At 36.8% G+C, this 44,552-nt stretch carries 37 protein-coding genes, 11 tRNA genes, 2 rRNA genes, 2 pseudogenes, 1 riboswitch and 1 other annotated feature; of the genes and pseudogenes, 8 read left to right on the plus strand and 44 right to left on the minus strand.

What is annotated here, in order from left to right; all coding sequences use genetic code 11:
• The 9 genes and pseudogenes from FFM61_RS09050 to FFM61_RS02560 form a co-directional block, all read right to left on the minus strand.
• The coding region (locus tag FFM61_RS09050; protein WP_240005961.1) for a GDP-mannose 4,6-dehydratase at window positions 1-399 on the minus strand (399 nt) is incomplete at its 3' end.
• 81 nt (window positions 400-480) lie between these two features.
• Window positions 481-1,623: a trans-sulfuration enzyme family protein gene (locus FFM61_RS02525; RefSeq protein WP_074427062.1), complete on the minus strand. Its 1,143-nt coding sequence runs from the start codon at window positions 1,621-1,623 to the stop codon at window positions 481-483.
• Window positions 1,624-1,951: 328 nt separating this feature from the next.
• Complete coding sequence (locus FFM61_RS02530; protein ID WP_074427061.1) at window positions 1,952-2,836, minus strand: 3-hydroxyacyl-CoA dehydrogenase; 885 nt, start codon at window positions 2,834-2,836, stop codon at window positions 1,952-1,954.
• A gap of 176 nt (window positions 2,837-3,012) precedes the next feature.
• The gene (locus tag FFM61_RS02535; protein WP_074427060.1) at window positions 3,013-4,119 is read right to left on the minus strand and encodes an ABC transporter ATP-binding protein; all 1,107 of its coding nucleotides are present in this window, start codon (window positions 4,117-4,119) and stop codon (window positions 3,013-3,015) included.
• A gap of 44 nt (window positions 4,120-4,163) precedes the next feature.
• Window positions 4,164-6,005: pseudogene (locus FFM61_RS02540) on the minus strand (glycoside hydrolase family 2 protein).
• Between the two features lie 19 nt (window positions 6,006-6,024).
• Entirely contained in the window at window positions 6,025-6,324 is a 300-nt protein-coding gene (locus FFM61_RS02545) for a hypothetical protein (protein WP_074427059.1), read from the minus strand.
• Between the two features lie 4 nt (window positions 6,325-6,328).
• Window positions 6,329-7,171, minus strand: coding sequence for a carbohydrate ABC transporter permease (locus tag FFM61_RS02550; RefSeq protein WP_074427058.1), 843 nt, complete (start codon window positions 7,169-7,171; stop codon window positions 6,329-6,331).
• A gap of 20 nt (window positions 7,172-7,191) precedes the next feature.
• A pseudogene (locus FFM61_RS02555) lies at window positions 7,192-8,100 on the minus strand (carbohydrate ABC transporter permease).
• A 43-nt stretch (window positions 8,101-8,143) separates the two neighbouring features.
• Window positions 8,144-9,406 (minus strand): extracellular solute-binding protein, encoded by a 1,263-nt coding sequence (locus FFM61_RS02560; RefSeq protein ID WP_074427057.1) that lies wholly within the window; start codon window positions 9,404-9,406, stop codon window positions 8,144-8,146.
• Between the two features lie 215 nt (window positions 9,407-9,621).
• Between FFM61_RS02560 and FFM61_RS02565 the strand changes: the two genes are divergently transcribed.
• Window positions 9,622-10,548 carry an ArsR/SmtB family transcription factor gene (locus FFM61_RS02565; RefSeq protein WP_074427056.1) on the plus strand — a complete coding sequence of 309 codons (927 nt, stop codon included), beginning with the start codon at window positions 9,622-9,624 and terminating at the stop codon, window positions 10,546-10,548.
• A gap of 11 nt (window positions 10,549-10,559) precedes the next feature.
• Window positions 10,560-11,201, plus strand: coding sequence for an alpha/beta hydrolase (locus tag FFM61_RS02570; RefSeq protein WP_074427055.1), 642 nt, complete (start codon window positions 10,560-10,562; stop codon window positions 11,199-11,201).
• Between the two features lie 118 nt (window positions 11,202-11,319).
• On the opposite strand, the gene FFM61_RS02575 is transcribed toward FFM61_RS02570, so the two are convergent.
• The 7 genes from FFM61_RS02575 to FFM61_RS02605 all read right to left on the minus strand — a co-directional run bounded on the left by FFM61_RS02575 (window position 11,320) and on the right by FFM61_RS02605 (window position 12,006).
• A tRNA-Leu gene (locus tag FFM61_RS02575) sits at window positions 11,320-11,403 on the minus strand.
• Between the two features lie 41 nt (window positions 11,404-11,444).
• Window positions 11,445-11,528 (minus strand) — tRNA-Leu (locus FFM61_RS02580).
• A 50-nt stretch (window positions 11,529-11,578) separates the two neighbouring features.
• Window positions 11,579-11,651, minus strand: a tRNA-His gene (locus FFM61_RS02585).
• 14 nt (window positions 11,652-11,665) lie between these two features.
• Window positions 11,666-11,736: transfer RNA gene (locus FFM61_RS02590), tRNA-Trp, on the minus strand.
• A 40-nt stretch (window positions 11,737-11,776) separates the two neighbouring features.
• Window positions 11,777-11,849: transfer RNA gene (locus tag FFM61_RS02595), tRNA-Phe, on the minus strand.
• Between the two features lie 8 nt (window positions 11,850-11,857).
• Window positions 11,858-11,931 (minus strand) — tRNA-Asp (locus tag FFM61_RS02600).
• A gap of 2 nt (window positions 11,932-11,933) precedes the next feature.
• Window positions 11,934-12,006: transfer RNA gene (locus tag FFM61_RS02605), tRNA-Val, on the minus strand.
• 236 nt (window positions 12,007-12,242) lie between these two features.
• On the opposite strand from FFM61_RS02605, the gene FFM61_RS02610 reads away from it, so the two are divergent.
• Window positions 12,243-12,313 (plus strand) — tRNA-Cys (locus FFM61_RS02610).
• 57 nt (window positions 12,314-12,370) lie between these two features.
• Here the strand turns inward: FFM61_RS02610 and FFM61_RS02615 are convergent.
• From FFM61_RS02615 to FFM61_RS02635, 5 genes are all read right to left on the minus strand, one after another.
• Window positions 12,371-13,900, minus strand: coding sequence for a glycosyltransferase (locus FFM61_RS02615; RefSeq protein ID WP_074427054.1), 1,530 nt, complete (start codon window positions 13,898-13,900; stop codon window positions 12,371-12,373).
• A gap of 5 nt (window positions 13,901-13,905) precedes the next feature.
• Window positions 13,906-15,498 carry an accessory Sec system glycosyltransferase Asp1 gene (gene asp1 / locus FFM61_RS02620; protein ID WP_074427053.1) on the minus strand — a complete coding sequence of 531 codons (1,593 nt, stop codon included), beginning with the start codon at window positions 15,496-15,498 and terminating at the stop codon, window positions 13,906-13,908.
• A gap of 26 nt (window positions 15,499-15,524) precedes the next feature.
• The gene (locus FFM61_RS02625) at window positions 15,525-16,394 is read right to left on the minus strand and encodes an NAD(P)-dependent oxidoreductase (protein ID WP_074427052.1); all 870 of its coding nucleotides are present in this window, start codon (window positions 16,392-16,394) and stop codon (window positions 15,525-15,527) included.
• 255 nt (window positions 16,395-16,649) lie between these two features.
• Window positions 16,650-17,222, minus strand: coding sequence for a xanthine phosphoribosyltransferase (locus FFM61_RS02630; RefSeq protein WP_074427051.1), 573 nt, complete (start codon window positions 17,220-17,222; stop codon window positions 16,650-16,652).
• Between the two features lie 5 nt (window positions 17,223-17,227).
• Window positions 17,228-18,532 (minus strand): nucleobase:cation symporter-2 family protein, encoded by a 1,305-nt coding sequence (locus FFM61_RS02635; RefSeq protein WP_074427050.1) that lies wholly within the window; start codon window positions 18,530-18,532, stop codon window positions 17,228-17,230.
• A 111-nt stretch (window positions 18,533-18,643) separates the two neighbouring features.
• A riboswitch (purine riboswitch) is annotated at window positions 18,644-18,742 on the minus strand.
• 187 nt (window positions 18,743-18,929) lie between these two features.
• Between FFM61_RS02635 and FFM61_RS02640 the strand changes: the two genes are divergently transcribed.
• Entirely contained in the window at window positions 18,930-20,099 is a 1,170-nt protein-coding gene (locus FFM61_RS02640) for an MFS transporter (RefSeq protein WP_074427049.1), read from the plus strand.
• 159 nt (window positions 20,100-20,258) lie between these two features.
• Window positions 20,259-20,618, plus strand: coding sequence for a hypothetical protein (locus FFM61_RS02645; RefSeq protein ID WP_074427048.1), 360 nt, complete (start codon window positions 20,259-20,261; stop codon window positions 20,616-20,618).
• A 463-nt stretch (window positions 20,619-21,081) separates the two neighbouring features.
• On the opposite strand, the gene FFM61_RS02650 is transcribed toward FFM61_RS02645, so the two are convergent.
• From FFM61_RS02650 to gnd, 10 genes are all read right to left on the minus strand, one after another.
• Window positions 21,082-22,146 carry an alcohol dehydrogenase catalytic domain-containing protein gene (locus FFM61_RS02650; protein ID WP_074427047.1) on the minus strand — a complete coding sequence of 355 codons (1,065 nt, stop codon included), beginning with the start codon at window positions 22,144-22,146 and terminating at the stop codon, window positions 21,082-21,084.
• Between the two features lie 726 nt (window positions 22,147-22,872).
• On the minus strand, window positions 22,873-23,190 hold the full coding sequence (locus FFM61_RS02655) for a bacteriocin immunity protein (RefSeq protein ID WP_074427046.1): 318 nt from the start codon (window positions 23,188-23,190) through the stop codon (window positions 22,873-22,875).
• Between the two features lie 22 nt (window positions 23,191-23,212).
• Complete coding sequence (locus FFM61_RS02660) at window positions 23,213-24,559, minus strand: dihydrolipoyl dehydrogenase family protein (protein WP_074427045.1); 1,347 nt, start codon at window positions 24,557-24,559, stop codon at window positions 23,213-23,215.
• Between the two features lie 56 nt (window positions 24,560-24,615).
• Window positions 24,616-25,086: a free L-methionine (R)-S-oxide reductase MsrC gene (gene msrC, locus FFM61_RS02665; protein WP_074427044.1), complete on the minus strand. Its 471-nt coding sequence runs from the start codon at window positions 25,084-25,086 to the stop codon at window positions 24,616-24,618.
• A 51-nt stretch (window positions 25,087-25,137) separates the two neighbouring features.
• Window positions 25,138-25,372, minus strand: a binding site (T-box leader).
• A gap of 56 nt (window positions 25,373-25,428) precedes the next feature.
• Window positions 25,429-25,764, minus strand: coding sequence for a thioredoxin family protein (locus tag FFM61_RS02670; protein ID WP_074427043.1), 336 nt, complete (start codon window positions 25,762-25,764; stop codon window positions 25,429-25,431).
• A gap of 111 nt (window positions 25,765-25,875) precedes the next feature.
• A complete protein-coding gene (locus FFM61_RS02675; RefSeq protein WP_074427042.1) occupies window positions 25,876-26,976 on the minus strand; it encodes a PTS sugar transporter subunit IIC in 1,101 nt (366 codons plus the stop codon).
• Window positions 26,977-27,391: 415 nt separating this feature from the next.
• Window positions 27,392-28,426: a branched-chain amino acid aminotransferase gene (locus tag FFM61_RS02680; RefSeq protein WP_074427041.1), complete on the minus strand. Its 1,035-nt coding sequence runs from the start codon at window positions 28,424-28,426 to the stop codon at window positions 27,392-27,394.
• A 120-nt stretch (window positions 28,427-28,546) separates the two neighbouring features.
• The gene (gene tyrS / locus FFM61_RS02685; RefSeq protein WP_074427040.1) at window positions 28,547-29,806 is read right to left on the minus strand and encodes a tyrosine--tRNA ligase; all 1,260 of its coding nucleotides are present in this window, start codon (window positions 29,804-29,806) and stop codon (window positions 28,547-28,549) included.
• Between the two features lie 603 nt (window positions 29,807-30,409).
• Complete coding sequence (locus FFM61_RS02690; protein ID WP_074427039.1) at window positions 30,410-31,099, minus strand: FGGY family carbohydrate kinase; 690 nt, start codon at window positions 31,097-31,099, stop codon at window positions 30,410-30,412.
• A gap of 127 nt (window positions 31,100-31,226) precedes the next feature.
• The gene (gene gnd / locus FFM61_RS02695) at window positions 31,227-32,135 is read right to left on the minus strand and encodes a phosphogluconate dehydrogenase (NAD(+)-dependent, decarboxylating) (RefSeq protein WP_074427038.1); all 909 of its coding nucleotides are present in this window, start codon (window positions 32,133-32,135) and stop codon (window positions 31,227-31,229) included.
• A 154-nt stretch (window positions 32,136-32,289) separates the two neighbouring features.
• Here gnd and FFM61_RS02700 point away from each other — a divergent pair, with 154 nt between their 5' ends.
• Window positions 32,290-33,132 (plus strand): MurR/RpiR family transcriptional regulator, encoded by an 843-nt coding sequence (locus FFM61_RS02700; protein WP_074427037.1) that lies wholly within the window; start codon window positions 32,290-32,292, stop codon window positions 33,130-33,132.
• A 56-nt stretch (window positions 33,133-33,188) separates the two neighbouring features.
• Here FFM61_RS02700 and FFM61_RS02705 read toward each other — a convergent pair whose 3' ends face one another.
• A complete protein-coding gene (locus FFM61_RS02705; RefSeq protein WP_074427036.1) occupies window positions 33,189-33,845 on the minus strand; it encodes a hypothetical protein in 657 nt (218 codons plus the stop codon).
• A 16-nt stretch (window positions 33,846-33,861) separates the two neighbouring features.
• Window positions 33,862-34,113, minus strand: coding sequence for a GlsB/YeaQ/YmgE family stress response membrane protein (locus FFM61_RS02710; protein ID WP_042493103.1), 252 nt, complete (start codon window positions 34,111-34,113; stop codon window positions 33,862-33,864).
• 199 nt (window positions 34,114-34,312) lie between these two features.
• Here FFM61_RS02710 and FFM61_RS02715 point away from each other — a divergent pair, with 199 nt between their 5' ends.
• Window positions 34,313-34,666, plus strand: a complete 354-nt coding sequence (locus FFM61_RS02715; protein WP_074427035.1) for an iron-sulfur cluster biosynthesis family protein — start codon at window positions 34,313-34,315, stop codon at window positions 34,664-34,666.
• Window positions 34,667-34,704: 38 nt separating this feature from the next.
• Here the strand turns inward: FFM61_RS02715 and FFM61_RS02720 are convergent, their stop codons facing one another.
• Both FFM61_RS02720 and FFM61_RS02725 read right to left on the minus strand, forming a co-directional pair.
• Window positions 34,705-35,661, minus strand: coding sequence for an AEC family transporter (locus tag FFM61_RS02720; RefSeq protein ID WP_074427034.1), 957 nt, complete (start codon window positions 35,659-35,661; stop codon window positions 34,705-34,707).
• Between the two features lie 3 nt (window positions 35,662-35,664).
• Window positions 35,665-37,296 carry a malolactic enzyme gene (locus FFM61_RS02725; protein WP_074427033.1) on the minus strand — a complete coding sequence of 544 codons (1,632 nt, stop codon included), beginning with the start codon at window positions 37,294-37,296 and terminating at the stop codon, window positions 35,665-35,667.
• Window positions 37,297-37,400: 104 nt separating this feature from the next.
• On the opposite strand from FFM61_RS02725, the gene FFM61_RS02730 reads away from it, so the two are divergent.
• Window positions 37,401-38,150 (plus strand): LysR family transcriptional regulator, encoded by a 750-nt coding sequence (locus tag FFM61_RS02730; protein ID WP_083194437.1) that lies wholly within the window; start codon window positions 37,401-37,403, stop codon window positions 38,148-38,150.
• A 231-nt stretch (window positions 38,151-38,381) separates the two neighbouring features.
• On the opposite strand, the gene FFM61_RS02735 is transcribed toward FFM61_RS02730, so the two are convergent.
• The 9 genes from FFM61_RS02735 to rrf (FFM61_RS02775) form a co-directional block, all read right to left on the minus strand.
• Window positions 38,382-38,696, minus strand: a complete 315-nt coding sequence (locus tag FFM61_RS02735; protein ID WP_083194436.1) for a hypothetical protein — start codon at window positions 38,694-38,696, stop codon at window positions 38,382-38,384.
• Window positions 38,697-38,763: 67 nt separating this feature from the next.
• Window positions 38,764-38,836: transfer RNA gene (locus FFM61_RS02740), tRNA-Asn, on the minus strand.
• A 7-nt stretch (window positions 38,837-38,843) separates the two neighbouring features.
• A 5S ribosomal RNA gene (gene rrf / locus FFM61_RS02745) occupies window positions 38,844-38,960 on the minus strand.
• Window positions 38,961-39,173: 213 nt separating this feature from the next.
• Entirely contained in the window at window positions 39,174-40,118 is a 945-nt protein-coding gene (locus tag FFM61_RS02750) for a Ppx/GppA family phosphatase (RefSeq protein ID WP_074427031.1), read from the minus strand.
• A gap of 24 nt (window positions 40,119-40,142) precedes the next feature.
• Complete coding sequence (locus FFM61_RS02755) at window positions 40,143-42,290, minus strand: RNA degradosome polyphosphate kinase (protein ID WP_074427030.1); 2,148 nt, start codon at window positions 42,288-42,290, stop codon at window positions 40,143-40,145.
• Complete coding sequence (locus FFM61_RS02760) at window positions 42,287-43,828, minus strand: Ppx/GppA phosphatase family protein (protein WP_137604598.1); 1,542 nt, start codon at window positions 43,826-43,828, stop codon at window positions 42,287-42,289. Before FFM61_RS02760 ends, FFM61_RS02755 begins: the two co-directional genes overlap by 4 nt.
• A gap of 321 nt (window positions 43,829-44,149) precedes the next feature.
• Window positions 44,150-44,222 (minus strand) — tRNA-Thr (locus FFM61_RS02765).
• A 5-nt stretch (window positions 44,223-44,227) separates the two neighbouring features.
• A tRNA-Asn gene (locus tag FFM61_RS02770) sits at window positions 44,228-44,300 on the minus strand.
• Window positions 44,301-44,307: 7 nt separating this feature from the next.
• Window positions 44,308-44,424: ribosomal RNA gene (gene rrf / locus FFM61_RS02775) — 5S ribosomal RNA — on the minus strand.
• Between the last annotated feature and the right edge of the window lie 128 nt (window positions 44,425-44,552).

Below are 44,552 nucleotides of genomic sequence, written 5' to 3' on the forward strand. Positions count from 1 at the left end.
TCGTAATGGTAAATCACCATATACTTCATCAGTCAATACATGGTGAAAACGGACATGATACTGGCGTGCTGCTTCGATTAGCGTAAATGTCCCCATCAAATTGGTTTGCATAAAAATACTTGGGTCATGCAACGCCCTGTCATTATGACTTTCCGCTGCAAAATGGACGACTGCTTGTGTTTTTTGGACTAACTGATCAACTAGTTCAGCGTCATTGATATCCCCCACAACTAGTTGTACACGATCTAAGTCCTTTAAGTTATCTGCATTCCCCGCATACGTCAGTTTATCGAGCACAACAATTTGGACGTCCGGATTATTTTTAATCACATAGCGGACAAAGTTTGTGCCAATAAAACCGGCGCCACCAGTTACCAAAATTTTATTATATTTCGCCATCAGCATCACCCCAATTAAGATTGAAAAAACGTTTTTATTGCTTTTATCATATCATAATTGCCGAAAGCGCTTTATCCAACGTTACTTGGCTATCACTTGAAAGGCTTGTGCTAAATCTGCCAACAAATCGGCTATATCTTCAACACCGACTGACAAACGAATTAATTCATCCGTAATACCATTTTCCAAGCGTGTCTCACGTGGAATAGCCCCATGTGTCATAATTGCTGGTACTTCAACCAAACTTTCTAGTGCACCTAAGCTTTCTGCCAACGTAATAACTCGCAAATGTTCAACAAACAAACGTGGATCCAAACCTGGCTGTAATTCAAACGAAATCATAGCACCGAAACCATTCATTTGTTTTTTAGCGACAGTATAATCTGGAATTTCAGGATCCCCAGGATAATAAATTTTATTAACCAATGGTTGTTGATTTAGATAATCGAATACGGCTTGTGCATTTTGTAAATGCGCCCGCATCCGCAATCCCAAGGTCTTCATCCCCCGTTGTAACAACCAGCTTTCTTGCGGTGCAAGTATACTACCGATTGCATTCTGTAAATAACCAATTTGCTCACCCAAATCAGGATCCTTAGTAACAACCAACCCGGCAATTACATCACTATGACCACCTAAATATTTTGACGCACTATGCAAAACGATATCGACGCCCATATCAAGTGGTTTTTGAATATATGGCGATGCAAAAGTATTATCAATAATACTTAAAATACGATGTTTTTTTGCAAGTGACGCAATGGCAGCAATATCAGTCACTCGCAATAATGGATTCGTCGGTGTTTCCAGATAGACAGCCTTTGTTTGTGGGGTGATTGCTTGTTCAACTGCCTGTAAATCACGTGTATCAACAATCGTAAATGTCATCCCAAAACGCTTTAACACAGCATCAATTAACCGAAATGTCCCACCATAGACATCATTACCAACAATGATGTGATCACCAGCAGAGAAAAGTGAGAATACCGTATTAATGGCTGCTGACCCAGATGAAAAAGCAAAACCGGCCGTGCCATTTTCTAATTCAGCAATTAGTTTTTCAACTGCTTCTCGTGTTGGATTTCCCGACCGTGAATATTCATACTTACTTGCCCCAATTGTATTCTGGTGAAACGTTGATGCCATATAAATTGGGATTGACGTTGCACCCGTAAACTCGTCTTCGCTAATACCACCATGAATTAATTTTGTATCAAATTCCATTATTTTTTACCCCAAATCCTTATATTATGAACAAAAAAAGAGCCCGATATTCTGCTTTAAATACAGAAATCGCGCCCTTAGCTTAATATCAACCTATTTTTATCAGTGTTAGATTATTTTTCCTCAAAAAACCTACACTTAACAGGCCGAACATCGCAAAAAACGCGTTGTTCGACAAAAACATACTGTTAAGTTTAGCATTGATTGATTCATCATAACCCTCCATTCATTAATTGCCCCAAGTTTACCGAGATAGTAGTTGCTTGTCAAGATATATAAACAAGCTCGTTTTTTATTCGATCTTACCTATAACATTAATGAACTATTCTTATTTCAAGAAATTATCTTGTATAAATTCAGGATTTGGATAAGTATAGAAACCTTCACCCGCAGTAGTGCCAGTCTTACCAGCATCAATCATTTCCTTCAATGCTTTGACAATTCGTGCTTGATCTTGGTCACCTTCAGCTTTAGCTAATGCCAAGTTATATGGCGTATTCAAGCCAACAACATCAAGAATCGCAAATGGTCCTTGTGGTGCACCAGTTGCGATCATCCATGACTTATCAATGGTATGTGGATCAGCTACACCATTGACCCATAACTTTTGAGCAGCATCCAATAGTGGTACCAACAATGAATTCAAAATATAACCATGTTGTTCCTTATACAGACGGAATGGCACCATACGAATATCCCTGGCAAAAGCAACCAATTCTTCTAGGTACTCATCAGCAGTTCCTGCATGCCCCATAATTTCGGCATTATTATTCTTCCAAATTTGGTTTGCAAAATGAATAGCCAAAAACTTTTCAGGACGGTTAACATACTCTACGAATTGTGAAGGCAAAAATGTCGATGAATTCGTTGCGAAAATTGTCTTTTCAGGAGCAACCTTTGATAATTCTGTGTAGTATTCAGACTTAATCTTTATACTTTCTGGGATGGCTTCAATAACCAAGTCAGCATCAGCTACAGCCTGTGCTAAATCAGTATTAAATGACATACCATCAATAACCGTCGTTGCTCTGTCGCCATCATCATAAAACGCTTGAAATTCTGGCATATAGCTAGCTAATAATTCTTTTGCGTGCTCAATAGCTGCATCATTAATATCATATAGCGTGACATTAAATCCTGAAAAAGCCGTTTGAAAAGCAATTTGACTCCCCAATACACCACCACCTGCAATAGTTACATTTTTGATTGTCATGTTAATTCCTCCTAATATGCTATTCTGAGCAAAAAACTCTTCCAAAATTAATTATATGTTGAATATTTTTAATATTCTAACAATATGCATTATCTAACAAAAATATCTATTTAAAAAACGAACATGCGCTGTTTATCAGCATCATGTTCGTTTATCCCTTTTATATTCATATTACGTTAATATACTGAAACTTCTGTCTCAGGATCGAAGAAATGTGCACGATTTAAATCAAATCCAATGTTAAATTGTTCACCTGTTTTCTTAAAGTCACGTGCATCGACTTTTGCAACAACTTCAGTAGCACCAATTTTACTATAAAGTTGTGTCTCAGCACCAAGTAACTCCGAAACAACTACTGTAGCAGGTACTACTGCATTGGGAAATGTCTCCAAAAATGTATTTTCAGTATGCATGTGTTCAGGTCGAATACCAAAGACAAGTTCTTTACCTTGATAGCCCTTATTATTCAACGTCTTTAAACAACCTGCCGGTACTTCCAACGTAAAGTTCCCGTCATTCTCACGAATCTTGTTATCTTGCAAAGTTACATGGAAAAAATTCATAGCTGGTGCACCAATAAAGCTACCAACGAATACATTAACCGGGTTATCATAAACTTCTTGTGATGTACCAATTTGTTGTACTTTTCCATCCTTCATGACAACAATACGATCAGCCATCGTCATCGCCTCAGTTTGGTCGTGTGTCACATAAATAGTTGTTGTCTTCAGACGCTGATGTAACTTGGCAATTTCAGCACGCGTTGAAATACGTAACTTAGCATCCAAATTTGATAATGGTTCATCCATTAAGAAAATCGGTGCATCGCGCACTATGGAACGTCCCAAAGCAACACGTTGTCGTTGACCACCTGACAAGGCCGATGGCTTACGCTTCAAATATTCTGTTAACCCAAGAATTTCAGCAGCATTTTTAACACGCTGATCAATTTCGCTCTTATCATACTTACGAAGTTTCAAACCAAATTCCATGTTGTCATACACTGACATGTGAGGATACAAAGCATAATTTTGAAAAACCATCGCAATATCACGATCCTTAGGAGATTCATCATTAACAATTTGATTGTCAATTTTTAGTTCACCCTGTGAAATATCTTCCAATCCAGCAATCATACGCAATGTTGTTGACTTACCACAACCTGAAGGGCCAACAAATACGATAAATTCTTGATCCTTAATATGCAAGTTAAAGTCTGTAACTGAGTAATCTGCTGCGTTATCATACTTTTTATAAATATGATCTAATGCAATTTGAACCATTAGAAAATCACCTTGTTCCTTCTATAAATTTTTTTAATGAATTATTAATTCATGTCATTATCTAAAATATCTGCAATTTCAATATCTTTTTGGGGGGCATCGACAAAAGCACGAATAAAGAATTCATTAGCTTTCTTAATAACTTCAGGATCAACTTTTGGCTGGCGATCAACAGTCAACAAACCATTCACCTCTTGCTCAGTATCCGTTAATTGTGTATAGACAATACCATTCAAACTATGCGATTGCGAAACCGCCTTCATAATTCGTTAATATTCACTGATAAATTCTTCATCACTTTTAGCACCGGTGTAACCCCATCCCTTATCGGCATCTTGTTTGTTGTATCCAATACCACCAAATTCGGTTAATAGGATTGGTTGTCCTTGATACGTAAAGCCTTCGGCAAAGATATCCCACACTGGTGGATTACGAATGATACTCTCCCATGAATGTAATGTTTCTTGATAATAGTCATAAGTTTCTTTATCATCCTTAGCACCATGAGCATAATTATGAACAGCACAAATATCAGTCTCTGTTTGTGCCCAACCATCATTAGATTGCACCAAACGTGTTGTATCTAATGAATGAATCAAATGGTACATCGCTTGCGTAAAATGTTGTTGTTGTCGGTCAATATGAACTTGTGGGACACCCCAGCTTTCATTGATGGGTACCCAGGTAACGATTGATGGATGATTATAATCACGTTCAATAATTTCTAACCATTCTTTATACAAAGTTGTTTCGGCTTTTCGAGTAAATACTGGTGCTGCAGCACATTCGCCCCAGCAAATAAATCCCATTTTATCAGCCCAGTAAAGATATCTTGGATCCTCAACCTTTTGGTGAATTCGTGCACCATTAAAGCCCATCTCCTTAGCTAAGCTAATATCTTTTTGGAAAGCTTCATCACTTGGAGCAGTTAATAGTCCCTCTGGCCAATATCCTTGGTTTAGCACCAACTTTTGATAATATGGACGATTGTTTAAATACGTCATACCATTGGCTGTATGAATTTTTCGCATTCCAAAATATGAGCTTACCTTGTCAGTCACTGCATTTGGTGCTGTAGTTTCAAAATTAACTGTAAATAGATTAGGATGTTCAGGTGTCCAAAGCCATCCTTCATTGTGATAACCCATTCTGAAAATATGATTACCTAAAATATTGATACTCCATTCAAAAGCACTGTCTTCTGGATAGATTGTTATTTTTGTTAGTAACTCGTCACCAAACTTAATATTCGCAGTTACCCCTGTACCGGAAACAAAATTATCAATTTCACCAGAAATTTCAACAATTCCTTTATCAATATCAGTCACATATTTAACACTTGCTAAATTAGTCACTGGCTTTTTTTCTAACCAAACAGTTTGTCAAATCCCTGTTGTATTTGTATACCAGATACCCGTACTTTCGCCAGTCCAATTTTGCTTACCCCGCGTTAATTCTTCATCACGAACCGGATCATCTGCACGAACTGTCATGACATGATCTGTACCATCTTTTACAAAATTTGTAATATCAAACGAAAAGCTAGTATGACCACCCGAATGTGTTCCAACATGTTGACCATCAATCCAAATATCAGCTTTAAAATCTACTGCCCCAAAATGAAGAATGGTTACCTCATCGGTTGACTGATCTATTTGAAAATGACGTTGATACCAAACAACACTATGCTCACTTTGATCATCAATACCACTCAATTCTGTTTGATACGCAAAAGGGACTTCAATCTTTTGCGTCAACTTCTCTTGTTGATACCATTGATCTCTAACCCCTTGATTTTGATCATCAAAATCAAAGTCCCAACTACCATTTAAGTTTGTCCAGTTTTCACGTTGAAATTGCGGTTGCGGATATTCTGTTCGATACATACTGTTCCTACTTTCTTTATTATGAATTAACAAGTTTTTGTTTTTTTCTCTTTAAACTAATAATTATCGTCGTTGGTACTAATAAAGCTACCGTGACAATATCCATGCAAAAATATGCAATAATCACTTCAATAATTAAAATCGGTAACACCCATTTATTAATTTCTTTTTCTTTTAAGAAATATTTGGCCAATAATAAATTAACTAAACCAGCTAGAATAAACAACGTGCCAACTAATCCAATCGTTAATGCACCATCAATAAATTGCCAAACTGCAGAAATTAGTAATAATTTTCTATCCCAGTTTCTTTCTAACATATATCTATCCCTTCACACCTACTGACAAAGACATTGATTGTAAGAAATACTTTTGCGCAACTAGATATAAAATAAACGTTGGAATGATAGCGATAATTGCTCCGGCCATCAAAGTTGGGATATCGGCAACATACATTCCCTGCAATAATTTCAAACCAGGCGTAATCGGCATCTTATTAATATCTGAAAATACAATTGATGGCCACAAGAAATCATTCCATGAACCGGTAAATGTAAATAACGCAACAACAAACAAGACAGGCTTAATCAATGGCAAAATAATAATTCTAAAGATCTGCCAATCACTTGCCCCATCAATGCGAGCAGCTTCATCATAAGCAAGCGGAATATTATCCATAAATTGACGAACTAGGAAAATATTGAATGCCCCTGTTGCAGCTTGAAAAATCATAGCCCATGGTGTATTTGCCCAACCTAGCAATGTCATAATTTTGTATAGCGGAATAATGTTCATTACGGGTGGAAACATCATCGTGGCTAACAAAAAGATGAACAATACATTTCTTCCTCTGAATCGTAAACGTGAAAAGGCAAATGCTGATAAAGATGTTACAATCAAAACCAAAATAGTCGAGCCACCTGAAATGACAATTGAGTTTAAGAACCAGCGAAACACTGGTGTATTTGCTGTATTTTGTAATAAATCTGAATAATTTGTTACTATCCAATTGATTGGTAGAAACTTAAATCCAACGGATTGCATTTCAATGTTACTTTTGAAAGATGACATTACACCATATAACAGTGGCATAATCCAAATAATACTTAATAGAACCAAAAAGATAAACGATAACCACTTTGCCGTGCCTTGCTTCTTATTTTTCATGATCTCTTTACCTTCCTACATCAATCTTTATTTCTTAGCAAAAATAATTGAACCATAGACACAATCATAATGCAGATACCTAATATAACTGACATTGCTGAAGAAATTCCTGCCAATGATTGTCCTGATCCAAACGCATTTTGTTGTACGTTCATCATCAAAACAGTTGTCGAACCATTTGGACCACCATTCGTCAACATTAGTGGTTGTCCATAAATGTTGAATTGGGCAATGGTTGTTGTCACGATCGTAAATAACAATTGTCCACGAATACTTGGCAAAGTAATGTGAATAAACTTCTTTCAACTTGACGCACCATCTATATCAGCTGCTTCATAATAATCTTGTGGAATACCATTCAAGGCAGCTTGATAAATAATCATGTTTCCACCGATTGTCCACCAAACTGTTAGAACAACAATCGTGATCCATGCCCAAGGTTGTGTTCCAGTCCAAACCTGATTCCAATTAAACAACGTATTCAATGGTCCATAATTAGGATTAAAAATCAATGACCACACGATAACAACTGCAGAAATTGAAAATAGACTTGGCAAGTAAAATAACCCTTGAAAAAACTTCGCGAACTTTGGCTTAGTATTTAACATTACCGCTAGTGATAATGGCACCAATACACAGAACGGTACTGAAATCAAAACGAACAAAATCGTATGCCACAAACCACTTGTTAATTGATCGTGAAAAATAGAATCTGAAAACAAAATATTTTTAAAATTATCCCAACCAACAAAGACTGGTGTTCGAACTAAATCCCATTTTGTAAATGCAATATAAATCCCAAAAATTAGCGGTATTAAGAAAAAAATCGTAAAAATCGCTAAATGCGGCACTAAATAAACAAATGGATGGCTTCGTGTACGCTTATGCTTACTCACTTGCTCATGTGACTTTAAAGAAACTTCTGCCATTAGTATGTAACTCCCTCTTAATTTTTATATGCCTTGCTTTGATTTAATTTGTCATTTGTGCATCAACTTCATCCTGCACAGTATTTTGCATTTTATTCAAATATTGTGAAACGCTTGTCTTATTAAAAACAGCATCATAAGCATATCGGTCCAAATAATCAGCCAAATACCCATTGTAGCGATAATTAAAGATTGTCATTGAATCTTGCTCAACCTTATTTGTTAACAAAAATGATTGTTGCATCTTCAGATACTTTGGATCTTTGGTGATTGCGAGTGATGCTGGATTTTGTCCTGATTCAGCCCACTTTAGTGAGTGTGTTCGAACCCAGTTAATAAATGCTAACGTTCCTTCTGTCTTTGCTTTATCACGCTTAGGCTGTTTCAATAGCACAAATTGATGACTTGATGACCAGTTAACAATTTTTTGTGGATCAGCTGATAATTGCGGTGCATTAGTAACCCCATAATCAACATCGCTTTCTTTAATTTGATTATTCATCCAAATTCCTTCTGGAAGGAAAATTTGCTGACCTGTCAAAAATAGTTGCATAGGGTCATCACCATCTTGCGTAGTAATTTTTTTGTCATGCATATCCTTATAAAAATTAATAACCCGATGCGACGTCTTATTATTCAAGTCAGGATCTTTACCATTCTTTGTTAACTCGCCATTCATTTGACCATACAATGATAGGAACAACGGTTTCCACCACGTTAGACCCATACCTGCAACATCATCTTTTTGTGATTTTTTACCTGCTGCTTTAATCTCATCAAAAGTAACAATGTTATCGTCTAATGCATGTGGTGCATATTTTTTAACTAATTTTTTGTTGTAGTACATGAACGATGTATGAATATCTAACGGCACACCGTAACGTTTGCCTTGATATGCACCATTTATCCAAGCTTCTGGTACATAATTATCTTTGTTAATACCTGAAAAATCTTTTAGATAGGAATTATAACTATCTAGTAACCCATTATTAACGTAGTCTTTAATTCGTTCTACGTGGACGATCTGTAAATCTGGAATTCCTTTCTTAGAATTCACGATAGTTGGAATTTTTGAATACATGTCACTTTCCGTTAGCGACACATTCTTAACCCGATACTTTGGATTTGTTTTATTATATTGATTAACAAGACTTTGCATACTAGTCCCATCCGGTCCAGTAAACGGATTCCAAAAAATAATTTCTTTGCTGTCATCTGCATGAACCGCTGTACTGGTCCAACCAGTCAATCCCAGTGATACCGCAATAGATGTCACGATTGCACCCCAAAAATGTGACTTTTTCATAAAATTCCCCTCTTAAACTAAGTACCTAATAAAATGTTTAACATTTAGCTTAACTTTCTAACAGTTGTATTATCTGCCAATCCTGTAAGCGCTGTCAACGTTGTCATGTCAGTATACAGACATTATTAATAATAACGATAACATCATTGACACACTTGATTAAAATTCGTATGATAGTTAACAAAATAGTTAACTATCATGAAAAGAGGGATTTTATGGATATTGACACTAGCATTAACTATCTACCCGTTTATCAGGCATTAGACTCTCCCGTTCGCTTAGAAATGATTGATATTATCTCGCATGAAAAAATAACAGCGACACAATTAGCAAAACGTATGAATATTAGTAAAGCTGCCATTTCCAAAAACTTACATATTTTAGAAAATGCAAATATTATTAAATTTCAAAAAGGAACTGATAATCGCCAAAATGTCCCCTGTGTGAACATTGATAAAATTTCCATTAATTTCCCACAGCAAATATTTCCAGATTATTATAAAAAAAGCTATGATATTCCAATTGGAAATTATTTCGCCATTGAAGATATCGGCCCATCATGTGGTTTGGCCACAAATACTGAAGTCATTACACCCATGGATGACATGAACGTCTTTTTTAGTACGCATCGATTCCAGGCCCAAATATTATGGTTTACGCAAGGTAGCATTGAATATATTATTCCTAACGAAATTCCAGAAAATGGAAAAATTGAATTGTTAGAATTTGATATTGAACTGGCTAGCGAATTTCCAATGTCTAATAATAGTTGGCATTCTAAAATTGGTTTTTGGCTAAATGATACATTTATTGGTGCAACTGAATTACCTGGTAATTATTCTGATGTACGAGGACGTTATACACCAGATTGGTGGCCCAAAAAATTCAGTCAATACGGTTTATTAAATCACATTCGAATTGGTGAACTAGATACATCCATTGATAGTGTCAGCATCTCTAATGTCAGTATCAATGATTTAGCATTGCATAAAACACGCCGATTAACCCTGAAAATGGCCGTTTTACCGATGGATAATGATACATATGGTGGACTAACCTTATTTGGTAGTGATTTTGGGAATCATCCCCAAAATATCAAGGCGACCGTCTTTTACTCACAAAATGATCATGGTTTAGATTAAAGGAGGATATCATGGCCCATCTACAAATCACGCGTTTCTCAAGCACCCTACAAACACACATGAATATTGGTGTTATTCTCCCTGACCAATTGCCACAAGCACCTTTACCCACTATTTGGTTATTACATGGTCTTGGGGAAAATGGTACTTGCTGGCCAACCCGTACAACAATTGAAAATCTTGCACTTAATTATCAGGTCGCCATTATTATGCCTAATGTTGATCGTAGTTTTTATATGGATGAAGTTAATGGTCTACCTTACTGGACTTATTTTACAAAGGAATTAATGCCTGAAATGCAACATTTGTTGCCATTAAGTAGTCATCGCGACAGTAATTTCGTCATTGGTAATTCCATGGAAGGATTTGGTGCTTTAAAACTTGGTTTTAGTCATCCAGAGTTATTTAGTTATATCGCAGCGCTATCACCTGTCATTAATTTAACTGATATCATCCCGATTATGCCTGATGTTAAGCGCGTTTTTGGTGAAAACGATTTTTTAAAACCCGCAAACGATCAATTCACTCATTTTATGACTAAATATCAAATTGATGATAACTATCATGTTTCACCAGGTAATCATGATTGGTTATTTTGGGAAAAAGAAATTCAAAAAGTTTTGGCTTGGTTACCATTAAAACGAAATGCTTAAAAAAATGTGAATGATGGCATTTTATATTTAAAGGAACACCAGTCTACTCGACTGATGTTCTTTTTTATGCAACAAAAAAACTCGACAAATTCATAAATGAACTTGTCGAGTATTAGAATGCCGTCGATGGGGGTCGAACCCATACTCCCTTGCGAGAACTGGATTTTGAGTCCAGCGCGTCTGCCAATTCCGCCACAACGGCATACAATAATTAAATAAGCAATCTGACCATATCTGGTTAAATGCCGTCGATGGGGGTCGAACCCATACTCCCTTGCGAGAACTGGATTTTGAGTCCAGCGCGTCTGCCAATTCCGCCACAACGGCATATCTAATTATTATATATATTAAAATAAAAAGTTATCGCTAACTTCAAGGGCGGTAGATGGGGATCGAACCCACGCGTGCCGGTACCACAAACCGGTGTGTTAACCACTTCACCACTACCGCCATCATCAATTAAACAGGGGTAGAGGGAGTCGAACCCCCACCGACGGTTTTGGAGACCGTTGTTCTACCATTAAACTATACCCCTATTTGAAGATGGTTATTTGATAATACACTGTATTATCAAATGGCGCGGGGCGGAATCGAACCGTCGACACTACGAGCTTCAATCGTATGCTCTACCAACTGAGCTACCGAGCCATTATAAACGGTCACAACGGGATTCGAACCCGTGATCTTTCGCGTGACAGGCGAACGTCCTAACCAACTGGACCATGCGACCAATGGACGTTACAGGGATCGAACCTGTGACCCCCTGCTTGTAAGGCAGGTGCTCTCCCAGCTGAGCTAAACGTCCATTATCATTGTTACAAACTCAACAACAAAAATAATTATACCTATATTTCACTTTCTTGGCAACCCCCTAAACCATGTATCTTTTACATTTAATATATAATTTGAAATATTTCTTGATTAAAAACTATCAAAGCAACAAATTTTTGCAAAAAAACGTTTGATTGTCCTTTCTATGTTATTATATAATTGCATGTTTACTAAATTTCCCCTATAATATGTAATTGTGGTAGTAATTACGGTAGTGTAGCCAAGTGGTAAGGCAACGGTCTGCAAAACCGTCATCACGGGTTCGATTCCCGCCACTACCTTAAATAAAAAGGACAAATTGACAGTGTCGCGTCAATTTGTCCTTTTTATTTTAGCTGTTATTTAAAAATATTTTGCCATAACTTTGTTGTTTTATCATCAGCAAAATTGTGTGATTTCACATATGCCGCAGCAGACATTTGTGCCCACAGATTATCATCTGATAATAAATCAATTGCTTTCTGTGCCATAGCATTGCTTGATCCCTCTGGAACAATATAACCATTATGGCCGTCATCTATTAAGGCTTGCGTGCCATAAGGCACATCGTAACTAATGGCCGGTGTTCCACAACTCATTGCTTCAACTAGATTCATACCAAAAGATTCTGCGATGGATGGTTGCAAAATAATCTGTGCTTGCTGATATGCTTGTTGTAACTTTTCTTCACTTACATAACCACCAAATGTCACATGATCAGTAACTGCCAATTTTTGAGCTAATGTTTGTAAATCATCCATCACTTCTTGCGATGCTGCATAACCGTAATAAACAAGTGTTGCATCGGGTATTGTCTTGATAACCTTAGCCAGCACACGCAAAGCTTGTTCAGGCCTTTTTTCTGGTGACAACCGACCCACGACAATTAATTGATGTAATTGTCGTGTTTGTAATGTTATCGGTGCTTTATTTAACACTACTGATGACAATGAAATATCAGGGGCACCTTTAATCGTCAACTCTGGATAACGACTTTTTAAATCTTTTTGTTGATCAGATGTCGATACTAAAATTGCCGTAAATGCCTGTCCATAACGCTCTAATACATTAGTATAGGCATCATATAATTTCCCTCTCACGGGATGTTTGACATTCCCCACATGGATACCATGCAAATAAGCATATTTATGCACCGTTCCTTGCACCGCAGCTACAACATGGTCCAAGCCACGCCGATCAGAAATTAACGTTATATCAGCCTGCTGACGAGTAATTTCGTTTAAGAAGAATAAAAATAATTGTTCTTGCGAATTAAAACGATAGTCATGACCTAAATAGTTTTTCAATTTATACATACTAGGTAATAATTGACCATTAATATTCATGTGTGTAATTTCAATAACAGGATCCCCTGCTAAATTCAAAAACTGTTGTACGGCAAGCTGGCCATCCTGGTGAAAATAATCAACTGATGATTTAAATCCCCGCCAGTCAAAATTTTCACGCACTGTAATATTATCCGCACGGTCATAATAAGTAATATCATTCACTAGCCCAACTGTTGCTGGCATGACATTAATACGCGCAATAACCCGTCCTTTGTCTTCAACTGTTGAATAATTTGGCCCATGACCGACAATATGGTATCGGTCAAGCGGTAATTGTGGCAATAGACGCAAGTGCTGTTTTTTACGTGGGACATTAGTTGTTCCTTGAAAATAATCATACATATTTACCACTTCATCATTATTTAAGCCAACCGCTGTGGCATCACGATTTAAAAAACGATTATAATCTCGTGTCACATAAGCCGCTTGACCTAAACGATTTTGTTGATGTTCACGATTAAAAAATTGCACTCGTTTAGCTTGAGCATGCTCGGTTCCTGAGTTATATGCAAATATGTTTTCACTCACAAAATAATACATTTTCACTATCCTCCCCGATATCCAGGCATCGCCGCAATTTTGGTTGCCCAACTATTTTGAGCATCTGATAACAACTTTTCCCAAGCCTGCCAAACCGATGCCTCAGAATACCGTTCAGCAGATTCATATGCACCTGTCATATATTTTTCTGCTAATATTGGATCACGCAATACTTCTAAAATAGCTACCGACAATGCTTGATAATCACCATATGGTACAACCGCCCCATTTACACCGTCAGCAACGATTTCATTTGGACCATAATTAACGTCATATGAAAAGGCAATTAATCCATGTGAAATAGCCTCCATAATCGCTAAATTGAAGCCTTCCATATGAGAAGTTAAGCCATACATCATAGCCTTATTTTGGACAGCATCAATATCAGTGGTATACCCCTTTAGTGTCACAACATCTTCCAAGCCATACTCTGCAATCACTGCTTCAACTTCATGCTGAGCTTTATAATTTTCATTTGGATCAGGATATCCATATAAATCAAGCGTTACTTGCGGCACTTCTTGATGCACAATGCCAATTGCACGTACTAAATCATCAAGATTTTTTTCCCAAGCAATACGAGCAAAAACAACCATTTTACCAAATTGACGATCAGCTAGTGGTACACGTGGCGCAGTTAGTAATCTATCAGAAACAACACCAACTGGAATCGTAAATAATTGTGCCTTAGGGTGTAATCTAGTTCGTACATCAGCTGTTTGTTTATGCGTTGCTGAAATCACGGCATCATAACCATCAATAACATTTAAAGCAAATTCATAATTGTTATTAAACAATGGTGCTTCAGGGTTTTGCGCATCTGCTGTATGTGCGTTATGCAAATGAAAAGCTGTATAGGCTGGTTTTTTTAACTGCAACAACGCCTGGTCACCTAAGTGTGATCGGTCCACAACAAAAACATTTGGATGATCAAGTGACCAGTAATCTTCATTTAAGCAATCAAAAAAATAGGTTATTAATTCTGTTTGTGTGTCAAACTGCTGACATTTATGCTGACGATCTATCAAACGCCAATTTGTTTTCTGCATGTCACCACGCATTGTTTGCTTATGAAAGGCTTCGATCACCACTCGACCAGTTGGTGTTTGCCAAGTTTCTGTCCCAATTTTATTATCAGCCGTATACCACTGTTTTAATGAGACAAAGCCTCTTGCATCATAATGATCAACACAGTACAAATTATTAAAGCCATCAAACCATTCAATTGATTTAACTGGACGTGTATCATTTTGCTTGTAGTTCACACGCGCTATTAATTGATTATTAGCAGTCACTAAATAACGACTGTTACTTGGATCGTCCGTATACTGTGCATCCAATACGCCATACTCAATATCTTGTACTTGAATTAATTTAGTCGCAACGTGGCTTGCTTCTTGAAAATAATCAAATAGATTTATTATTTGTTCATCTTGAATACCGGCTTGATTGGCCGTTATATGCCCATTGGGATCCCAATCACATAAAACTAATTTAGCCGCTTCATTATTTTTGTTAAATAACGCCAAACGTTTAAGCTCTGCATGTTCGATACCAGATTTATGATCAGGCATCGTTGCATTAATAAAAAAGTTCATCTGTTACGCCTTTCACCCTGGATACACTAAACCAATTGCGACCATAATTTAACAATTCCTTGTATACCAGCGTCTGCTAATTTTTGTTCATCAACTAATTTCGTGTAAAATTGTTCAGCCATTATTGTCATAGGTAGATCCACCTGCATTTTTTTAGCTTCATCAAGGGCAATTCGTAAGTCCTTAATGTAATGCTTAACATAAAAACCAGGCTCATAATCATCTGCTAACACGCGTGGACCATAGTTGTCCATCGACCAATTTTGGGCTGCACCACCACCCAGTGTCTTTAGTACTTGGGGCAAATCTAGCCCAGCCTCTTTTGCATAAGCCATTGATTCGGCCATCCCCAACATAGTGCCTGCAATCATAATTTGGTTAGCCATCTTGGCATTTTGACCACGACCTGCTGTACCAAATAAAGTGGCTGCATTTGAAATAACTGCAAACATTGGTTGCAACTTCGTAAATGACTCTTCATCACCACCAACCATAATGGTCAACGTCCCATTTTTAGCGCCGGTATCACCACCGGATACTGGGGCATCCAAAACTTTGACACCATATTTTTCACCAGCCGTCGTTAACTCTTTAGCCAATGTTGGTGTTGACGTCGTCATATCTAAAATAATTTGACCGGGATGTGAGCCCGCAAAAATGCCGTTATCACCATAATATTGTTCAGCAACGTCTTTAGGGTAACCAACCATCGTCATCACAACATCTGCAGCTTCAGCAATTTGACGCGGTGAATCTTGCCAAACGGCACCATTATCAATAACAGATTGCGCATGTGCTTTTGTTCGATTATAAACAAAAACCTCATAATCAGCTTTTAGCAAATTATTGATAATACCGCGTCCCATGACACCTGTTCCAATAAAACCTAATTTCATTTTAATATCCCCCAATTAGCCTTTTGTCTGATAATAAATCTATCCTGCATACTCCGTATTGTATATTAATGATTTTATCTTAAATTCAGTTAATTTAACAAAAAAATCCATGAATCTGATAATTAATTTATATCTGCTTTAAATACACACAAAAAACTCGTAAATTTATTACACAACAGCACACCTATAATTAGACTTTTTACATCTAATATGGGTATGTCTTGCAAACAAATTTACGAGTTTTATTTTCGAGGACTAATCAGTAAAAACAACTTGTCCCTCTTCAAAAGCCGCAATACGTGCCAATGATTCAACATGAACACCTTGTTCATCCAACATAGCGCGTCCCTTTTGGAACGTCTTTTCAATCACAATCCCAACACCAACAACTTCAGCCTTAGCAGCGTGCGCAATTTCCATCAAACCAGTAACAGCCTGACCATTTGCTAAAAAGTCATCAATAATCAAGACACGTTCACCTTCATGTAAGAAACGCTTATCAATCATCACATGATTAGTTTCTTGCTTGGTAAATGAGTAGACATCAGCAATATATGACTCTGATGAGAGCGTAATTGACTTCTTCTTACGTGCAAATACCATTGGTACATTTAATGTTGCAGCCGCAAAAATAGCTGGTGCAATACCTGAAGATTCAACCGTCAAAACCTTATCAATCTTTTCATCAGCAAACAAACGACCAAATTCATCACCCATTTCTTGCATTAATTGCGGATCAACTTGATGGTTTAAAAAATTATCAACTTTCAAGACATCTTCACCTAAAACACGACCATCTTTTTTAATACGATCTTCTAAAATTTTCATATTGCTTACATGACCTCTTTCTCACGACCTGGTAACACAATGTTCAATAGCACTGCTAATATCGACGTGACAACCACTGAATTTTGAATAACTAATTTTACTAATTCTGGCAAATGCTGGAAAATTTGTGGGTAAACCGTAACACCGATAGCTGATCCAATTGAGATTCCTGCTATCATCAAATTACGTTCCAAATTAAAATTAACTTGTTTCAAAATCGTAATTCCTTGTACCCCGATTGTACCAAATAAGATAATCATTGCACCACCTAATACAGATGATGGAATAATCGTTGCAAGTGCGCCAAATTTTGGCAATAATCCGATTAGCAATAAAATCAATACTGCGTAGTAAATCGGCGTTCTTTTCTTAACACCTGACAAACGAACGACACCAACATTCTGTGAGAACGTTGAATATGGAAAGGTATTAAAAATACCTGATAAAATAACCGCTAGTCCTTCTGCACGATACCCCTTAGCCATGTCTTCATTAGTCAACTTACGACCAGTCAAATCAGCCAACGCAAAGTAAACACCTGTTGATTCCATCATTGATGTTAAGGCAACAATCATCATTGTAATCATCGCTGACCAATGGAAAGTTGGCGTCGCTAAGAAAAACGGTGTTGGCATGTGGAACCAAGAAGCATCAGCCACTGGTTGCAATGATACTTCTCCTAGTAGCCCTGCAAAAATTGTGCCTAATACGATTCCTAGCAAAATTGCAATTGACTTAGCAAAGCCTTTTGCAAATAAGTTAAATAGTAAAATAATCACAATCGTGACCAAACCAATTGATAGATTGGTTAAACTACCAAAACTCTTTGCTTCTAAATCACCCCCACCCCAGTTTTGAAAACCAACTGGAATCAGCGTAAATCCAATAACTGTAATCAATGAGCCAGTTACAACTGGTGGGAAAAATGCACGTAATCGCGAAAACAAACCACTGATTAAGAATACAAAAATACCAGCTGCGATAGTAGCTCCATACATTGCCCCGATTCCTAACGTGCTACCGATATTAATTAATGGCGATACCGTTTGCACTGCTGAACCAATAACCACTGGCATTGCAATTCCTGTATACCGCGTTCCTTTCAGTTGAAATAACGTTCCAACTGCAGTCATAAAAATATCAGCAGATATTAAATAAGCCATTTGTTGCGCATTAAATTGTAATGCTGCCCCAATTAACAATGGTACTAAAATACCACCAGAATACATCGCCAAAACATGTTGTAATCCTAAAATAAGATTGCGCAACTTGCTGAAACGTTCTGTCGATTTCTGTGTGTGCAACTCCATAACTAAACTCTCCTCCAATTTAGAAACACACGTAACCACTATCTCCAATAGACATTTGGCAATAAAAAAATGCACCCTATGCATTAAAAAGCATGCAGAATGGGTGCATTAATAAATCAAAACACTATCGGTAGTCCATCTCTTGGGAGACGGGTAGGCACTCGTTGGCCATTCTCCAACAATTATACCGATAGTGATTACGTCTTTTATTATTATGTAGTTAAATATAGCAGACATTATGATATTTGGAAATAGTCAGATTTTTAATAAAAATAAAATTTATCCCGTTTTTCAATAAAATACATTGACAATCAAGGGTGAATTCCGCTATTTTAAGCAGAGTAGTCATTTATAGGTTTATTATTGCTATGTCATCATAGCTTTTAGAAGGGTGCATGTGAAAGAATTCAGAATTCAAAGTTTTGTCCTGATTTTAATCTCTTTCGTATTAGGGTTTAGTGAGTTTATTATTATTGGGATTCTTGACGATTTAGCTAAGGAATTTTCAGTTAACGTTGCGACTGTTGGGTATTTAGTAACCATATTTGCTATGGTTTACGCTATTAGTACACCCATCATTACGTCAACTTTAAAGCATAATCTATATCATGCCATGTTGGTCTTAGCTATTATTTTTACTTTTGGTAATGCTTTAACCATCTTTGCGCCAAATTATGCGGTATTGGTTATTTCACGTATTATCGTTGCTATTGTTTCAGGTGCGCTAGTTTCACTGTCCTTAACTTTTGCAACTGTTATCGCACCCATTCAAAAGCGTGCTTGGCTAGTCAGCTGGATTTTTTCAGGATTCAGTGTCGCCTCTGTTTTTGGTGTCCCATTAGGAACCTGGATCAGTACCACATTTGGTTGGCGCATCACTTTTATTACAATTACGATTTTTAGTTTGTTAACCATCTTTTTAATCATTAAGACGTTACCACATAATTTGGTACAACAAAAACAAGGTAATATTTTACAACAATTCATTATTTTCAAAGATCCACGAATTTATTTAGGCGTTGTTTTACAAACATGTAGTTTAGCTGGTATTTATGTTTTCTACACTTATTTACGCCCTATTTTTTCAAAATCACTTAACTTTGATCCTAGCCTAATTACAATATTACTAACAGTCTATGGTGTCATGTCACTAATTAGTAATCAGGCTAGTGGTAAAATTGCTGATTATAAAGGTTTAAAGGCAATGCCAACACTATATGCCATTGAATTTGTCTTACTGGGCGCAATGCCTTTACTATTAGCCAATACATGGTTAGGAACGATAAATATTATGTTAGTTGGTGCATTTATGTATCTTATTAATTCACCATTACAACTACACATTATGGGCGTTGCCGAACGTGATTACCCACAATCATTAGTTCTCGCATCATCATTAAATTCAATTTTCTCTAACTTGGGAATTTCATTAGGTTCAGCTGCTGGTGGTCTAGTTGTTGCTAACCTAGGATTAAATAGCGTTGGACTTGGTGGTTCTGTTTTCATTGCCTTTGCATTAATTGCAACAATTATGTTGAACAAAGTTAATGCTGCTCAAAAAGCTTAAAATAAAAATGAATATGGCTTTAAAAAGGAGGTTGGGACAAAAGAAATTGTTCCAACTTTTTTATTTCAAAATGCATTAATTATAAGCCTGTAAGTTTTATAGCATAAATATATTCGTCGTCTCATGCATCATAATCGCACAAAGGAAAATGAATAATTAATGCACCAAGGTTTTACAACAGTATTGCCTAATCAAAAATGGGCAACAAATATGACAGAATTACGATTCGATCAACATTTAGAACAATCATTACGGCTATCTCAACCAGGCACCCCTTATTTTTCGAAAAGTTTTGGAATGATTTCAAAGTTGAATGGTAAAGTAAAGAGCACAGTTTCACATTTACAGCAGTGCGAACACCTAATTCAATTTTATATTATTTTAACCGTCAACTTGACAGGAACTATAGCAAGTAATCAAAAAGCCCGTAAATTTGATGTAAATAAAACATTAATTTACGAGCAAGTTTCACAAACTCAACTAGATAAATTTTTTTGTGGGAAATTAGTGACTAAATGACAAAGATATAAATATTTAGTACTATGTCGTTGTGAAAAATTTTTAATCCCAAATTTTCCTTGTACTCTGTCAAAACATTGTTAAATATCTCAGATTGTATCACTATTAGCGAAATGTTTTAAAAAATAAAATTAAATTTTATCAGTATTGCCAATCATAGATTTAGCAGTGTTACCGATTAAAAAGCCATTGATTTAAGTCTCTTAATTGTTGCAGACGTTGTTGTAAGTTAATTTCGACTTGTTAATAATATTCTTTTCCCATATTGCTTTTATCTTCCTAGTTGTTGCATTTTTGTTTATTGGATATTATTATCAGGTTCTTTTTCTAATACATCTGAAAGACATATAACTTTGTACTCGACGGAGCCTAGTTCAAACTGATAAAAGAAAACTTTTATTAACGTGTTACCCTTTTGACCATTAAGACAGAATTCTTGTTGTCCTAATTTATGGGTTAGTAATCACATTTCAGGTGAGATCATCACTTTAACTTGTGATTTATCATTTTGTAATGCCTCTATACCTTCAATAGTTTCATCCAAAGGAATCATTTTAGTGATCAACTGCTGGAAAACCTCTTGGTGATTATTAATAATATTGATAACTATTGGAAAGTCATTTGCGTAACCCAAGGTTGTGTGGATATTATGACCTTTCATAATCGCATCATTAATATCAAGATCGATTGATTTGCCAAATAAAGCATCAACCTGAATCACACCAGTTGTTGTCGTAATTTGCGTTGCTGTATCAAATGTTGCTTGGACACCAGCACATTCAAAGCTAATATCCACACCATCGGGTAAATCTTCATGGATCTTTTCAACAACATTCTCTTTTGTTGGATTCAAAGTATCTTCGATACCAACTTCTTTAGCTTTCGCAAGACGAACATCGGAAACATCGGAAATGTAAACTTTGGTTGCACCAGCGATCTTAGCCAAAATAGCTGTACATAAACCAATCGGTCCAGCGCCCAAGACTGCAACTTTTTGACCTTCAATTAGCCCACTACGCTTGATACCTTCATAAGCCACTGCGGTGGGTTCAGCCAAGGCGCCTAAATCAAATCCCATTTCGTCAGGTAACTTATGTACAAATTTGGCTTGAACATTAGAGAATTCGGCCATACCACCGTCGTCAGAAACACCAATAAAGTTACCACTTCCATCAGGTCCAACAGCATTCAAACAATAATTGTACATACCTTTCATACAATTCCGACAATGACCACAAGCCAAGATAGGTTCAATAGCAACCCTATCTCCAACCTTAACATCCTGCGCATTTCGTCCAACTTTAACTACTTGACCAGAAAATTCATGCCCTTCGATGATTGGTACAGTCTTACCAGATAAAGGATTCTTTTCATACGGTAAAGAAAGCCCTTCCGAATACATGTGAATATCGCTACCACAAATCCCTACAAACTTAACTTTAACTTGTACTTGATCATCTTTAGGTTCAGGAATATCAACGTTCTCAATTCGAATATCTTGCTTACCATAAATTCTTGCTGCTTTCATTACTATATTATCCTCCCTATTTGTTTATGTTAAATTTATCACATAAATGAAAGCGCTGTCAATTAATAAACTTTATACAATATACATTGTTGATTATAATCTATTAAATTTTATCAAATAAGCCTTTTTTTATCTGATTATACCTAAAAGTCTATAAATAATCGCATCAAATAAAGACCGCTATCATTTAATAATTGTGATTTATGTCACATTTCAAAAGGTATGATGTAGCTTTCAAACGTCAGGCTGTAAAAACAGCTTTACAAGGGGCTGGTTCAAAAATAGAATTAGCAATAAAATTTAGATTATGTAGTTCTTCTCAAGTAAACAATTGGATTTCAAAGTATAATGGCAACAAAGCACCACACCGTTCGGACAGCGATTATAAGAGGAGAATTCCCATGACATCACGAAAACTAACATTCGAAGACCGTGTCAGCAATCCTAATAAAAAACAGCTAAATTACGTCGTTCTGCACTAATTTTGGTTATCACAGAAATCGTCTTATCCTTAGGTGGCATACTTTTTAATTGGCTGACTATAAATGATCAAAACGGTGCCAATATTGGTGCTGGCCTCATTTTTTTACTTGGTGGTCTATTATTTTTATGTGGTCTCATTCTCCTACTTGTCACATTTCTCAAGAAAAAATAAATTACAAAAAAGGATTGTTGCCGTTTTTCCCACGGCAACAATCCTTTATTTATTATGGTTACTTAAATTATTTAAAAGATATTCCCCCCATACAAGCTACCATAATCACTTATCCATAGCCCTTTGTTATGTTTTTTGATCCACCGCTTGAGAGATATGTTAGTGGTTTCAATAACAGAAGGAATATCATGACCAACGTTATCAATGATTATGTCCGTTAATTCATTTATTAATAGATTAACGATTGGTAACGGATTTGAACCTTTTGTAATTTTGTCGGCTGATTGCAGAACATTGTCTCTTAAATTAGCATAATTTTGGGGAGGTAAATTATTATATAGTTTAGACAATATATCTAAAATATCTTTTTTATTATAAGACTCACTCATATTTTCTCCTTATTAAATTATTTTAGAAAAAATATGATAAGTCCGATGCAACTGATGGATAAGCAAACAACTGTTGCGTAACCGCCTCTTTCGTTAATCCTTGATTAATTGCGGTCGTTAAGTAGTTAATAAGTTCATCAGCGTGACTACTCATAACTGTTGCCCCGGCTAATCGTCCGGCTTGGTCGATAGCTACTCTAATACGTGAAGCTGGTTCACCTTGTCGATAAGCTGTATACCAACTAGTCATATCAATATCGTTGACGGTATAACCATTTTGAGCGGCTGTATCTGTCGCAACCCCAACTTTGGCCAACTTTGGTGTCCCGTACACAACAACTGGAATTGCAGGATACGTAATTGGTTGTGAGTTGCCCAAAATTTCTTGTACAACATGATGTGCTTCATATGAGGCAACTGGCGTTATCTTAGGCACTGGCGAATAAGCAACATCCCCAACCGCATAGACATGCGCATTACTAGTGCGCAAATGACGATCAACTAAAATACCCTCATCACTAAATTGCACTTGTGCTTGGTCCAATGCCAAGGTGTCATGATTACCAACACGACCAGCTGCACGAACAACCACGCCAGCTGTTAAGGTATTGCCAAAGCTTAACGTTGCTTCAAACTCATCATCAACAGCTTTTAATTCCGTAACTTCAGTATCGAAATACATGTGAATACCACGATCATCTAGTTGATCCATTAGTGAGTCAACCATTTCATCATCAAATGAACGTAGTAACTGATCACTATGCACTAGCAATGTGACATTAGCCCCTGCTGCTGCTGCAATGGTTGCAAATTCAATCGCAACAAAACCACCACCAACAATCACAACTTCGTCAGGTAATGACGATAAGTCCAAGAATTGCTCAGAATCAATCGTTAATTCAGCGCCTGGAAAAGTTAATTCAGCTGGTCTTTGACCAACTGCCACAATCCAATCTGTCGCCGTTACTTGCACATCATCTTGATTGTCTTGACTGACCAATGCAGTATGCTCATCAATAAAGGCCGCTTGACCAGCTAGATGATCAATCCCGCTAGTAACTAATGATTGTTCTGTCCCTTGTGAAATACCATCAGTATATTGATTTTTACGTGCCATTAAATCAGCCCAATTAATTGTCACTTTACCATCAATACCTGTACCAGTTAGAAAATCAGCATATTCTTTTGCTTCGACTGCACCTAATAATATCTTTTTAGGATCACAACCATAATTTGGACATGTCCCACCCCATAAATACTTTTCAATAATCACAACTTGTTTACCAGCATCATGCAATTCATGTGCTGCTGCCAAGCCGGCAGGACCTGCACCGATTATTGCAACATCATACTGTTTGGTTTCACTCATTAGTTTGCCACCATCCTTTATCAAGTATTCATTAACACTATTATCGCAAATTTTTATTAAATATAAGCTAACAAAGTTTGGGCAAAGTGTTCCAAATCAGCCTTATCTGGATCTGTAAAACGATTTGTGTGCGGTGAATCAATATCAATCACCCCTAATTTTTCACCATTGGCACGTGTTAACGGGATAACAATTTCGGCGTTTGAAGCTGAGTCGCAAGCAATGTGACCTGGATGTTGGTGAACGTCAGCGACAATAATTGATTCTTGACTCTCATAACCTTGGCCAACCACACCTGATCTTGGTTTGATACGCACAACAGCTGCCTTGCCTAAAAATGGTCCCAAGATTAGTTCATCTTTTGTTTGGTTATACAAATAGAAACCAGCCCAATTAACATCCGCTAAGTTTTCAAATAAAATAGCAGCTGCATTCGATAGATTAGCTAATGGAAATTCTTCTGATTCTTCACCAGAAATCCATGACGTTAATAATTGTGATAATAATGGGGTTACTTGTTCTGTCATTTTATTTTCCTCCAAATATAAAAAAGTCCCTTATAAGAACTATTAGTTCTTATAAGGGACGATGTGTCGTGTTACCACCCAAATTCACTTATCTAGTATTAAATAAGCCTCTGATGTTATTGCATTTATGCATAAACGATAGTTGATAACGGTCCTCACCGTGATAATCGCTTGCACAATTATCATTCTCCGAGTTCATCTTCAAGTCCCTGCCAAACACTTTTTCATCAACCAAGTGCTTTCTAAATTGGCTCGGTAACATTACTCTTCTCATCATAGAATTTCCAAAAATATAATTGAACATATCATACGAAGTCCAAAGATAATTGTCAATCATTTCTTTTAAACGTTTTGTGCAACCCAATCCATAACTTGAACTGGCGACAAACGTTCACCATTACCGATATGATCAACTTGCTTACCGTCTTCAAACAAAACAAATGCTGGAATACCCATCAAGCCTTGTTCTTGAGCAATAGCTAAATTAGCATCACGATCTGCATCAAACCAATTAATGCCAGCTGAAGTAACACTTGCTTTAATATCCTTAACAAATGGCTTAATTGCCTTGCAATCACCACACCAGTCAGCTTGTAAGAACATTACTTGCTTACCGGGCTTAGCGATTTCTTGACGAATAACGTCATCATCATTTAATTCTGGTTGGTAGAATTCCATATCTGCGCCCTCTTTCACTTATTTAATGTAAGTATAATAGTTAACCTTTAATTAGTCAAATTAACCTATTTTGAGTATGCACGATTACTAAATATTTGGCAAGCCATCGTATTAAACCTCTTGCAAACGCAAATCTTGGATTTTTGTTTGGCCAATTACCTTCAAGAAACGGTAGTAGCCCCATGCCAAAACAGCTGGTATAGCCACTCCGAATACAATCAATAATACCAAACCACGCATATCATGTGCTGCCAACCATAGCGGTGCAATCAGTGAATTCAATCCCAGTCCAGCAAGGGCATAAGGAACTTTAAAATCAAATCCAACCACTGCAATAACGGCTGTAATCATAGCGATAACTGCTGGCCCAACAGCCAAAATAGGTCGTTTCAACAAGTTTGCAAATTGTACTTTCGGTGTTACCAAACCTTGTGCAATATTGCCACCAATTGTATTTTGGTTATAAGACATTGCTGTAAATGAAACGAAAGCAACCGTTGTACCAATCAAAGCTGCCCCTGAAGACATTGGATCTAGTTGAACTGCAATCGCAAGTGCTGCAGAAGAAGCTGGTGTCATCAAAAAGACAAACCACGAAAGCGAAACGACCAGAGCACCTAAGACGGGATTAACTTGCATGGTATGACCAAGTGCACCACTTACCCAATTAAGCGCAGGCGTTGTTACAGACGCCAATCCTAGACCGGCAATTGATCCAACCATCGTCACAGCAAATGGTACCAACACCATGTCCAATGGTGTTTTACCGGTCATCCATTTCCCCAACATTGCAGCAATCACACCTGCCAGCACTGCTGATACAGGTTGACCGGCCGTCATAATTTGTGAGCCAGTATCCTGTGCTGCTTGCCAACCAGTTGCCGTCATTGTGTTTGCCACGGCACCTGATGTGAAATAAACGCTATTGGCACCAACTGTTGACGCAATCATCGTGCCCCCAATGACCAAAGTTGATGTACGCATCATCACGGCAATCGCCATCCCCAAAGCGGGCGCCAGCAATTTTTGAGCAATATTACCTACTTGGACCAATGCATCCCAGTGAATCGTCGTTCCCACCGTATTAACCAACAAACCAATTCCCAGAAATACCAAAACCGTATTTGAAACACCTTGTGAAACTAAAAAGACATAATCTTTCGCTGTTAGCTTTTCTTCTTGTGTCTGTGTTTGTGCCTGTGTCTGCTCCATAATTTTACCCCTTCTCCACGTAACCCTGAAGATACAAAAAAACCGCTAGTTAGTCTGTTCCTAACTAGCGGTTCACGAATATAACATTCCAGTGATGAACTAGTCGGCCCTTTTTGTAGGCCGACACAAATTGCTCGACCTTTTAGTTGATAATAATCAAGTCTAAAATTAAGCCGAGTAATAAGCCGTTATTTGCGTTGTTCATTACTGTTTTTGTCATCGTTTTGTTTCTCCGTTTTTTATTTGATGGTTATTATTATGAACCTAAAAATTTGAAAGTCAACACTTTATTCTAATTTATTTTTAATTTTAAATGCTATTATTTAATAATACGAAAAATTTATACCCAAACAAAAAATCATCAACCTTTCCCAATTAAAGAGACTAGATTGATGATCCTTATACTAAATATTAATTAATCTAGTGGTACATCAACAGCCCAACCTTCAGGGCCCTTTTCGTCACCATATTGAATCGCAACTAAACGATCATACAAGGCTTGTGTCTTAGGACCAACCTCAGTTTCAGAATAAAAGACGTGCTTTTTACCATGATGCGTAATCGAACCAACTGGTGAAATAACAGCAGCGGTTCCCATGGCACCGGCTTCAGAAAATTTATCTAAATCATAGATGCTGATGGTTGTTTCTTCTGGTTGCATCCCCATTTCTTCAGCCAATGCTAACAATGAAAACTTTGTGACTGATGGCAAAATAGATGGTGACTTCGGCGTTAAGAAACGATTATCTTTAGTAATACCAAAAAAGTTTGCTGAACCTAATTCTTCAATGTTTTCATGCAATCTTGGGTCCAAATAAACCACATCAGAATAACCAGCTTGATGCGCTTGCTTGCCTGGTAACATTGATGCAGCGTAGTTTCCACCGACTTTGGCTTGACCAGTTCCACCATGGGCTGCACGGTCAAAGTCACTTGTAACATAAGCTGTTGGTGCTAATCCACCTGGGTAGTACGCCCCAACTGGCGTTACAAAAATATTGAAAATGTAATCATTACCGGAATGCACCCCTATATCTGGCGTTGCCGCAATTAGCAATGGGCGAATATACAAAGTTGCCCCTGACTCATAAGGTGGCACAAACTCTTGATTAGCCTTCACAACTTCTTTAATGGCCTCAACAAATAAATCTTCTGGATAACTCGCCATCAATAGCCGTTCTGCTGAACGTGACATACGTGCAGCATTACGATCTGGACGGAAAATATTCACGCCGCCATCTTGGCGACGGTAAGCCTTTAACCCTTCAAAAATTTGTTGCCCATAGTGAAGACCGACAGCAGCTTCGCTCATTCCTAAAGTACTATCTGTGACTAATTTACCAGCTTCCCACTTTCCATTATGGTATTCTGCACGATATCGATATGGTAAATCATGATAAACGAACCCCAAATTTTGCCAATCTAAATCAGATACTTGTGTTTTTGCCATACTATACTTCCCCCAATTGCATAAATTTCTACTCAATTATTAGAATACAATGAGATTATTGTCAAGCTTTTATTTCACAAAAAAGATCTAAACACTTTAAATGTCTAGACCTTCCTTGACTTATTTAATAACGGCAACAGCCCACTTCTTCTTACCACGCTTTACAATGATGTACTTACCATCATACTTATCGGCAGGATTAATAACGGCATCTTCATCCTTAATTTGAACACCGTTAACGCGAACAGCACCATCCTTAACTGAACGACGAGCTGCCGTCTTTGACTTTTCAAAACCAGCCGCTACGACTAAGTCTAATAGACCAATTTCAGTATTATCAACTGCAAACGTTGGCACATTACCAGCTAAAACAGCTACTTGATCAGTTGTCAATGTGGCAACGTCAGCATTTCCAAACAAAACATTCGTCATAACTTCTGCTGTATGCATCGCTTCTTCACCATGTACAAAAGTTGTTACTTCTTGTGCTAAACGGCGTTGTGCATAACGTTCTGAAGCATTTTTAGCCAAATCAGCAACTAAATTAGCAACTTCATCTTGCGTTAAGAACGTAAAGAATTTTAGCATCTTTTCGACATCGGCATCGGCTGTATTCAACCAGAATTGGTAGAATTCAAACGGCGTCGTCTTTTCTGGATCTAACCAGACGGCTCCACCTTCAGTCTTACCAAACTTTGTACCGTCTGACTTTAACAACAAAGGCACTGTCAATCCAAAGGCCGGTGCATCATTTGCGACTAATTTATGAATCAAATCAACACCATTTGTGATGTTACCCCATTGATCAGAACCACCAATTTGTAGCCGGACATGTTCACGTTGGTATAGTTCGTAAAAATCAATAGCTTGTAGAATTTGGTATGTAAATTCAGTAAATGAAATACCAGCTTCTAAACGTGAAGCAACCACATCCTTAGCTAACATGCTGTTAATTGAAAATAGCTTACCATAATCACGCAACATCCCCAACAATGACATTTGACCTAACCATTCATTGTTGTTAACAATTGTAAAACCATTCTCACCAAATAACTTCGCCATTTGGGCACGAATCTTTTCAACGTTGGCGGCAACATCTTCTTGTGATAACAACTTACGTTCTGATTTCTTACCAGAAGGATCACCGATTGAGCCGGTTCCACCACCCACAACAATGACTGGCTTGTGACCAACCAATTGGAATCGCTTTAAAATCATAAAAGGAATCAAGTGACCAATATGCATTGAATCACCAGTTGGATCAATTCCTGCATACAAACCAATTGATTCTTTTTGTGTTAATTCTCGTAAACCATCCTCGTCAGTAACTTGGTTAATTGCATCACGCCAAGCTAGTTCATTTAATATATCTACTGCCATTTACTATGCCTCCAAATTAATCTTTATCGTCTATTTTTATGTTACTCGTTATAACTAAAAAGCGCCCTAACCAAGGACTTTCCTTGATTAGGGCGCAATTAAACGCGGTACCACCTAAATTGCCACAATTGTGACCACTTATCTCTCGTAACGTGAGATTGCCGTTCATGCGTTTTTATGATTGTAATTCGTTAATGAGTTTGATTAGTTTACACCGACCACTAATTCGCTATCTGTCCACTCATTTTCCTACTGGATATCATACATGATAAAACGATTATAGCACATATGATTACATTTTGTATAACAACAAAAAAGAGGCCTCTCTCACTAAATGAGTGCAGGCCTCTTCGTGTATAAGTGGACCACCACGTACCACTTATACTTTTTCACCATATCATGTTAACGGGCACCACCCCATTAACAATCCCCTTTGTTCTAAGAATCCCGTCTTAGAACTCCTTCCGATTCGTTGAGGTTCCTTCACAACCTCAACAAAACCATTATCGGACAGCAGGGAATTGCACCCTCCGAAAAGGCGGTCCTAGGACATCACCCCTTGACCAACTGCATCCCCGATAACAGTATTTATTATATCATATTTTAATTCACGTGAAATATCGTATCCGCACTAATCCCTAAGTAAGCGCTCTTTTCTGGCACTACCGTAAAACTATGTGTGTGCAGATCTACTACTTGCGGTAATACTGGTTCTTTAAGTCCACTTAATGCGAGTGCTTGGGTATCCCATGCTTGGGTTGTTAAATTATAAAAACCCGTTCGTCCTGCAGCAGCCGGTGATGTAACATACACATCAAATAACTGATACATGATATAACTTTGAACATTCATATATTGCATTGCCTCATTAAATATGCCTGGATGTTCGTTTTTCAACCAAAGAATTTGCATTAGCGGCGTAACTTCTTGGAACATTAATCCTGTTTTTCGTTCTAATTGACCAATCACCCCATTCATCACAAGGGCATCAATATACTTTTGCGTTTCATGCCCATACGTTATCGGGATTAATGATTTTTTCTGTTCATTAAAAGGAATTAAGCTGTCTATTGTCATTTCCGTGAATGTAATTGTTTCAATACAATCACCAGCGTTTAAAGCCGCTTGCACTTGCTTTATCGCATTAATCACTGTCGTCAAAATTTGTTCTGCAATCACATTTTTAGTTGTTGATGAATATGCAAAGGTTTGTTGTGACGATACTTCATTTTCGTCAATCAGTGTCGTTTTGATTGCCAACAGCGTGACATCGATAAGTAATGTATATTTCATAATAACTCCTCTAACTGCATCCTTTTATTATTATACGACAGATGCACACAAAAAGCTGGGGCAGCATAATTCTACCCCAGCTTAACTTTCACAATCAAAATATTTTATGGGTATTACCAAGCAATAATTACTTAACAGCATCCATAGCATGTCCACCAAATCCGTTACGCAAAGCTGAAACAACCTTACCAGTAAACGTATCTTCTTGTAGTGAACGGTAACGCATCATCAATGACAATGCGATAACAGGTGCTGGAACTTGTAAGTCTAATGACTCTTCAATAGTCCACTTACCTTCACCAGATGAGTGCATAACACCAGAAATCTTGTCTAGCTTAGGATCCTTTGAGAATTGATCTTCAGCCAATTCCATCAACCATGAACGGATAACTGAACCGTGGTTCCATAGCTTAGCAACGGCTTCGTAATCGTAATCGTATTGTGAAGCTTCCAAAACTTCGAAACCTTCAGCGATTGATTGCATCATACCATATTCAATACCATTGTGAACCATCTTCAAGTAGTGACCTGAACCTAGCTTACCAGTGTATAGGTAACCATCTTCTTCAGCAATTGATACGAACAAAGGTTCGATAACCTTCCATGCTTCAGCATCATCTCCACCAATCATGAAGTTCCCACCGTTACGAGCACCTGACATACCACCAGAAGTACCAGCATCAAATAACTTAATTCCGGCTGCAGTGGTGCGCTTGTTTTGCTCCAAGTTATCCTTGTAATTTGAGTTTCCACCGTCGATAATGATATCGCCGGCTTCCATCTTCTCAATCAAAGTATCAATGGTTGAGTTAGTTGGCTTTCCAGCTGGAACCATTACCCAAACAACCTTTGGTGATGGCAATGCTGCCAACATGTCGTCTAAGTCAGTAACACCAGTAACAGCTTCTGAGTATGAGTCAGCTTCTTTAACAGAATCTGCGCTCAAGTCATAAGCAACTACTTCGTGACCATTGTCAACGGCATTCTTTACCAAGTTCAAGCCCATCTTACCAAGACCGATCATTGCGAACTTCATGTTTAATACCCCTTTTTTTCTATGTGTGTTTTTGCTACACCATTATTATAATGCAAAACTTTTTCACAATGCAAGTATTTTGTTGTAAAATGTTTTCATGGGTTGTTTTAATTTTTATCATCTGTATATTAATTGAAATTATTAAGGAGAAAATATGGCACAATCAGGTTTCGCTCGAATCAGATCTTTGTTTGAACACCTCACTGGTTCTGATCGTAAAATAGCAACATTCATTTTAGATAGCCCTAACGAAATTCGTTCATTAACGATTCAAGAGTTAGCGACCGCTATCGGAGTATCAACAGCAACTATTTCACGTTTCGTTAAACGTGTTGGCTTTAACTCATTTCGTGAGTTTTCCCTAAGCTTAGTAAACTCACCTATTACGCAAACCAGTTTCTTTGGGGAAATTGATGCAACTGATGACCAAAATAGTATCATTCAAAAAGTTTTTAGTGGTGCACAAAACGCACTTGATGCAACAGTTAATTTAATTAAACCAGAATCATGGTCCACCGCAACGAATTGGTTACTTAATGCCCAAACCATCGGTATTTTTGGTGTTGGGGGTTCATCAATCGTTGCCTTAGATGCTTATCATAAGCTTTTACGCACCCCTTTACACATTGAGCAGCACCCCGACTATGATGTGCAATTGATGCAAACGGTACACATGACAAGTCAGGATGTCGCTATCGTCATTTCACATTCTGGTCGTAACCACAATACTTTAAATATTGCCCGACGTCTAAAAGACAATCACGTTAAAATTATTGCAATCACAGCTTACCCCAAGTCTGAATTGGCTAAACTTGCCTCAGTTACCCTTGCAAGTGTCGCTGAAGAAGTTAATATTCGTAGTGAATCTATGTCTTCGCTAGTAGCCCAAATTGCCATCATTGATAGTTTATTCACCTTAATTGGCGTGCAATTAGGTGACAAAACACAGTCTGTAGTTGAAAAGACGCGTCGAACAATTGAAGCTAGTCGTGAATAAAATAAAAAATCCTGCCAATATTAGACATCATCAATCTAATAACTAGCAGGATTTTTTTACACTTGTTCAGGCTGTAAACTATTTAGCTTAACTAACCATTTTTGTGTTTTGATATCATTTGTATTAATCACAAATGGGATTGTTGAATAAACAACAGCAACATTTTGCCAAACTATTTCATCAGCTACTACAAATGATTTCACTAATTGCGAAATATCTGTTGCTTTAATGGTTGCTAACTGACTTTCAGTCTTAAAACGTGCCAAATACCAATTAATAGCCAATTGTTGACTGACCAAAGCCCTTATATCAAACACTTGTTGCACTAATTTTATTGGCGTTGCTATTGGTACAGCAGGTATTTCTTTAATCAAAAAATGGCTTAATTTATCCCACTGTTTCACAATAATCGCATAAAATTGCCAAGGCACCTGATTAGCAGTACGTGTCAAAGTCTGTTGGGTAATTTCTTTAATATCCCAAACAGCCACATCTGTGGATGCTGCTTGTAGCAACCATGTTGATAAAAAACGTTGCATTGTTTCATCAACCAATGCTGACGTGCCACGCTGCGTTAAAACATAGCGTCCTTGCACAAATTCACCAACATCTTGTCTGGTAACTTTATTTGCAATCGATTTTGTCAGGCGTTGACGTATCGAACGTCCTTGTTTATTAGACTGAACGCCAGCATAACGACCTTGTTTAACCACAACCCCACTCCTCTAATTATTTCTTTGCACGACCTAATAGCCAAGAAACAATGATTACAATGATAACTGCACCAATAATTGATGGAATAATTGCCATATCAGCAACATGAGGACCCCAAGAACCAAGCACTTTTTCACCTAACCATGATCCAATTAGTCCAGCTACAATGTTAGCAATCCAACCCATTGAGCCACCATTTTTAGTAACAGCACCAGCAATAGCACCAATCACAGCACCAATAATTAATACCCAAATCAAATGAAACATAATAAATCTCCTTCTCTATATAAACCTATGATAAACATACACAATTTCATCATACACAACACTACGATAATTATACACAATTTTCTTATATATATAAAATATTATGATTCTTTCTTTAATTAAAATGCATTTACTAATGCATCAATTAACTTTTAAATATTTAACGTTACTGTTACAATATCCTTAAAAGGGGATTATCATGTACTTAACATTTACAGACGCTGCTAAAGAGCGCATTTCAAAACTTATCACACCAAACACAACTATTGCTTTAGATTTAGATGATGGTGTCGGTCCATTTTCTGATGCCGCAACATGCACATTTGATGTTGCTTTTAATCTTGTACTTTGCCAAACTGCTGATTTATCAGCTGACTTTAATGAAACAATTGATAGTGACTTCGGCCCTGTCTATATAAAAGATTACACAACAAGCCAATTAGAACCTAAGCTAAAGTTAGATGTTGATCGTTACCTACGTTATAATTTGTCTAGCGATGCTGGCATTTTAGATCCTAGTGTGACTTTACGTAATTTGCAAACAACAGCATAGTCATAACATCATAAATTAAAAATATTCATTTTTAATCCTTAAATTAAGTTAGCAATTGCCAAGTAAACAGGGACTAAAATAATAAACAGCAAAGTTGAAATTGTAATAACGTTACTTGCAAACTTTGTATCACCCTTGGCTTGACCAACAAGCAGTGCCATTGCTGTCAAAGCAGGCATCCCTGACATTAGGAAAATAACTTTTACACCTAAACCAGATAATGCAAACGGCGTTTGTTGAATAAACTTTAACATCATAAACATAACTGCTGGACCAATAATAAAGCGTGCAATTAAGGCAATAATAGTGTCACGTTCTATCTTTAGTGAGCTTAAACCAGCATCTGCAATAACGATACCCAAGTATAGCAAAGCAAGTGGCGTTACTAATCCACCAACCATGTTCAAACTTGAACCTGCAATTTCTGGTAATGGTAAACCGATCAATAACCAGATAATACCAATCGCAAAACCAAGCACTGGAGCTGGCACCAATTTCTTCCAGTTAAATGATGATTTTTCATTTTTCTCAGTCGTATCATTTTGAATAAAGAAAATACCAATTGCCCAAGTTGAAATTGTATTAACTAAGTAATAAATCAAGTAAAATGGCATTGCTTTAGTACCAAAAATAGCTAGTGCTAATGGTAAACCGATAAAGATAACATTATCGTTGGTAAAAGTATTTGTCATAATCCCGCGACGACCCACACGAATGTGAAATACTTTATTAGCAATAAAACTTAAGATATAGAGAACAAAGAAAGCGACTGCGACGAACAACACGCTCATATCAAATGAGCCAAGTAAATTACGTGTCAAATTTTCTTGAATACCCATAAAAACAGAAATGGGTAAAGCAACATTAACAATCAAAAATTCCAAATCTTTTTTAAAAGTATCATGGAAATGATCCTTTTTACGTAAATAAATACCGATTAACACAACAAAAATAATTTTAACGATGCTGTTTAATGAAGTTACTATTGCATCCATGATTTAGTCCTCTCCATAAACTGGGTGCCATTGATGATTTTCTACCAATGTCTTAGCATCCCCTTGTTGTTGTGCAACACCGTCATCAATAGCGGCTTGCGCAACAGCCGTTGCCACTGCCGTTGAAATTTCAGATAACTTTTCAAATGATGGTAAAATGGCACTACCAACCTTGCTAGTATCGACCAATTCACCCAAAGCCGTTGCTGAAGCCGACAACATATTTTCAGTCAATAGGTTTGCCTTACTTGCAATCACGCCTAACCCAATACCAGGATAAACAACAGCATTATTAGCTTGTCCAATGTGGTAAGTAACACCGTCATAATGAACAGGTTCAAATGGCATACCAGTTGCTACAAGCGCACGACCTTCCGACCAATTAATAACATCTTCTGGAATTGCTTCGTGTAGCTTCGTTGGGTTTGATAGTGGTAAGATAATGGGCCGTTCTGCATGAGCAGCCATCTCACGAACAACTTCTTCAGTAAAGTGGCCTGCTTGACCAGATGTACCAACTAAGATTGTTGGGTTTACAGCCTTAACAGTTGCTTCTAACGTTGTTAAATCAGCAGCTTCAGCAAATTCAGCACGTGAACGGGCAAACGGACGTTGTTCTGGTGTTAAATTCTCATCATCATCAAACAGCAAACCTTGACGATCAACTAAGTAAAAGTGCTTACGTGCCTCTTCTGCTATCAAACCAGCATTAATAAATTCTTGCAACACCCGGTTAGCAATACCAACACCAGCTGAACCTGCACCATATGTTATATAAGTTTGATCAACTAAGTTCTCACCAGTAATCTTTAATGCACTCAATACTGCTGCTGTCACCACAATTCCAGTTCCTTGAATATCATCGTTAAACGTAGCCAAACGATCTTGATAACGTGTTAACAATTTCGTTGCCGTTGAACGACCAAAATCTTCAAAATGCAAATAAAAATTGGGGAATATTTGATCAGCTTCAGCAACTAATTGATCGATAAAGCTAAAGTATTCATCACCACGAACACGTTCATGGCGGTTACCTAGATAACTATCATTTTCTAAAAGCGACTCACGATTTGTCCCCGCATCTAAGACAACTGGCAAAACATGTCGTGGATCAATCCCTGCAGCGGCTGTATAAACCATCAACTTACCAACAATAATGTCAGCTCCTTGTACACCCCAATCACCAATACCTAAAATACCTTCACCATCTGTGATAACTATCATATCGATATCACGACCATTAGCAGCATTTTTCAAACTATCAGCAACATTTTCTGGATGATGAATATCCAAAAAAGAAACTTCTTGTGGGTTAACAAATAACTCTGAATAATGTTCAATTGTTTCACCAACAGTTGGAGAATATACAATTGGCATCATTTCAGTCAAATGTGCGCCTAATATTGCATAAAATAAAGTACGATTTTCATTAAAAATTTGGCTCAAAAATAACCGCTTTTCTACATCGTTTACCTTAGCATTGTATTGTTCATACGCTTGTTTAATTTGTTCATTTAATGTTTGAACTTTAGTTGGCAATAGACCAATTAATCCCAGTTCTTGACGCTCCCTTGTTGTAAATGCTGTCCCTTTATTACTAAAAGGATCTTGCAAAAGTTGCATACCATTTTTCATCTCAAATTACCTCCTATTAAGTACAATAGCGTATAATAGACTATTAAAACCGGTATAGTCAAAAGCAACCGTTTACATAAAAAATATTTATATGAGGGAAATGCATGCATTTAAAAGATTTGGCCTATTTTGAGAGTTTAGCGGTCCATAAAAACTACACTTTAGTTGCCGAAAAATTTCACGTCACACAGCCAACCATTACTTACGCCATAAAGCGGTTAGAACAAGAAGTTGGTGCATCGCTATTTACACGAAATCAAGCACATAAAGAGGTTAATCTGACAGAAGCAGGGAGCATTTTACTACAAAGTGCCCGTCATATCCAAGTTGAATGGACAACTGCCACAAAAGAAATCCAGCACCTAAAACGTCATAAGATTCATTTAGGATTGCCTCCTATTATTGAGACATATTTATTCTCACAAGTCGCAAAAAAGCTACTAAAAGCTGATGTTTTACAATTAATTGATACTGAAGAGGTCGGTAGTTCCAAATTACTAACCCTCTTAAGACAGGGAAATATTGACATTGCACTAATCGGCGCTACTGAAAATTTCGATTTAACTGATTTAGAAATCGTTGAATTAGCTAGTTTCCCTTTTGTGATTGTTACTAAAGACAACGATCCACGAGAATTTGCTTCTTTTTCTGATTTTGCTGATGATGTTTTCATTTCTTTAGATGAACAATTTGTCCATCCCAAAGCTTTCAAAGTGCTCTCAAATCAATCAGGTATCCAGCCTCATATTATTTATCAAACTAATAATGTTACAGCTATGAAAAACTTAGTCCGCGAAGGGATTGGATTAGCATTTTTAACGTCACTAGCCCTACAAAAAAAGAAATTGGTTTAAAAAGAATTAATCTAATTGATCAACCGCAGCCTACTTTTCATGTCTATATGGCATTTAGAAAACAGCACTACATGACGCAGGATCAAATTAAAGTCCGTGACATTATTAAAAGCGCCTTTCAATAGCAGTAATCAAAAAACGCAAAATACACATACTTTTTATAGACCAAAAAGGGCATCAATCCACTAAGCTTGTCGATTGATGCCCTTAAACGTGTCACAAAAACACTTTTTATTTTCTTAACTGTTGCTCTAATTGTTGAATTTTACTAATTAGCGCATCTTCAATAATCCGATGATGTACAATATCTTGATCCGGCATTGTCTGTCGTTGCTTGACCGGTACTACCGTTTGCCTTTGTCCTTGATTCTGACGTAATACCTCATTTTCATCGCGCAATTTTTCAATTTCTTGCGCCATTAATTGCATTGTTTCTTGTAATTCAGTTGCCTGTACTTCATAAATTTCAGCACCTGTTTGCCATTTTTCTGCTTCTTTTTTGGCCTTATTTAGTGCTACAGTCAATTGCTCAATTTGTTCTGCCATCAAATTCACCTAACCCCCTACTTTTTAGTACAAAAAAAGCCATTCACAATAGAATGGCTACCAATTACTCCGAATGTCGGGCTCGAACCGACGACAGCACGATTAACAGTCGTGTGCTCTACCAACTGAGCTAATTCGGAATGATATGCATCGCAACGTCCTATCCTCGCAGGAGGCGATCCTCCAACTACTTTTGGCACTACTGAGCTTAACTGCTGTGTTCGGTATGGGAACAGGTGTGACCTCAGTGTCATCGTCACGACACGTTATATCTATGTAAGTATATCACCTACGGTTAACTATAATATCTCTAAATAAAGCCCTTGTCAATACCTTTTAATATAATAAGTCACAAATATACGTTTCATTCACACTGTTAATAACCAACATAATACGTAGATTAACCACAAATTCCCCTATTAAAAAAGCTTGTAAACCTAACCAAGATGTCAGATTCACAAACCTTCAGCATATATTTTATTCGCCTTCTACATTAGCTCGCAGCATATCATGCAAATGTTCATATAAAATACCTACACGTAACCCACTAGTAGAAAATGTGATTTTTTCAGAACCTAAAGTATTCATTAACAATACAATCGGAATTAACCCACCAACGATGATATCAGCACGATCTTTACTAATACCAGGGACTTCCTTACGACCTTCATAATCTAAACCAATAATATCCTCAAACGTCTTATTAGCCTGTGTCCCTTTAATTTTATACCCATGAATATCTTCCATATTAAATAGTTGATCACGACGTCGATTAATTTTAGCAAGTGTACGGTTGCTACCACCTAATCCAATAATTGGTAAATTCATACCATTTTTTAACCACCAAATATTTTGATAAATATCATTCATACCAATAACTGCCTTAAATAACTCGGAAGCTGCAATATGATTGCTTAAATCAAATTCAGAAGAAATTGTCACTGAACCAATCGGTATACTAATTAAATTAGTGATTTTCCCATTTTGAACAAGTACAATTTCAATACTTGCACCACCAGTATCAATCAATACCGCATTTGTTACTGGCAATGTCTCAGTAACCCCGATATAGTCATAATAAGCTTCTTGTATCCCTGAAATAACTTCTAAATCAATGTTAAATTCTGTTTTCACCTTTTTTAAAAATGATTTTTGATTCGATGCTTGTCGCACGGCAGCTGTTGCAACTGCTTTAATGGAAACATTATCTAATTTTTCATAAACATCTTTAAATGACTGTAAAGCCTCAAAAGTCCGTTTAATCGCTTCAGGTTGGAGAATTTTATCAGGTCCCATATTTTCAGAAAGCCGCACAAATTCTTTCATCTGTGTCACTGTTTCATAAGTTCCATCATCATTAATCTTGGTAACCGTCATTCTGACTGAATTTGATCCTAAATCAATCACGACAAAATTTTCCATAATATTTTTCTCTACTTTCTTTATTTAGTCACTAAAAGGTTCATGTTGATTTTCCGGACTCATCATTGGCTGAAATTGATTTGGATTATTTTGCTGCTTTTTTTCTTTACTAGCAATGGTTAATTGTGTTGCTTGTGTTGCAAAAAAATCTTGGGCATCTAGTGACGCACGACCTCGCCGATCGACGCGCTGATATATACCATCTTCACTTAAAACCCTTGTTTTAACATTATCGTCCCACATAATTTGATAGATATCTAATACGCGTTTTAATAAAGTCGGTTTTTCAATGGGAAACATTTGTTCAACGCGACGATTTAAGTTTCTTGTCATTAAATCGGCTGATGCCAGATAAACTTGCTGTTCACCATCAAAATCAAAAATATATAAACGACTATGTTCTAAGAAACGACCAACAATTGAATGAACTGTGATATTATCACTAATTTCTTCAATGCCTGGCTTTAAACAGCAAATACCACGAATAATCAAATCAATCGTCACCCCTGCATGTGAGGCTTCATACATTTTAGCAATCATCTCTTGATCAGATAAAGAATTCATCTTCATGCGTACTCGAACAGGACGATTTTCTTTTGCATAACTAATCGCTTGATCTAATCGGTTAATTATAAATTCTCGAATACCATTGGGCGAAATGTGTAATTTATGGAAGTAAGGTGGTTTAGAATAACCAGATAGCATATTAAATATATTCGTTACATCAATACCAATATTGTTATTTGCTGTTAATAACCCGATATCGGTATAAAAATGAGCCGTACTATCGTTGTAATTACCTGTTCCTAAATGAATATAGCGACGGATACCACTCTCTTCGCGTCTTACCACTAATGATAACTTCGAATGAGTCTTAAGCCCCACTAGCCCATAAATAACATGACACCCCATCTGTTCAAGCTCACGTGCCCAATGAACATTATTCTCCTCATCAAAGCGTGCTTTCACTTCAACTAACACTGTAACTTGCTTACCATTTTGGGCAGCTATTCCTAAGTATTTAATGATTGGGGAGTGTCCTGATACTCGATATAAGGTCATTTTAATTGCCAACACACCCTCATCAATAGAAGCTTGGCGAATAAATTCGACAACTGAATCAAACTTATCATACGGATGATGCATTAATTGGTCATGTTCCTTAATCGTATCAAAAATATTATGATCTGCTGTTAGTGCTTCATTTTGATAAGGCTGAAATGGTTCGTATTTTAATTCATCATGTCCAATTACCCGGCTGGCTAATTGCCCCAAGAAATTTAAATCAATAGGCCCATTAACTTCATAAACAGAATCTTCTTCTGTTTTGAGTTCACGGACTAACCGTTTACGTAATTTTTTACTAATAGTTGACGATACTTCCAGGCGAATAACTTTACCATGCGCACGTAATTTTAATTGCTGTTGCACTTCTTTTAATAAATCTGACGTATCTTCTTCCGCAACATCTAGATCCATATCACGAATCACCCTAAAAATTGCAACCTCTTGAATTTCATAATTAATAAATAATTGTGACATAGATCGTTCAATAATATCTTCTAGCAATATAAAGTCATTTTCACCACCAGGTAGTTTAATAACACGTGCGAAAATTTTAGGGACCTGCAATGTGGCATATAATGACTTGTCTGAGGATTTTTTAGTCAATCGTAGGGAAAAGTTAATCGTATCATTACTGATAAATGGAAACGGGCGTGAAATATCGTCAGCCATCGGTGTTAGCACGGGATATAATTCATCATGAAAATAATCTTTAATAAATTGAAACTGTTCATGTGTTAGGTCTGGCACTTGTAATAAATTAATCCCTACTTGTTTAATGGCTGGTAATAAAATGCGATTAAGCGTGATATATTGCTTGGTCAATTGTTCATGCGCTTTATCGTTTACTGCCTTTAATTGTTGTGTTGGTGTTAAACCTGATGCATCATGCCCATCCCACTCAACAGCAATCAATTTGGCTAACGATGCCACTCGTACCATAACAAATTCATCCATATTATTTTGTGTAATACCTAAAAATTTTAACCGTTCCAATAAAGGATTATTTTTCTGGCGTGCCTCTTCAAGTACTCGATCATTAAAATCTAACCAACTTAATTCACGATTGGTATAAAGACTTGGATCTGTATAATCTATTTTTGTCATAGCTTAACCCCCTTTTGCTTAAGTATTGGTTTTAATCCATATGTCTCTTGAAAAAACTGGCTTTTTGAATTAAAAATCCAATTTTCATAAGCTAAACTATCATTACTATAAGCTGAAATAATAACATGATGCTTCTGAATTGACACCGAAATCTTTTTTATTTTTTGTTTTCGATCATCATCTAATGCATCTGCTAATCGTAAAATAGCGGCCAATTTTGAAATTAAGCGCCGATTTTCAGCTGAAATTTGATTAAAATGACTTAAATCAGCTCCTGGTGTTGTCACACTATGGTATTTAGCAATTGCGGCCACAATTTCTTTTTCTTCTTGTGATAGCCCAATAATATCAGAATGGCGAATTATATATTCAGAATGAATATAATGCGAATGGACACTAATGTAATTACCAACATCATGCAAAATCGATGCTACTTCTAATAAGACAGATTCCCGTTTTCCCAACATGTGTAATGGTTTTAATTGATTAAATAAATGCAGCGCAAATTTTGTCACAATGTCTCGGTGGACTGGCTCGACATTGTAATGATTAGCAATATTTGTCGCCATTTTAATCGTCTGATTACTAAAATCATGTTTAGAAAAGCCTAACGCCACTTCTTCATTATTAACAATCCCATCAATAACGCTAGAATCCGAAAAACGTAAGGTCTTTGCATTGGTTAATTGCACAATGCGGTCGATTAATAGTAATTCTGGTAACACTAATGGTGTAACAGACTCATTAATCATGAGTTGATGCATCAGATATTGATCTGATGCATCAACAAGCATATCTAATAAATCTCGAAAAGTATCAATTGCTAATAAACCATCATTACTATTTTTTGTATATTCAGCAACTATTTTTTTTAAAGACGACGTACCTAATAACATAACCTGCGTCTCTTGATTATCTGGCAATAACGTTATTTGACCTTCACGATTAAAATCTTTTAGCTTGCTATCAATATAGTCGCTCAATACGCCAATAGAATTCGGGGCTGAACGTCTTAAACTATCTAGATCTTCTGCAATTTTAACCGGTCCTAACGAAAAATTAGTCGATGTTATAAAGTTTCCATTATCAAACCGTGTAATTGACGTATTACCAGATGTAATACCAATAAGGTACACAGTACCAGATGCAGTGGTTTGCTTTTTTGCAAATTCTAATGAAATATTTTGATTACGATAATAAGCCTCATCACTGATTGATAACCAGTTAATTTCAAGGCCCGTATGTAAATAAAATTGATCTGCAATAAAGTCAGCATTGATAGCCTGTGATAATCCTTGACTACCCCATAATTGATAATTTTCGACTTCATAATCACGTAAAATTTGAATAAATCCCGTTAATGCTTCAACTATTTTGTTTACTACCTTAAATTGCACCGGACGATTACGATAAATATCATCACTCAAATTAATATCTTTGTTTACTTTTTCTAGCGATTTATGCGTTTTTAAGTTAACAATCACTAATTCCACCCCTGTAATGTTAACAGTCATCACCCCAAAGTATTTTTGAGCCATATAAAAATCTCCCCAATTTACCATTTTTCTTTCTTTTTTTTCATTTTCATAGTTAGTATACCTTATTTTTCCTACTTAAATCTATCAGAATTTATTTACTGCCCTTATTAGTTATGAAATCAAAACGAATAATAAAAGTCCGCTATTACTAACTATCTCACTAAAAAATATATTAAAAAGCGTCAACTGACAGATATTTGTGTCAGTTGACGCTTTTCTATTATGAATCATTGTATGTAATATCTATTAGCAAATAATGCTACAAAACAAAAAAATACTCTTACAAACGCCTTGATACCAAGGGTTGTAAGAGTCATCGCATGCCGACTGGGGGATTCGAACCCTCGACCTACGGTTTACGATACCGTTGCTCTACCAACTGAGCTAAGTCGGCAATTACTCCGAATGTCGGGCTCGAACCGACGACAGCACGATTAACAGTCGTGTGCTCTACCAACTGAGCTAATTCGGAATGATATGCATCGCGACGTCCTATCCTCGCAGGAGGCGATCCTCCAACTACTTTTGGCGCTACTGAGCTTAACTACTGTGTTCGGTATGGGAACAGGTGTGACCTCAGTGCCATCATCACGACACGTATTTATCTGAGTGAACTTAGTTCCCTCAAAACTGAATCATAATTGTTATTTTTGCCTTACACCACTTGCTACTTGGTTAAGTCCTCGAACCATTAGTACTAGTCCGCTCCATACGTCACCGTACT

The organism is Weissella hellenica (genome assembly GCF_005405545.1).
Classification (GTDB): Bacteria; Bacillota; Bacilli; order Lactobacillales; family Lactobacillaceae; genus Weissella; species Weissella hellenica.

Bases quoted from the DNA above. Each gene is read 5' to 3' on its own strand.
- FFM61_RS02650 (WP_074427047.1), bottom strand. From the start codon at position 22,146: ATGAAAGCAGCAAGAATTTATGGTAAGCAAGATATTCGAATTGAGAAC.
- FFM61_RS02565 (WP_074427056.1), top strand. From the start codon at position 9,622: ATGGATATTGACACTAGCATTAACTATCTACCCGTTTATCAGGCATTA.
- FFM61_RS02625 (WP_074427052.1), bottom strand. From the start codon at position 16,394: ATGAAATTAGGTTTTATTGGAACAGGTGTCATGGGACGCGGTATTATC.
- tyrS (WP_074427040.1), bottom strand. From the start codon at position 29,806: ATGGCAGTAGATATATTAAATGAACTAGCTTGGCGTGATGCAATTAAC.
- FFM61_RS02675 (WP_074427042.1), bottom strand. From the start codon at position 26,976: ATGGAGCAGACACAGGCACAAACACAGACACAAGAAGAAAAGCTAACA.
- FFM61_RS02530 (WP_074427061.1), bottom strand. From the start codon at position 2,836: ATGACAATCAAAAATGTAACTATTGCAGGTGGTGGTGTATTGGGGAGT.
- FFM61_RS02615 (WP_074427054.1), bottom strand. From the start codon at position 13,900: ATGTATTATTTTGTGAGTGAAAACATATTTGCATATAACTCAGGAACC.
- FFM61_RS02680 (WP_074427041.1), bottom strand. From the start codon at position 28,426: ATGGCAAAAACACAAGTATCTGATTTAGATTGGCAAAATTTGGGGTTC.
- FFM61_RS02645 (WP_074427048.1), top strand. From the start codon at position 20,259: ATGCACCAAGGTTTTACAACAGTATTGCCTAATCAAAAATGGGCAACA.
- FFM61_RS02525 (WP_074427062.1), bottom strand. From the start codon at position 1,623: ATGGAATTTGATACAAAATTAATTCATGGTGGTATTAGCGAAGACGAG.
- FFM61_RS02735 (WP_083194436.1), bottom strand. From the start codon at position 38,696: ATGGCAGAACAAATTGAGCAATTGACTGTAGCACTAAATAAGGCCAAA.
- msrC (WP_074427044.1), bottom strand. From the start codon at position 25,086: ATGACAGAACAAGTAACCCCATTATTATCACAATTATTAACGTCATGG.
- asp1 (WP_074427053.1), bottom strand. From the start codon at position 15,498: ATGAACTTTTTTATTAATGCAACGATGCCTGATCATAAATCTGGTATC.
- FFM61_RS02700 (WP_074427037.1), top strand. From the start codon at position 32,290: ATGGCACAATCAGGTTTCGCTCGAATCAGATCTTTGTTTGAACACCTC.
- FFM61_RS02545 (WP_074427059.1), bottom strand. From the start codon at position 6,324: ATGTTAGAAAGAAACTGGGATAGAAAATTATTACTAATTTCTGCAGTT.
- gnd (WP_074427038.1), bottom strand. From the start codon at position 32,135: ATGAAGTTCGCAATGATCGGTCTTGGTAAGATGGGCTTGAACTTGGTA.
- FFM61_RS02630 (WP_074427051.1), bottom strand. From the start codon at position 17,222: ATGAAAATTTTAGAAGATCGTATTAAAAAAGATGGTCGTGTTTTAGGT.
- FFM61_RS02550 (WP_074427058.1), bottom strand. From the start codon at position 7,171: ATGAAAAATAAGAAGCAAGGCACGGCAAAGTGGTTATCGTTTATCTTT.
- FFM61_RS02750 (WP_074427031.1), bottom strand. From the start codon at position 40,118: ATGGAAAATTTTGTCGTGATTGATTTAGGATCAAATTCAGTCAGAATG.
- FFM61_RS02560 (WP_074427057.1), bottom strand. From the start codon at position 9,406: ATGAAAAAGTCACATTTTTGGGGTGCAATCGTGACATCTATTGCGGTA.
- FFM61_RS02535 (WP_074427060.1), bottom strand. From the start codon at position 4,119: ATGGTTCAAATTGCATTAGATCATATTTATAAAAAGTATGATAACGCA.
- FFM61_RS02760 (WP_137604598.1), bottom strand. From the start codon at position 43,828: ATGGCTCAAAAATACTTTGGGGTGATGACTGTTAACATTACAGGGGTG.
- FFM61_RS02725 (WP_074427033.1), bottom strand. From the start codon at position 37,296: ATGAAAAATGGTATGCAACTTTTGCAAGATCCTTTTAGTAATAAAGGG.
- FFM61_RS02715 (WP_074427035.1), top strand. From the start codon at position 34,313: ATGTACTTAACATTTACAGACGCTGCTAAAGAGCGCATTTCAAAACTT.
- FFM61_RS02730 (WP_083194437.1), top strand. From the start codon at position 37,401: ATGCATTTAAAAGATTTGGCCTATTTTGAGAGTTTAGCGGTCCATAAA.
- FFM61_RS02710 (WP_042493103.1), bottom strand. From the start codon at position 34,113: ATGTTTCATTTGATTTGGGTATTAATTATTGGTGCTGTGATTGGTGCT.
- FFM61_RS02660 (WP_074427045.1), bottom strand. From the start codon at position 24,559: ATGAGTGAAACCAAACAGTATGATGTTGCAATAATCGGTGCAGGTCCT.
- FFM61_RS02755 (WP_074427030.1), bottom strand. From the start codon at position 42,290: ATGACAAAAATAGATTATACAGATCCAAGTCTTTATACCAATCGTGAA.
- FFM61_RS02570 (WP_074427055.1), top strand. From the start codon at position 10,560: ATGGCCCATCTACAAATCACGCGTTTCTCAAGCACCCTACAAACACAC.
- FFM61_RS02690 (WP_074427039.1), bottom strand. From the start codon at position 31,099: ATGAAATATACATTACTTATCGATGTCACGCTGTTGGCAATCAAAACG.
- FFM61_RS02720 (WP_074427034.1), bottom strand. From the start codon at position 35,661: ATGGATGCAATAGTAACTTCATTAAACAGCATCGTTAAAATTATTTTT.
- FFM61_RS02670 (WP_074427043.1), bottom strand. From the start codon at position 25,764: ATGGAATTCTACCAACCAGAATTAAATGATGATGACGTTATTCGTCAA.
- FFM61_RS02655 (WP_074427046.1), bottom strand. From the start codon at position 23,190: ATGAGTGAGTCTTATAATAAAAAAGATATTTTAGATATATTGTCTAAA.
- FFM61_RS02635 (WP_074427050.1), bottom strand. From the start codon at position 18,532: ATGGAGTTGCACACACAGAAATCGACAGAACGTTTCAGCAAGTTGCGC.